50 protein-coding genes (2 of these 50 cut by a window edge) are annotated in these 57,284 nt (G+C 61.6%); 26 read left to right on the forward strand and 24 right to left on the reverse strand.

Going from position 1 to position 57,284, the window contains the following annotated elements; translation table 11 throughout:
* From BLT26_RS13770 to BLT26_RS13785, 4 genes are all read right to left on the reverse strand, one after another.
* Window positions 1-254 carry the beginning of a putative selenate ABC transporter substrate-binding protein gene (locus tag BLT26_RS13770; RefSeq protein WP_091515607.1) on the reverse strand. The gene continues 616 nt to the left of window position 1, outside the view, so the window shows 254 of its 870 coding nt (coding positions 1-254); it begins with the start codon at window positions 252-254; the stop codon falls past the left edge of the window.
* Between the two features lie 179 nt (window positions 255-433).
* On the reverse strand, window positions 434-958 hold the full coding sequence (locus tag BLT26_RS16720) for a cold shock domain-containing protein (RefSeq protein WP_091515608.1): 525 nt from the start codon (window positions 956-958) through the stop codon (window positions 434-436).
* Between the two features lie 282 nt (window positions 959-1,240).
* Window positions 1,241-1,762 carry a DUF2569 domain-containing protein gene (locus tag BLT26_RS13780; RefSeq protein ID WP_091515933.1) on the reverse strand — a complete coding sequence of 174 codons (522 nt, stop codon included), beginning with the start codon at window positions 1,760-1,762 and terminating at the stop codon, window positions 1,241-1,243.
* Between the two features lie 154 nt (window positions 1,763-1,916).
* The gene (locus BLT26_RS13785; RefSeq protein ID WP_091515609.1) at window positions 1,917-2,834 is read right to left on the reverse strand and encodes a LysR family transcriptional regulator; all 918 of its coding nucleotides are present in this window, start codon (window positions 2,832-2,834) and stop codon (window positions 1,917-1,919) included.
* 154 nt (window positions 2,835-2,988) lie between these two features.
* On the opposite strand from BLT26_RS13785, the gene BLT26_RS13790 reads away from it, so the two are divergent.
* From BLT26_RS13790 to BLT26_RS13800, 3 genes are all read left to right on the forward strand, one after another.
* Window positions 2,989-4,455, forward strand: coding sequence for an NAD-dependent succinate-semialdehyde dehydrogenase (locus tag BLT26_RS13790; RefSeq protein ID WP_091515611.1), 1,467 nt, complete (start codon window positions 2,989-2,991; stop codon window positions 4,453-4,455).
* Window positions 4,456-4,628: 173 nt separating this feature from the next.
* Window positions 4,629-5,942: an omega-aminotransferase AptA gene (gene aptA, locus BLT26_RS13795; protein ID WP_091515616.1), complete on the forward strand. Its 1,314-nt coding sequence runs from the start codon at window positions 4,629-4,631 to the stop codon at window positions 5,940-5,942.
* 222 nt (window positions 5,943-6,164) lie between these two features.
* Complete coding sequence (locus BLT26_RS13800; protein ID WP_091515620.1) at window positions 6,165-6,746, forward strand: HdeD family acid-resistance protein; 582 nt, start codon at window positions 6,165-6,167, stop codon at window positions 6,744-6,746.
* Between the two features lie 36 nt (window positions 6,747-6,782).
* On the opposite strand, the gene BLT26_RS13805 is transcribed toward BLT26_RS13800, so the two are convergent.
* From BLT26_RS13805 to gpmI, 4 genes are all read right to left on the reverse strand, one after another.
* Complete coding sequence (locus tag BLT26_RS13805; RefSeq protein ID WP_091515623.1) at window positions 6,783-7,064, reverse strand: DUF6316 family protein; 282 nt, start codon at window positions 7,062-7,064, stop codon at window positions 6,783-6,785.
* Between the two features lie 70 nt (window positions 7,065-7,134).
* Window positions 7,135-8,487 (reverse strand): S41 family peptidase, encoded by a 1,353-nt coding sequence (locus BLT26_RS13810; protein ID WP_091515626.1) that lies wholly within the window; start codon window positions 8,485-8,487, stop codon window positions 7,135-7,137.
* Window positions 8,488-8,780: 293 nt separating this feature from the next.
* A complete protein-coding gene (locus BLT26_RS13815; protein WP_091515629.1) occupies window positions 8,781-9,914 on the reverse strand; it encodes a murein hydrolase activator EnvC family protein in 1,134 nt (377 codons plus the stop codon).
* Entirely contained in the window at window positions 9,911-11,449 is a 1,539-nt protein-coding gene (gpmI, locus tag BLT26_RS13820) for a 2,3-bisphosphoglycerate-independent phosphoglycerate mutase (protein ID WP_091515632.1), read from the reverse strand. Before gpmI ends, BLT26_RS13815 begins: the two co-directional genes overlap by 4 nt.
* Before the next feature lie 279 nt (window positions 11,450-11,728).
* Here gpmI and BLT26_RS13825 point away from each other — a divergent pair, with 279 nt between their 5' ends.
* The 6 genes from BLT26_RS13825 (at window position 11,729) to smrA (ending at window position 15,252) form a co-directional block, all read left to right on the forward strand.
* Entirely contained in the window at window positions 11,729-12,139 is a 411-nt protein-coding gene (locus BLT26_RS13825) for a rhodanese-like domain-containing protein (RefSeq protein WP_245720714.1), read from the forward strand.
* Window positions 12,140-12,193: 54 nt separating this feature from the next.
* Window positions 12,194-12,448 carry a glutaredoxin 3 gene (gene grxC / locus BLT26_RS13830; RefSeq protein ID WP_091515938.1) on the forward strand — a complete coding sequence of 85 codons (255 nt, stop codon included), beginning with the start codon at window positions 12,194-12,196 and terminating at the stop codon, window positions 12,446-12,448.
* A gap of 198 nt (window positions 12,449-12,646) precedes the next feature.
* A complete protein-coding gene (gene secB / locus BLT26_RS13835) occupies window positions 12,647-13,147 on the forward strand; it encodes a protein-export chaperone SecB (protein WP_091515636.1) in 501 nt (166 codons plus the stop codon).
* 110 nt (window positions 13,148-13,257) lie between these two features.
* Window positions 13,258-13,710, forward strand: coding sequence for an acyl-CoA thioesterase (locus BLT26_RS13840; RefSeq protein WP_091515638.1), 453 nt, complete (start codon window positions 13,258-13,260; stop codon window positions 13,708-13,710).
* Window positions 13,711-13,775: 65 nt separating this feature from the next.
* Window positions 13,776-14,642 carry an SDR family oxidoreductase gene (locus tag BLT26_RS13845; protein ID WP_091515641.1) on the forward strand — a complete coding sequence of 289 codons (867 nt, stop codon included), beginning with the start codon at window positions 13,776-13,778 and terminating at the stop codon, window positions 14,640-14,642.
* A gap of 22 nt (window positions 14,643-14,664) precedes the next feature.
* A complete protein-coding gene (gene smrA / locus BLT26_RS13850; protein ID WP_091515643.1) occupies window positions 14,665-15,252 on the forward strand; it encodes a DNA endonuclease SmrA in 588 nt (195 codons plus the stop codon).
* Window positions 15,253-15,500: 248 nt separating this feature from the next.
* On the opposite strand, the gene BLT26_RS13855 is transcribed toward smrA, so the two are convergent.
* Window positions 15,501-15,992 (reverse strand): META domain-containing protein, encoded by a 492-nt coding sequence (locus BLT26_RS13855; protein ID WP_091515647.1) that lies wholly within the window; start codon window positions 15,990-15,992, stop codon window positions 15,501-15,503.
* Window positions 15,993-16,123: 131 nt separating this feature from the next.
* On the reverse strand, window positions 16,124-16,597 hold the full coding sequence (locus tag BLT26_RS13860; RefSeq protein WP_091515651.1) for an META domain-containing protein: 474 nt from the start codon (window positions 16,595-16,597) through the stop codon (window positions 16,124-16,126).
* A 186-nt stretch (window positions 16,598-16,783) separates the two neighbouring features.
* Between BLT26_RS13860 and pyk the strand changes: the two genes are divergently transcribed.
* Together pyk and BLT26_RS13870 are read left to right on the forward strand one after the other, a co-directional pair.
* The gene (gene pyk, locus BLT26_RS13865) at window positions 16,784-18,220 is read left to right on the forward strand and encodes a pyruvate kinase (RefSeq protein WP_091515655.1); all 1,437 of its coding nucleotides are present in this window, start codon (window positions 16,784-16,786) and stop codon (window positions 18,218-18,220) included.
* A 91-nt stretch (window positions 18,221-18,311) separates the two neighbouring features.
* Complete coding sequence (locus BLT26_RS13870) at window positions 18,312-18,821, forward strand: hypothetical protein (RefSeq protein WP_175453126.1); 510 nt, start codon at window positions 18,312-18,314, stop codon at window positions 18,819-18,821.
* A 452-nt stretch (window positions 18,822-19,273) separates the two neighbouring features.
* Here the strand turns inward: BLT26_RS13870 and BLT26_RS13875 are convergent, their stop codons facing one another.
* Window positions 19,274-21,508, reverse strand: a complete 2,235-nt coding sequence (locus tag BLT26_RS13875) for a TonB-dependent receptor (protein ID WP_091515661.1) — start codon at window positions 21,506-21,508, stop codon at window positions 19,274-19,276.
* A 241-nt stretch (window positions 21,509-21,749) separates the two neighbouring features.
* On the opposite strand from BLT26_RS13875, the gene BLT26_RS13880 reads away from it, so the two are divergent.
* The 3 genes from BLT26_RS13880 (at window position 21,750) to BLT26_RS13890 (ending at window position 27,468) form a co-directional block, all read left to right on the forward strand.
* Window positions 21,750-25,142 carry a hybrid sensor histidine kinase/response regulator gene (locus BLT26_RS13880; protein WP_091515665.1) on the forward strand — a complete coding sequence of 1,131 codons (3,393 nt, stop codon included), beginning with the start codon at window positions 21,750-21,752 and terminating at the stop codon, window positions 25,140-25,142.
* 171 nt (window positions 25,143-25,313) lie between these two features.
* Complete coding sequence (locus tag BLT26_RS13885; protein WP_217631448.1) at window positions 25,314-26,546, forward strand: MFS transporter; 1,233 nt, start codon at window positions 25,314-25,316, stop codon at window positions 26,544-26,546.
* Complete coding sequence (locus BLT26_RS13890; protein ID WP_091515671.1) at window positions 26,533-27,468, forward strand: alpha/beta hydrolase; 936 nt, start codon at window positions 26,533-26,535, stop codon at window positions 27,466-27,468. Before BLT26_RS13885 ends, BLT26_RS13890 begins: the two co-directional genes overlap by 14 nt.
* A 20-nt stretch (window positions 27,469-27,488) precedes the next feature.
* Here BLT26_RS13890 and metF read toward each other — a convergent pair whose 3' ends face one another.
* The 4 genes from metF to BLT26_RS13910 all read right to left on the reverse strand — a co-directional run bounded on the left by metF (window position 27,489) and on the right by BLT26_RS13910 (window position 32,177).
* Complete coding sequence (gene metF / locus BLT26_RS13895; protein ID WP_091515941.1) at window positions 27,489-28,331, reverse strand: methylenetetrahydrofolate reductase [NAD(P)H]; 843 nt, start codon at window positions 28,329-28,331, stop codon at window positions 27,489-27,491.
* A gap of 69 nt (window positions 28,332-28,400) precedes the next feature.
* On the reverse strand, window positions 28,401-29,786 hold the full coding sequence (gene ahcY, locus BLT26_RS13900; protein WP_091515675.1) for an adenosylhomocysteinase: 1,386 nt from the start codon (window positions 29,784-29,786) through the stop codon (window positions 28,401-28,403).
* A gap of 117 nt (window positions 29,787-29,903) precedes the next feature.
* On the reverse strand, window positions 29,904-31,124 hold the full coding sequence (gene metK, locus BLT26_RS13905; protein WP_091515678.1) for a methionine adenosyltransferase: 1,221 nt from the start codon (window positions 31,122-31,124) through the stop codon (window positions 29,904-29,906).
* Between the two features lie 87 nt (window positions 31,125-31,211).
* Entirely contained in the window at window positions 31,212-32,177 is a 966-nt protein-coding gene (locus tag BLT26_RS13910; protein WP_091515681.1) for a metalloregulator ArsR/SmtB family transcription factor, read from the reverse strand.
* Between the two features lie 44 nt (window positions 32,178-32,221).
* Here BLT26_RS13910 and BLT26_RS16355 point away from each other — a divergent pair, with 44 nt between their 5' ends.
* The 10 genes from BLT26_RS16355 to BLT26_RS13955 all read left to right on the forward strand — a co-directional run bounded on the left by BLT26_RS16355 (window position 32,222) and on the right by BLT26_RS13955 (window position 44,781).
* Window positions 32,222-32,425, forward strand: a complete 204-nt coding sequence (locus BLT26_RS16355) for a hypothetical protein (protein WP_139169568.1) — start codon at window positions 32,222-32,224, stop codon at window positions 32,423-32,425.
* 5 nt (window positions 32,426-32,430) lie between these two features.
* A complete protein-coding gene (tkt, locus tag BLT26_RS13915; protein WP_091515684.1) occupies window positions 32,431-34,434 on the forward strand; it encodes a transketolase in 2,004 nt (667 codons plus the stop codon).
* A gap of 165 nt (window positions 34,435-34,599) precedes the next feature.
* Entirely contained in the window at window positions 34,600-35,613 is a 1,014-nt protein-coding gene (gene gap, locus BLT26_RS13920; protein ID WP_091515688.1) for a type I glyceraldehyde-3-phosphate dehydrogenase, read from the forward strand.
* Window positions 35,614-35,980: 367 nt separating this feature from the next.
* A complete protein-coding gene (locus BLT26_RS13930) occupies window positions 35,981-38,218 on the forward strand; it encodes an NHL repeat-containing protein (protein WP_139169570.1) in 2,238 nt (745 codons plus the stop codon).
* Window positions 38,219-38,465: 247 nt separating this feature from the next.
* A complete protein-coding gene (locus tag BLT26_RS16360; RefSeq protein ID WP_139169572.1) occupies window positions 38,466-38,738 on the forward strand; it encodes a hypothetical protein in 273 nt (90 codons plus the stop codon).
* Window positions 38,739-39,062: 324 nt separating this feature from the next.
* Window positions 39,063-40,136 (forward strand): tetratricopeptide repeat protein, encoded by a 1,074-nt coding sequence (locus tag BLT26_RS13935; RefSeq protein WP_091515700.1) that lies wholly within the window; start codon window positions 39,063-39,065, stop codon window positions 40,134-40,136.
* 261 nt (window positions 40,137-40,397) lie between these two features.
* Entirely contained in the window at window positions 40,398-41,093 is a 696-nt protein-coding gene (locus tag BLT26_RS13940; RefSeq protein ID WP_091515704.1) for a transposase, read from the forward strand.
* Between the two features lie 78 nt (window positions 41,094-41,171).
* A complete protein-coding gene (locus BLT26_RS13945; RefSeq protein ID WP_091515707.1) occupies window positions 41,172-41,654 on the forward strand; it encodes a DTW domain-containing protein in 483 nt (160 codons plus the stop codon).
* 12 nt (window positions 41,655-41,666) lie between these two features.
* Window positions 41,667-42,167 (forward strand): LabA-like NYN domain-containing protein, encoded by a 501-nt coding sequence (locus BLT26_RS13950; protein WP_091515711.1) that lies wholly within the window; start codon window positions 41,667-41,669, stop codon window positions 42,165-42,167.
* Between the two features lie 220 nt (window positions 42,168-42,387).
* Entirely contained in the window at window positions 42,388-44,781 is a 2,394-nt protein-coding gene (locus BLT26_RS13955) for a zinc-dependent metalloprotease (RefSeq protein WP_091515714.1), read from the forward strand.
* 147 nt (window positions 44,782-44,928) lie between these two features.
* On the opposite strand, the gene BLT26_RS13960 is transcribed toward BLT26_RS13955, so the two are convergent.
* Together BLT26_RS13960 and BLT26_RS13965 are read right to left on the reverse strand one after the other, a co-directional pair.
* Window positions 44,929-47,265 (reverse strand): PKD domain-containing protein, encoded by a 2,337-nt coding sequence (locus BLT26_RS13960; RefSeq protein ID WP_091515718.1) that lies wholly within the window; start codon window positions 47,263-47,265, stop codon window positions 44,929-44,931.
* A 380-nt stretch (window positions 47,266-47,645) separates the two neighbouring features.
* Entirely contained in the window at window positions 47,646-48,437 is a 792-nt protein-coding gene (locus tag BLT26_RS13965) for a DUF2884 family protein (RefSeq protein ID WP_091515722.1), read from the reverse strand.
* Between the two features lie 336 nt (window positions 48,438-48,773).
* Here BLT26_RS13965 and BLT26_RS13970 point away from each other — a divergent pair, with 336 nt between their 5' ends.
* On the forward strand, window positions 48,774-50,327 hold the full coding sequence (locus BLT26_RS13970; RefSeq protein ID WP_245720716.1) for a thioredoxin domain-containing protein: 1,554 nt from the start codon (window positions 48,774-48,776) through the stop codon (window positions 50,325-50,327).
* Window positions 50,328-50,399: 72 nt separating this feature from the next.
* Here the strand turns inward: BLT26_RS13970 and BLT26_RS13975 are convergent, their stop codons facing one another.
* The 7 genes from BLT26_RS13975 to BLT26_RS14005 all read right to left on the reverse strand — a co-directional run bounded on the left by BLT26_RS13975 (window position 50,400) and on the right by BLT26_RS14005 (window position 56,720).
* On the reverse strand, window positions 50,400-51,329 hold the full coding sequence (locus BLT26_RS13975; protein WP_091515728.1) for an SGNH/GDSL hydrolase family protein: 930 nt from the start codon (window positions 51,327-51,329) through the stop codon (window positions 50,400-50,402).
* A 315-nt stretch (window positions 51,330-51,644) separates the two neighbouring features.
* Window positions 51,645-52,466, reverse strand: coding sequence for a transglutaminase domain-containing protein (locus tag BLT26_RS13980; protein ID WP_091515732.1), 822 nt, complete (start codon window positions 52,464-52,466; stop codon window positions 51,645-51,647).
* A 2-nt stretch (window positions 52,467-52,468) separates the two neighbouring features.
* Window positions 52,469-52,699 (reverse strand): DUF350 domain-containing protein, encoded by a 231-nt coding sequence (locus BLT26_RS13985; protein ID WP_091515736.1) that lies wholly within the window; start codon window positions 52,697-52,699, stop codon window positions 52,469-52,471.
* A 219-nt stretch (window positions 52,700-52,918) separates the two neighbouring features.
* Window positions 52,919-54,493, reverse strand: a complete 1,575-nt coding sequence (locus BLT26_RS13990; protein WP_091515741.1) for a S8 family serine peptidase — start codon at window positions 54,491-54,493, stop codon at window positions 52,919-52,921.
* Between the two features lie 717 nt (window positions 54,494-55,210).
* Window positions 55,211-55,609, reverse strand: a complete 399-nt coding sequence (locus BLT26_RS13995) for a globin (RefSeq protein WP_091515745.1) — start codon at window positions 55,607-55,609, stop codon at window positions 55,211-55,213.
* Between the two features lie 143 nt (window positions 55,610-55,752).
* The gene (locus BLT26_RS14000) at window positions 55,753-55,950 is read right to left on the reverse strand and encodes a CPXCG motif-containing cysteine-rich protein (RefSeq protein WP_091515749.1); all 198 of its coding nucleotides are present in this window, start codon (window positions 55,948-55,950) and stop codon (window positions 55,753-55,755) included.
* Window positions 55,950-56,720, reverse strand: a complete 771-nt coding sequence (locus tag BLT26_RS14005; protein WP_091515752.1) for an alpha/beta hydrolase family protein — start codon at window positions 56,718-56,720, stop codon at window positions 55,950-55,952. Before BLT26_RS14005 ends, BLT26_RS14000 begins: the two co-directional genes overlap by 1 nt.
* A 203-nt stretch (window positions 56,721-56,923) precedes the next feature.
* Between BLT26_RS14005 and BLT26_RS14010 the strand changes: the two genes are divergently transcribed.
* Window positions 56,924-57,284: the start of a phosphoglycerate kinase gene (locus tag BLT26_RS14010; protein WP_091515755.1), read on the forward strand. 803 nt of this gene lie beyond the right edge of the window; only the first 361 of its 1,164 coding nucleotides appear in the window; its start codon is at window positions 56,924-56,926; the stop codon falls past the right edge of the window.

Consider the following 57,284-nt stretch of genomic DNA (forward strand, 5'->3'; position numbering starts at 1 on the left):
CCGCCGAACCAGGCCAGCTGTACCTGGTTGCCCCGGAAGGCGGTGATCGCGGCCGGGTAGCTCTTCACGGGTACGTAGCGCACCTCCAGGCCCAGCTCACCCGACAGGTAGTCGGCCACCTGCTGGAAGCGGCGCACCAGTTCTGCCTCGTTCTGGTCGGGGATGGCGGTAAAGGTGAACTGCGGGCGGGCGGTATCGGCGGCGAAGCCGGACAGGGACGCGAGCAGTGCCAGTATCGCGGTCAGGTAGCGCATCGGGGGGTAACCTCTTCGGGCTCGATGATCGGGGTATCAGGATAAAGGGCGCTTTTTAGCGTAACTGGCCTACTTTTACAAACCACTCTCGGGGATTGGCAGCACGGTCTTCTGTCACAGGCATGAGGCTGTAGACGCCGTGGCCGCTCAGGTAGTCCGTCAATGCCGACAAGGTAGTCTCAGTTACACCATTGGCGTTCACACGGCTCGCCGTCATTGTTCCCATCCATTTTCGTGCCCGGGCAGTTGCGTAAAAAGTAGCGGGCCTCTGCACAAGATGTCATCTGCGAACAGTGAGTACGGCTATCGCAGCGGAATGTTGTCTTTGCAGAGTTGGCGGGGCGGGACGACACGTCGTCAGGTGAGCTGGAGTGCGGTACGTATCTGTTGAATAGCGCAAGCCCAGCAGTGATAGCTATTATTGCAGTAAGCACATACCTGACAAACGAGCCACCGTTTACCTTTGGCGCTATTCGGGCGCTCTTACTTTGCCTGGAGCGCGTGCGAATGATGTTTTCGGCCCGGACCCTGCCCTCAGAATCTTTGCGCCTCTCGAACGACACTATTTCTCCTTCCCTGGGGCGAACTCCATCTACCGGAAACGCGGAAATATGTACAAATATTTCTTCGGCATCTTGCGGGCTTTCGATAAAGCCGAATCCCCTCTCATCATTCCACTTCTTCAAAGTGCCGTGAATTCTCATATTAGTATTCTCTTTGCGGGTGGCGGCTGCCGAAACAGGAAGAGCGCAACTGTTGTTGCTTAAAGGTATTCGGGACTATATGCGGGACAGTATCTCGCGCAGCTCATTTTCTTATACATTTCTATCCACGGGTGAAGGAGCGACGGTTTGGCCCGTTGCCTTCGAGCCCAGATAGGCAGAGTTGAACGCAGCAATATGCGCAGCTACCCGGGTTATTCTTTATCTTTCCGCCTAGTCCCGATGCTGATAGAAAAGAGATGGCAATAATGGGTGGCGAAAAGGTCAGGCGACGCTCTCAGCTGTGGGCTGGGTATCCTTTTCTGGTGCTTTCTCAACGAAGGTTGCTTTTACTCTCTTTGAGACAAGCATGTAGGGAATCCAGATAACTCCGCCAATCAGCGTCCGTAAAAATTCCTTGGTGGTGTCCGGATCAAACACCGGTTCGCTTGGAAAAATTCTGGTGACCATCCATGAATCGAGCGGTATGAAAACCAGCGACACAAGTATGATGGCAATAAACACTTTCGGGAATAAATAGTGTTTCGAAAAGAACAGGTAGACAAGGTATGTTAAGGCAACTACCAGAATGGAGTTGTATGCTATTTCCCCGATCAGCAGTGGGCCCCACATGGGATGATAGGCTTCCGACCCGACGGTGGTCAGGGCTTGCCAGGTGCCATCTTCAAAAATGGGCTTGTAGATCGGGATATAGGTTATCAACATCCGGATCGGTGCTATTACTACCCCAAGCCCTACCAGGATAAGCCAGCCACCCAGACCCTTTGTTTCATTATTATCATTCATGGTAATTCTCATTTTTAGCCTTCAATCCACAAGAAAATTCAGGTGCATGTCTGCATGAGTTTTCCCGCGTGGTCATATTTTCGTGTGTATGGATATCCACGGATCCATTTAATCACGCTTTCAGTATGTAATCCTGCGTAATTTGGCGCTCGAATCAGTTCGAAATGACCAGCGCCTGCAGGAACAGCTGTACTGCGGGATGCCCGGCAGCACTGCGCTTGAAAGTGGCGGCGTTCTGGATTTCGTATTGAAAGCGTTCGGGGCGCAGCGCCAGCAGCTGGCCGCTGTCGACGTGGCGGCGGGCCAGGTAGGTGGGCAGGAAGCCGATGAACTTGCCGGACAGGAGCATGGCCACGCGCGCGGCCATATGGTTGGCGGTGCTTTTGTTGGGAAACAGCCGGTAGAGGTGGGCGGCTCCCGACAGTACCGCATGGCTCGGGGCGGCCAGCTCCTGTGCGGTAAGCGACTCCTCACTTACCTCCGGCTCGCCGGCCAGGGGGTGGCTCCTGCCGCAGTAGAGCAGTGACTGGTGGTGGAACAGGGGCCGGTAGTCGAGGCCGGGCCGTTTCGAGTGCAGGGGGTTGATGCCCACATCCGCGCGCCCGGCGAGGATCTCCAGCTCCAGTTCCTGGGGGGCGGCAAGCTGCACATCCAGCTGTAGTTGCGGTGCCCGCTCGCGCAGGCGGGCCAGGGTCGCCGGCAGGTCCAGCTGGGGGATTTCCAGCACGTCGTCCGGCAGCACGATGCGCAGGCTGCCGGTCAGCTGGGACTGGATGGCGTTCACCTGGCTCTTGAACGACGCCAGGTGGCCGTCCAGCTCGCCGATGGCCTGGTACAGGGCCTCGCCTTCCGGGGTGAGCTTGAAGTCGGCGCGGCCTCGGGAGCGCAGGCACAGCTGCATGCCCAGACGCGTCTCCAGGTCGGTCAGGTGCAGGCTGATGGTGGAGCGGCTGATGTTCAGCGCCACCTCGGCCGGGGCCAGCCCGCCGGCCCGCACCACCTCGCGGAATACCCGCAGCAGGCGCAGGTCCATGTCCGTGATGCGCCCGCCCAGTGCACTCTTGCCACCCATCTGTTGCCCTCCCCCTGTTGCCTACGCCGGTCCGGGAGCCGGCTCTGGCGCCAGAATATTCTAAAGTTTGATACAGGTAAATTTTAGTTGGAGAGAATTGACTATGCGGGCTTCGGAAGCCCGGCCAGAATCAATGTAACTGAGCAAAAGTCCCATGAACGCAAGGAGTTGGACAGTGGAGCTGGCGAATCCGGATTTGTTGAGAAAACAGAACTATATCAATGGACAGTGGCGGGACAGCGCCTCAACCATCGAGGTACGCGACCCGGCCAGTGGCGAGCTGCTGGCAGGGGTGGCCGATGCCTCCCCGGCGGATGCCGAGGCGGCCGTGGCCGCGGCCCACGCGGCCTTTCCTGCATGGCGGGACCGCACCGCCGGCGAGCGCGCCGCGGTGCTAAAGCGCTGGTACCAGCTGATCATGGAAAACGTCGACGACCTGGCGCGCATCCTGACCCTGGAGCAAGGCAAGCCGCTGGCCGAGGCGAAGGGCGAGATCGCCTACGGGGCTTCCTACATCGAGTGGTATGCGGAGGAGTGTCGCCGCGCCTACGGCCAGACCATCCCCACCCACAATCCGGCCATGCGCCTGCACACCATCCGCCAGCCGGTGGGCGTGGTGACCTGTATTACCCCCTGGAACTTCCCCAATGCCATGATCACCCGCAAGGCGGCTCCGGCGCTGGCCGCTGGCTGCACGGTGGTGATCAAGCCGGCCTCGGAAACGCCGCTGTCGGCCCTGGCCCTGTGCCAGCTGGCGGAAGAGGCGGGCCTGCCCGCGGGGACCATCAACATGGTGGTGGGTTCCGATTCCCCCGCTATCGGCCGGGTACTGACCCAGGACGAGCGGGTGGCCAAGTTCACCTTCACCGGCTCCACCGCCGTGGGCAAGCTGCTGATGGCCCAGTGCGCCAGTGGCGTGAAGAAGATGTCGATGGAACTGGGCGGTAACGCGCCGTTTATCGTGTTCGACGATGCCGACCTGGAGACTGCCGTCAGCGCTTGCGTGGCCACCAAGATGCGCAACGCCGGCCAGACCTGTGTTTCCACCAATCGTATTTACGTCCACGAGGCGGTGCACGACGAGTTTGTGGAGAAGCTGCGCGCCAGGGTGGCGGAGCTGAAGATCGGCCACGGCTATGACGAGGGCGTTACCGTGGGCCCGCTGATCCACCGCCGTGCGGCCGAGCGGGTGGCCGGGCTGGTGCAGGACGCCGCGGCGGCCGGCGCCAGGATCGAACTGGGCGGTGACTTCCTGCCGGAGGGCGAGAGCTACTACGCGCCCACGGTCCTCACCGGTGTGACCGACGACATGCGAATCGCGCGCGAAGAGATTTTCGGGCCCCTGGCGCCGGTGCAGAAGTTCAGCGATGAGGCCGATGTAATTCGACGCGCCAACGATACCCCTTACGGGCTGGCCGCCTATGTGATGAGTGAGAATATCCATCGCGCCAACCGGGTGGTAGAAGCGCTGGAATACGGTATGGTGGCCTGTAACGCGGGAGTTTTCTCCACTACCGTGGCGCCGTTCGGCGGCAGCAAGGAGTCCGGCATCGGCCGCGAGGGCGGCGTGGAAGGCATGGCGGAGTTCTACGAGACCAAGTACTGCTGTTACGGCGCTTGAACATGAAATGCCCGTAGGAGCGGCCGCTGGCCGCGACCGGCGGCGGCAAAAGCCACCGGAATATCGCGGCCATGGGCCGCTCCTACAGGGATGAACAGCTTGTGTATGATCGTCCATACTGACGGTCACGGCACAATAGAGATAATGCAAAGGGAAAACCCGGAGTAGATACAATGCCTGAACTGAATAAAGACGCATTCTGGATGCCGTTCACCCCGAACCGCTCCTTCAAGGCGGCGCCCCGCCTCGTCGAGCGCGCCGAGGGCATTTACCTGATGGAAAAGGACGGCCGCCAGATCATCGATGCCACTGCCGGCCTGTGGTGTTCCAATGCGGGCCACTGCCGCGCTGAAATTGCCGACGCCATTCACCAGCAGGCGAAGAAGCTGGATTACAGCTCCATCTTCAACTTCGGCCACGAGCTGGGCTTCGAGTACGCCGAGCGCCTGGTGAAGCACACCCCCGATGGCCTCAACCACGTGTTCTTCGGCAACTCCGGTTCCGAGGCGGTGGAGAGCGCGTTGAAGATCGCGCTGCAATACCAGCGGGCCCGCGGCAAGGGTACCCGTACCATGTTCATCGGCCGCGAGAAGGGTTACCACGGCGTGAATTTCGGTGGTATCTCCGTCGGCGGCATCGCCCCCAATTACCAGTCCTTCGGCCAGCCGGTGAAATCCAACCACCTGCGCCATACCCTGGATATCGGGCGCAACGCCTTCAGCCGCGGCCTGCCGGAACACGGCGTCGAGCTGGCGGAAGACCTGGAGCGCCTGGTGGCCTTCCACGGCGCCGACCAGATCGCGGCGGTGATTGTCGAGCCCTTCGCCGGTGCCGGCGGCGTGATCCTGCCGCCCAAGGGCTACCTCAAGCGCATCCGCGAGATCTGCGACCAGCACGACCTGCTGCTGATTTTCGATGAGGTGATCTCCGGCTGGGGCCGTACCGGATCGGCCTTCGCCTCCATCGAGTGGGACGTGACCCCGGACATGATGACCTCGGCCAAGGGCATCACCAATGCCACCGTGCCGCTGGGTGCAGTATTCGTGCGCGACGATATCTACAATACGGTGATGAACGCCGCGCCCGAGGGCATGGTGGAGTTTTTCCACGGCTACACCTATTCAGCCCATCCGGTGGCCTGCGCGGCCGGCATGGCGACCCTGGATATCTACGAGCGCGAGGGCCTGCTGACACGCGCCGGCGGCGATATCGGCAAGTACTGGGAGAATGCGCTGCACAGCCTGGCGGACCTGGGCAATGTCATCGATATCCGCAACTACGGCCTGGTGGGCGCCATCGAGCTGCGCGCTCCCGCAGAGCTCAAGGGCAAGTTCGGTGGCAAGGCTTCCATGGCGGCCTGGGATGCGGGCGTGATGGCGCGCGGCATCGGCGATGCCCTGTGCATGTCCCCACCCCTGATCATCGAGGAGCACCAGATCGACACCATCGTCGAGAAGCTTCGGGACGTGATCAAGTCCCTGGCCTGATGGCCAGCGGCGACAGGCCTTGCGCCTGTCGCCATTGTCTACACTATAAGTGTGCGGCCCGGTGGTCGCGGTCCAGGCGTTTGCAGAGTCGGCTGGTGACCGCGGTTCCCGGGCCGCACTCTTTTCTCCCGCCTCTCCCCATTTCTGTCTGGCTCCGCTGTGGGCGGAATTTCCCGGGTACTACAATCCAGGGATATGTTTGTGCCAGCAGGAGAGACATTCATGGATTACGAAACCACTACGCTCCGCACCCGGCCCATCATGCAGGTGCTGACCGAGAACTGGTGGCTGGTGATGCTGCGTGGTATCTGCGCGGTTTTGTTCGGCATTCTCGCCTTCGCCTGGCCCGGCCTCACGTTGCTGACCCTGGTGATCCTGTTCGGTGCCTATGTACTCGCGGACGGCTTCCTGGGGTTGGTCGCTGCGGTGCTGGGGCGGCATCCATCGACGCCGCTCTGGTGGCTGATTGTCCTGAGTCTGGTGAGCGTGGTGGTGGGTATCTTCACCTTTATTTACCCGCAGGTCACCGGACTGGTGCTGGTGATCTTTATCGGTGCATGGGCGCTGTTGCGTGGCATCTTCGAGGTGATCGGGGCCATACGCCTGCGCCGGGAGATGCAGAATGAATGGCTGTTGATTGCCTCGGGCCTGCTGTCGATTATTTTTGGCCTGGCGGTGCTGATCAGTCCCGGTGCGGGCGCGCTGGCCCTGCTGTGGGTAATTGCCGGCTATGTCATTTTCCTGGGTGGGCTGGAAATCTGGCTGGCGCTGCGCCTGCGCAAGTTCGCCCGCGCCGCGGCCTGAGTTGCTGCAGTTTTCACGCCAGTTTGCAAAGCCTGCTCAGCGGCGGTTGAAACGATGCCAGCGTCGCGCCCGCAGGCTGCCGAAGGGATGCACCACTGCGCCGCTGCCGTTCTTGCCGCACTGGGCATAGGGGTTGTCGCCAGGGCCGCCGGTGCCGAAGAAGTGCCGCACGGCGCGCTCAGCCTCGGCGCGACAGGGAAAGGGGCCGAAGCTCTTGCCGCCGCGCACCTGGAAGTACCAGTCATCGTCGAGCTTGTAGAAGCGTTCGGAGCGCGGCGGGATGCCGCGGCCGGACTCACCGGCGCGTTGCTGGTGCATATCGACCCTCCTGGAAACCGGCTGCTTCCTGCGCCGTTTTCAGACTGCCTGGGGTACTGCTGCCGGCGCTTCAGTGCCCGGCCTTGGCTACCCTCGGTTGCTGCTCGCGGTAGCGCACCGCGTAGAGGTTCAGGCCCTTGAGCACATTCAGGGCCTCGAATATCTGGTTGTCCTCGGCGAACCATAGCGCGCGCCCGGCCTTCTCGCGTTTGCGGTCGGCTGCGGTGCGGTCTTCGCCGCCATTGCCATTGCCCAGGTGGCCGGCCAGGTCGGCCTCAGTGGAGCGAGGCCCGCCATCCATGCGCGTGACCTTGGCACGCTCCACCACGATATCCGGGGTGATGCCCTGGGCCTGGATGGAGCGGCCGTTGGGCGTGAAGTAGAGCGCGGTGGTCAGCTTGATGGCCCGCTCGTTATTGATCGGGATCACGGTCTGCACCGAGCCCTTGCCGAAACTGTCGGTGCCCATCACCACGGCGCGGCGGTGGTCCTGCAGGGCACCGGCGACAATTTCGGCGGCGGAGGCGGAGCCGTCATTGATCAGCACCACCATGGGTACGCCGTCGGTCATGTCGCCCGGCTCGGCGGAATAACTGAGGTTGGCGGATTCGGTGCGGCCCTCGGTATAGACCACCAGTCCTTCCTCGAGAAAGGCGTCAGCGACCTCCACCGATGACTGCAGCACGCCGCCGGGATTGTTGCGCAGGTCCAGCACCAGCCCCTTTAGCTCGCCCTTGTTCTGCAGCTTGCGGATTTCGCGGGCCACATCGGAACCAGTGTCCAGCTGGAACTGGCTGATGCGCAGGTAGCCGTAGCCGTCCTCGAGTAACTTGCTGCGCACGCTGCGTACCCGCACCGTGTCACGCTTGAGGGTGACGTCGAACGGTTGCTTGTAGCCCTTGCGCGCGATGGTCAGGGTCACCGAGCTGCCGCGCGGGCCGCGCATGCGTTCGACCGCCTCGTCCAGGCTCACGCCCTTCAGGGGCTTCCCCGACAGGCGCAAAATGACATCGCCCGCCTTGAGGCCCGCGCGTGCGGCGGGGGTGTCGTCCATGGGGGTGATCACGGTAATGTGGTCGTTCTCGATGCCGACCTCGATACCCAGGCCGGCGAATTCGCCGGTCGTGTTGGCCTGCAGGTCGTCGAACGACTCGCGGTCGAGATAAGACGAATGGGGGTCCAGGCCCTGCAGCATGCCGCGGATGGCGTATTCCAGCAGGGTGCTGTCATCCACTTCCTCGATATAGCCCTGGCGAATCTGTTCGAACACCTTGGCAAAGCTGCGCAGGTCTTCCAGGGGCAGGCGGCTGGCGGCGGTGGGGATGATGCGCTCTGCGGAATCCCCCTCACTGAGGCCCATCAGAGGCAGGGCGGTGAGGGCGGCTGCGCCCAGGAAGGTGGTCAGCGCCTTGGGAGTGAACATATCGTCGGGACCTCTGCCTTATTTCTCGCATCTTTAGCCAAAGTGTAGACCGCGGCCGCTGGCAGGGTTTTCAAGTTGGCGCGGGGCTCCACAGTGTCGGGACGGGCGCGCCAGCGGTGGGTGCAGGCAGGGGGATCGCAGAAATAATCAGCGCGACTGACGCCCGGTTCCGTTTCCCCTGGTGTCGGATGGGTGTGGCGCAGGGAATTTATTTTTGTGTGAGCCCGGGCGAGGAGGGGGCGGCCCTATTTATCAGGCACAGTATTTTCTGGAGCTGGTGGCCGGCCGGGGACTCAGCCCCGACACCAGATGGTGGGATCCTGCGGCTTGCCGCGGTGGCGGATTTCGAAGTAGACGCCGCTGTGGTCGAGACCGCCGCTGTTGCCGACGCGCGCGATGGTCTCGCCGCGTTCCACCCACTCGCCCAGGCTCCGGGTCAGTGACTGGTTGTGGGCATACAGGCTCATGTAACCGTCGCCGTGGTCGAGGATTACCAGCATGCCCTGGCCGCGCAGGTAGTCGGAGAATACTACCCGGCCCCGGTGTATGGCCCGCACCGGCACACCTTCACTGGCGCGGATGGTGATGCCCTTCCAGGTGATGCCATTGGCGCGGCGCTGGCCGAAGGCGTTAGCGCGCCGGCCCTTCACCGGCCACTGCATGCGGCCGCGTTCGCGCGCGAAAGGCTTCTGCTCGTCGGGATTGATGAGTGCGGCTATCGCGCGGCCCACCTCGTCCACCAGCCTTTGCAGGCGATTGCGGTCACCCTGGAGCTGCTTCAGTTCGCTGCTCTTGTCCGCCAGTTGCGCCGCCAGCCTGTCGAGTGTCTGCTGGCGCGAGCGTCGCGCGCTCACCAGTTGCTGTTCGCGCTGCTCCAGCTGCCGGCGCTCGCTGGCGAGTGTGTCCCGCTCGCGGCGGATACTGGTGCTGACGGTGTCCAGCCTGGTGAGGGTTTCGAGGTAGTCGTCGATAACGCGGCTGCGTTCTTGGAGGAAGTATTCGTGGTAGCGGAGCTGGCGGGCGATCTGTTGTGGGTCTTGCTGGTTGAGGAGCAGCTTGACCTGCTCCTGTTTGCCGAGTCGGTAAGCGGCGGCGACTTCCTGCTCGACCCGCCGCTGCATACTTCGTCGCGATTCTTCCAGCTGCTGCTGCTCCTGCTTGAGCTCCTTTAGCTCATCGGTGCGGCTGCGCATATCGTTCTTGATCTTGTCGATGCGCTTGTGCAGTTCGGAAATGTTCCGCTCGTTGCTCTCCAGCTCCCTGAGGAGCTGGTCGCGCTCGCTCTTGACCTGGTTGAGCTCTTCCTGCAGTGACTCGATGCGCTGCTTGATCTCTTTCAGGCGGGCCTGCTGGTCCTGCTCCCCCTGCTGCTGTGCAATGGCGGGCAGGGCCAGGAGGGCGGCCAGAAATATTGCCAGTAGTTTCATGCTTCGAATTGCACCAGGCTGTGTCCTGTCATCTCTTCCGGCTGCTCCAGGCCCATCAGGGCCAGCATGGTCGGTGCCACATCGGCCAGGCTGCCGCCCTTTTGCAGGCTCAGCTTGCGCTTGCCCACGTACACGAATGGTACCGGCAGGGTGGAGTGCTGGGTACTCACCTGGCCGGAGCCAGCGTCAAACATTTCCTCGACGTTGCCGTGATCGGCGGTGATCAGTACCTCGCCGCCGGCGGCCAGCGCCGCGTCCACCACGCGGCCGACGCACCCATCCAGCGCCTCCACAGCCTTGACCGCGGCGTCGAACACGCCGGTGTGCCCTACCATGTCGCCATTGGCGTAGTTGCAGATGATTGCATCGTAGTCGCCGCTTTCGATCGCTGCCACCAGCTTGTCGGTGACCTCCGGCGCGCTCATTTCCGGCTGCAGGTCGTAGGTTGCCACATTGGGTGACTTGATCAGTTCCCGCGTCTCGCCCTCGTAGGGCTCCTCGCGGCCGCCACTGAAGAAGAATGTAACGTGGGCATACTTTTCGGTCTCGGCGATGCGCAGCTGGGACTTGCCCTGGCTGGCCAGGTACTCGCCCAGGGAATTCACCAGCTCCTCCGGCGGGAAGGCGCAGCTGGCATCGATGTCGGCGGCGTATTCGGTGGTCATCACGAAGTCCGCCAGCTTCGGCCGGGCCTTGCGCTTGAAGCCATCGAAATCCGTCTCGGTGAATGCGCGGGTCAACTGGCGTGCGCGGTCCGGGCGGAAGTTCATGAACACCAGCGCGTCGCCATCGGCGATGGGCGCGGCTTCGCCCACCAGGGTGGGGGACACGAATTCGTCGTTCTCGCCGCGCTCGTAGGCGGCGGCCAGGCCCGCGAGGGCATCCGGCGCACTGTGCCCGGCCTCACCGAGGGTGAGCAGATCGTACACCGACTGGGTGCGGTCCCAGCGCTGGTCGCGGTCCATGGCGAAGTAGCGACCGGCGAGGCTGGCGATACGGGCATTGCCCACCGAGTCGCAGACCTGGACCAGCCGGGCGATGGAGGGCTCAGCACTGCGCGGCGGGGTGTCGCGGCCGTCGAGGAAGGCGTGCAGGTAGATCCGCCGGGCGCCACGCTGGGCTGCCAGGGTGACCATCGCGACTATATGGTCTTCGTGGCTGTGGACACCGCCTTCGGAAAGCAGGCCCATGATATGTACGGCGCCGTCATTAGCGACAGCCTTGTCCACTGCGGCCGTATAGGCCGGGTTGCGGAAAAACTCGCCGTCCTCGATGGCCTTGTTGATGCGGGTGAAGTTCTGGTAGACGACCCGGCCGGCCCCCAGGGTCATATGGCCGACCTCCGAGTTGCCCATCTGGCCTTCCGGCAGGCCCACCGCCATGCCCGAGGTCTGGATCAGCGTTTTCGGCTGCTCGGCCCAGATCCGGTCCCACACCGGCGACTTCGCCGCATGAATGGCGTTGTGCTCGGTATTGTCGCTGTGGCCGAAGCCGTCCAGGATCAGCAGGATCAGTGGGCGTTTGCTCGGGGACATGGCGTGCGTGTTCCTATTAGCTGGTGTATCGAGTTTGGGCGGACGCGAATTTTAACCTTTTTGGGGGGCCGTGGTCAGGTCCTGGCTCACGTTCTTCTGGTTAAGATTTGCGCACAATGGTGTATACTGCCGCCCTCTCCGGTCCCGCGGGTCCGGAGCGTGAGAATCGTGACTGTGTGGCACAGGGATCTGCCGCCGCCGGCTGTGGCCGGTCTGGACCCGCCAGGTCAGGGAGGCCTGCCCGGTCGTAAAAAGAAAAGAACAGGAGAGGGGGGCGAATTGGACTTCTTCGTCTTTATGAGCGAACAGTGGCTGCTGGTCAGCCTGCTGGTAATCCTGCTGTATGCGTTTGCCTTCAGCGAGCGCTACCGGGCCGGTACGCCTGCGTCGGTGCACGAGGTGACCCGGCTGATCAACAGCGAGGATGCGCGGGTGCTGGACGTGCGCGACAAGGGCGAGTTCCGCGCCGGCCATATCGTCGACGCGCTGAATATCCCCCACAATGAAGTGGCGGACCGCGTCGGTGAGCTGGCCTCCCTGAAGGACAAGCCGCTGATCGTGGTAGACAAGATCGGCCAGCACGCCGGTGCCGTGGGGCGCCAGCTCAAGGCCAGGGGCTTCCAGGTGCGTCGCCTGCAGGGCGGCATGTCCGAGTGGAGCAACCAGAACCTGCCGCTGGTCAAGGGCTAGTGGCCTCGCCGCCCGCCCCGGCGGGCGGTACCCGTGAAGAAGTGGTACCTGAACATGCAGGAAGTAACGATTTACACCACCCGGTTCTGTCCCTTCTGCGTTCGCGCGAAGTACCTGCTGGATCGCAAGCAGGTGCGTTACCGGGAGATCCCCGTGGATGGCAACCCGCAGCGGCGCGCGGAGATGACCGCGCGGGCGGGTGCGCGCACTGTCCCGCAAATCTGGGTCGGCGACCACCACGTGGGCGGCTGCGACGAGCTGATGGCGGCCGAGCGCAGCGGCGAGCTGGACCGGCTGCTGCAGGGCTAGGCCGGTAAGCACCTTCCGCTTTCCCCGCCACAGCTGAGGCCGGTGGCGGGCGGCTTCGGGCATGGCCCGGATTGTCACCCAAATCGTCAACTGATGGCCTTGAAATGGCATTCGCAGGCCCCATTGAAAGATCCATACACGGAGTCTTTCTCAGGGAAGGCAGAGACAAACCATTGAATATTAAGAGCAGGCAGTAACATGGCTGAAGAACAAAACGGCGCAGCGTCCAACGCAGAGGCTTCCAACGTACAATTCCAGATGCAGCGCATCTACCTGAAGGACCTGTCCTTCGAAACCCCCATGGGGGCCGAGGTTTTCAAGAAGCAGTGGAAACCCCAGGTCAACCAGGAGCTGAACACCAAGACCGCCAAGATCGATGAAGGTCTGTATGAAGTGGCGCTGACCCTGACCATTACCACCAAGCTGGAAGAAGAGACCGCCTTCCTGGTGGAAGTACAGCAGGCTGGCCTGTTCGCCATCCAGGGGCTGGAAGGCCAGCAACTGGCGCAGGCGCTGAACACTGCCTGCCCGCAGATTCTTTTCCCGTACGCCCGCGAAGTGGTCGACAACGTGGTTACCAAGGGGTCCTTCCCGGCCCTGATGCTGCCGCCGATCAACTTCGACGCACTGTTCGCCGCCGCCATGCAGCAGGCCCAGCAGCAGGCGGAGCAAGAGGGCAGCGAAAAGGCGGAAGCCTGATCGGCCCCCTTTCCTGACCCGCAAAGGCCCCGAGAGGGGCCTTTTTTCGTTGGGCGGCCGGCAATCCGCCGGACAGTGTTAATCTGGTTGTAGCAGGCGGGGGAAACATTATGGAATGGGATTTACCGCGACCTTTCGTCTGGCCGGTCACCGTCTCTGCCGAACAGGTGGACGGTTTGCGCCACGCCAACAACGCAGAGTATGTGCGCTGGTGTGAGCGCGCCGGGTGGGCCCACAGCGTGGAGCTGGGACTGGATGTCACGGATTACCAGGAACTCGACCGGGGCATGGCAATCCGTCACGCCGAGTACGACTATATACTGGCGGCGAGGGAAGGTGACGAGCTGCTCTTCGGCACCTGGCTGACGAAAGTGGATGGGCTCACTATCACCCGTCGCTTCCAGGGGTTCAGGGCGTCGGACCGGGCGCTGGTCCTGCGGGCGCAGTGGCAGATGGTGTGCATCGAACTGTCCAGTGGCAGGCCGCGGCGTATGCCGGCGGCCTTCCGCGATGTCTATGCTCCGGCAGTCGTCGCCCCGGCGGTGGTCGCAGGTCCTTCCTGACCCGTTCCAGCGGCGGCTCCCGGAAGGATGGCTGCCCGCTACCGGCTAAACAGTGGAGAACGACCATGAGTGAAGAGTTTGTCACCCTGACGGACAACACCGGTGCGCTGAAGGGCCGGACGATCTTTATCACCGGGGCCAGCCGGGGTATCGGGCGGGCGATCGCGCTCAAGTGCGCCGCTGACGGCGCCAATATCGTGATCGCGGCCAAGTCCGACGAGCCCCACCCCAAGCTGCCCGGCACAATCCATTCCGTGGCCTCGGAGGTGGAAGCTGCGGGAGGCAAAGCGCTGGCCATCAAGGTGGACGTGCGCGAGGAGGACCAGGTGGCGGATGCCATGGCGCGTGCCGCGGATACCTTCGGTGGCATCGATGCGGTGGTGAATAACGCGGGTGCCATCAACCTAAGCAATGTCGAGTCGACCTCACCCAAGCGCTACGACCTGATGCAGATGGTCAACAGCCGCGCGGTTTACCTGACGGCACACCTGGCGATTCCCTACCTGAAGAAATCGGCCTGTGGCCACATCCTCAGCCTGTCGCCACCGGTCAATTTGAAGCCAAAGTGGCTGGGACCCTTTGCCCCCTACGCGCTGTCGAAATTCGGCATGACGATCCTGAGCATGGGACTGGCAGAGGAGCTTCACGAACACGGCATCAGCGTCGCCACCCTGTGGCCGCGCACCCTGGTGGCCACGGCGGCCATCGAGTTTGCCGTGGGCAACCGGGAAATGTTCCAGCAAAGCCGCAAGCCGGCAGTCATGGCCGATGCGGCCTATGAAATATTGATCACTGAAAACATGGCCCTGAATGGCCAGCACCTGATAGACGAGGAGCTGCTGGGCGAGCGCGGGGTGAAGGACTTCACAGATTACGCGCACAACCCGGAAAAGGCGGACGAGCTGGCGCTGGACCTGTTCCTGGATCCGTAGGCAGTCTCGCGGGGGAGGTACTATGACAACTGACAGCGACCTGTTTCAGGATGCCCTGGGCGAGCTGGGCGACGTGCGCCCGCTGGCGCAGGAGCGCAAGGTTGCGCTGAAAAAAGGCGATGCAAGCTCGAAGGTAAACCAGCGCGCCCGGCGCGCAGCGGCCACCGAGGAGCCCGCAAGCGAATTGAATCCCCTGGCCGGGGAGTTCGTGCAACCGGTGGACCCATGGGACCCGCTGGAGTTCAAGCGTGACGGCGTACAGAACGGGGTCTATCGCAACCTGCGGTTGGGCAAGTACCAGGTGGATGCGCGCCTGGACCTGCACCGCCACACTGTAGAGATGGCGCGCCGTGCCGTGTTCGAGTTCGTGCGTGATTGTCTCGAGGCGGACGTGCGCTGTGCGCTGATTACCCACGGCAAGGGCGAGGGGCGTAAACACCCCGCGCTGCTGAAAAGCTGCGTCAATGCATGGCTGCCGCAGTTGCCCGAGGTGCTGGCATTCCACAGCGCCCAGAAACAGCACGGTGGCCTGGGGGCAACCTATGTCCTGCTGCGCAAGAGTGAGCGCAAGCGACAGGACAACCTGGAGCGCCACCAGCGCCGACGCTGAACGGGTGGGCTGGTCCGCTGGGGCGCGCCGGCCTCCCGTTCAACTTTTTCCAGCGGTTTAACCTGGCTGTAACTTCCGGCCCTTATGATTCCCCTGCAACGAATGATCGTGCTGCTGTCCCGGGAGGGCATGCAGCGCCGGGTATCGTTGATCTTCTCTCATCTTCCCCGCTGATCGCGGGTATCACGCTTGCGGCCTGATCGGGCCGCTTTCTTATTTCCGGGCCGGGAAACCGGGGAATGTACTTCTCAGGGAGGGGAGGATTTCGCGGGCTGGAATTCAATCCGGGTAGCGCTGTCACTGCTCTCCAATATCAGTGAATTACCCTCGAACGACAGGTTGTCGGTCTGGGACAGTGCCCGCAGGAAATCCTGCTCGAGATCGTTGCTGTCGCGCCGCTCTGCCATGGGGCTTACGGTGGGGGGGCGGGTCCATGAAAACCGGCTGCCGGAGCGCAATAGCTTGCCGATGTAGGGGTTGGACCCGGAATTGCCGCGCACGTAACCGAGGGGGTCACAGGAGAAGTAAGGGCGATCGCGCATCAGCTTGCGCCACAGCAGGCCGGTGCGGTGCTCGCGGCCATCGATGGTGAGGCTTTTCAGCAGCCAGGGTTGCTCGCAGAGCCCGGGTGATTCCGCCGGAGTCACTTCCTGCGTTCCGCCATTGTGGCCGCAGCCGTGCAGGACGGCGGCAGCCAGCAACAGGCAGGCTGGAAGCAATGACAGGCGGATATTCTCCATGGCGGGAACTCGTTGCTTTTTAGGTATTTAAGCGAATTCTGGCCCGCGATACTGTGTTGTAGTTCAAGGCTGGTCGGCACCTGATGCCTTTCCGGCGTGCGTGATAAGGCGGCCCGGAAGCATCGCGGGAATCAGATGCCTATCTTAACGTATTCAATATAGATATCGCCGGGGGGATCCCGCAGGATGAGACGCTCGCCGCCCGACTTGGTAAACGCCTGGCGGGTACCGGCAAGCGCACGCAGGTACTGGTTTTCCTGCTGCAACAACGGCTCGGGCGCCGCCATCTTGGTGGAGGCGAAGCTGGAGGTGTCCCACAGGATCAGGCCGTTGTCGGTGATCTGCATGGCGCCGCGGTAAGTATTCACTCCGCTCTTGCCCATGACATTACCTTCGCGATTGCAGAGGAAGGTGAAGCGCTCCGTGTCCTCGATGCCGACTCCCTCACCGTTGATCCGCAGCCGTTTCAGCTCCCACTTGCTGCCGCAGACGCTCTCGAGGTTACCCGCGTACTGCGTCAGCTGCGGCTGGTCCGAACCTATGCCGATACAGCCCGTCACCACGATTGCGAGGCCTGCCAGCCAGAGTTGCGCCAGTTTGTTCATCACAGCTTCGCTCCCTGCCCGAACACATACAAAGGTGGCGCGACTCCCTTGCGCCCTCTCCAAGGGTAGTCGCTTGCGGGCGCATGTGCCGTCCTCCGGGACGAACCAGGCGACAAGCTATGCTTACAGGAGATTACCCCACGATTTGGAACACTTTAGTGGCCCCGGAGGGATTCTGGCCTCGCCATGTTCAGACAAACCAAGATTGTCGCGACACTGGGTCCCGCCACAGACCAGGCGGATGTACTGGCCCAGCTGGTTGCCGCTGGCGTCGATACCGTGCGCCTCAACTTTTCCCACGGCAGGAATGAGGATCACCGGCGACGTGCCGAGCAGGTGCGGACAGAGGCCACGCGCCAGGGCCGCCATGTGGCAGTACTCGGTGACCTGCAGGGGCCAAAAATCCGCGTGGGCCGATTCAGCGAGGGGCGCGCGCACCTGGACAGGGACGCCAGTTTCACGCTGGATCCGCAATGGCCGGCCGATGGTGGCAATGCCGAGGGCGTGGCGGTGGATTATGCCGGCCTCGCTGCAGACTGTTCCCCCGGGGATATCCTGTTACTGGACGATGGCCGCCTGCGCCTGGCAGTCCAGTCGGTGGTGGATAACGTGGTCCACACCCGCGTTGAGGTGGGAGGTTGGCTGTCGAACAACAAGGGTATCAACAAGTTGGGTGGCGGGCTCACCGCGCCGGCACTTACCGACAAGGACCGTCGCGACATCGAGCTGGCCGCAGAACTCAAGGTGGATTACCTGGCGGTGTCCTTTCCCCGCGATGCCGGCGACGTGCAGCAGGCGCGACAGTTGCTGCGCACCGCCGGTGGTGATGCCCACATTGTCGCGAAGATAGAGCGCGCCGAGGCGGTGGCGGATGAGGCAGGGCTGGACCGGCTGATACTGGCCAGCGATGCGGTCATGGTGGCGCGCGGGGACCTGGCCGTCGAGATCGGCGACGCTGAATTGATGGGCGTGCAGAAATACCTGATCAAGCGCGCCCGTCACCTGAACCGGGTGGTGATAACCGCCACCCAGATGATGGAATCCATGATCTCGAGCCCGGTGCCGACCCGAGCCGAAGTCTGCGATGTGGCGAACGCCGTGCTGGATGGCACCGACGCTGTGATGCTGTCTGCCGAGACGGCGGCCGGGGATTACCCCGTGGCGACCGTCGAGCATATGGCGGAAGTGATTGTCGGCGCGGAGAAGCACAGGGTGTTTCGCCGCCCGCCCCGGATAATGCAGGACTACTACCCGGCGGGCGACGAGTGCATCGCCATGGCTGCCATGGCCATCGCCAATCACTGTCGCGACATAAAAGCGATCATCTGCCAGACCGAGACTGGCAATACCGCGCTACTGATGTCCCGCGTCCGTGTCGATATACCCATCTTTGCCTTCTGCCGGCACCAGTCCACCTGTAACAGGGTGGCGCTGTACCGCGGTGTCGACCCGGTCCAGATGGAGGTGGAGGGGCTCGATGCGATGGCCCGGGACGAGCAGGCGGTCCGCCACCTGAAAGAACGCGGCTACCTCCAGCGCGGGGATTTTACGCTGGTGTCGCGGGGCTATCACCAGGATGTGGGCGGCAGCACCGACACGCTGCGGATCCTGCAGGTGGAGTAGGTCGCTTCTGGCTGGCGGTGGCCCTTCGCAGCCCGCTTCGCATAGGTATGACAAAAACGTATAGTAGCGCTGTCGCAGTCGAAATATCCTCGTGGGAATGCTGAATCTCAACTTCTGGCGGGCCGGCAGGCTGGCCCTGCTCACACTATTCACGGGCTGCGCGGCCCCGTCCGGCGCGCCCCCGGTAAAATCGACTGGCAGCCCTGCGCTGTCATGTATCGGCGATCCCGCTGCCGGAGTCATCGCGCGTGAAGCCGCCCACCGGGAAATGGCTGCAACGTTTTTCCAGGAAGGCAGCCGCTTCCAGCTGCGTAACCTCTATACAGAGGACGTGCAGGTGCTCTTCAACGGTAAACCCATCTTCGACCAGTGCTCCGGTATTGCCCGGGAGATAGACAGCGAGGCGCGCGCGCGACAGGTGCTGCAGCTGGCGGGGCCGGAGCACTGGCAGAAACTGGTGGGTACGCGGGTTTTCGCCTGCCGTAATAACCGCGCCGGATGGTTCTTTTTCCTGCGCGAGCGCGACGGTTACATCGGCTATGCCGGCAAGCGCCAGCTGCCGGTATTTCTCGTGGGCATAGATTGCGAGCCCGAGCCGTAATCGCAGGCATCGTTGCTCTCTACGAGCGCACGCAGCGTACCAGCGTCTTGGTTTCCAGCTCCTGTTCCACGCAGTGGAATTTCTGGCCGTTCAGGCTCAGTGCTCGGGGGGATCCTTCGGGCGCGGCTGTGTTTGCACAACCGGCAACTCCTGTCGCCAGGGCCACGGCAAGCAGAATACAGCTCAGCTTCTGCACCGCAGGTACCTCGTTTTTTCAGCTTTTCACTCATGTTTCCCTCTCAGCCTAGGGGAATCAGGTGTCAGTGTGGGGAAAGGCGCGCCAATTTGTGCAAAGCGGCGCCGGGGCCGCAGTGGCTGCAGGACCAGAAGCCCGGTCCTGCCCGTGGAAAATAAAAAACCGCGCTTCTGGCGAAGCGCGGCAAGGCTTTTGCTCAAGGAGCGCGGGGAGCAATCCGGCTCCCCCGAGAGAATGGTTCCTGTTAGAGGAAGCTTTAGAAGTTGTAGCTGCCGGTGAGGGCAATGGTGCGCGGTGCGCCGTAGTAACCAGTGGTCAGGCCAGCTGCGTTGTAACCTGCATTGCGGTAGACCTCGTCGTTGAGGTTTTTGCCTTGCAGGGAAAGCTGCCAGTCACCACCGCCACTAAAGTAAGTCGCGCCGGCATCCACCAAGGTCACAGAGCCAACGTCGAGCGCGCTGGGAGCGGCGTAGATCTGGATCTCGCTACGATAGGAAACAGAGCTGTTCAGCACCAGCTCACCATCCAGCATGTCCATGCTATAGCTGAGTTGGCCCATCGCCGTCTTCGAAGGGCTGTACTGGAGGTTGGCCCAGTCATCGGCCACATTGGCGACCACGAATTCTCCGGGATTTTCGCCTGGGACCTTGGTAAGTACCTCAATGTATTCGGCGTCGGTATAGCCGAGAACGACATTAGCTGTCAGGCGGTCAGTAATGCTGGCCAGCATCTCGAGCTCCAGGCCGCTGATTTCTGATTCACCCGCATTGACCACTGAGCTGGCGAAGCCACCGGTCGAGGGCGAGAAGTCCTGTACCGTAACCTGCATATCCTCGTAATCGGTGCTGAACGCTGCCGCGTTCAGGCGGATGCGGTCATCCAGCAGCTGGGTTTTGATGCCCAGTTCGAAAGTATTCGCGGTTTCCGGATCGTAACCCTGCTCGGTTTCCGGATTCACGCTGGCATCGCCGCGCATATCGAAGCCGCCGCTCTTGAAGCCGGAACTGAAACTGCCGTAAACCATGGTGTCATCGTCGAACTGGTAGTTCAGACCCACTTTCGGTGAGAATTGCCCCCACTCATCACTGTTGCTGTAATCGGTCAGCGGAGGGCCAAAGGTTTCCGGAGCGGCCGGTGTGCCAGCATAACGGTCAGCAAATATCGGGGAATAGAGCCCGCTGTAATTTGCCTTGAATACATCCGCTGATTTTTCGTCGCGGGTATAACGGCCACCGAGGATCAGTCCCAATTTTTCGGTCAGTGCGTAGTCGAGGTTCGCGTAGACCGCCATGCTCTGGGTGTCCACGGTGCCGCCCACATTCTGGGTCAGGCCATTCGGAAAGATCGTGGGCAGGATGTATTTATAGATATCCAGCACGGCGTCGAAGGAGCCGGCCGCTGTACCATCATAGTAATAGAGACCGGAAACAAGACTGAAGTTGTCTGCGTCCCAGTTCAGCTGGAATTCCTGTGTGAACTGTTCGTCGTCATAATAGGCCGGCACATCGAAGTCCGGGCGATTGGTGCTATCGAAGTCGATGTTGGTTTCGGTCTGGCCGCTGCGGCTGGCGGTAATCGATTTCACGGTAACGCTGTCGGAGAGCTGCCATTCCGCGGTCAGGGACATTCCACTGCTCTCTACAGAGTTGTCCGGTGACATATTCGAGCGGTGGTCGTATACGTTGTCGAGCGGTGTTTCGGGCCCGTATGGGGTGTCGAACATCAGGTGGCCGAATCGCGCGTTGGAGTCGTCCTGGGTGGTATCAGCTGCCAGCCGGATAAACAGGTCCTCGGAAGGATTGAATTCCAGGGAGACGCGCCCGCTCAGGATATCCTTGTTGTAATTCTCTGCGCCGGTCAGGATGTTTTCGCCGTAGCCGTCGCGCTGGTAGCTGGCCACGGCGAAACCGACAGCGGCGGTGTCGGACAGACCGGTCTGGCCGCTCAGGACCAGGTCACGCTGGTTGTAGGAGCCGATTCCTCCGCGGACGCGGAACTCGGTATCGCCAGTGAGTTTCTTGGTCACGTACTTAACCGCACCGCCGATGGTGTTCTTGCCATACAGGGTGCCCTGCGGACCGCGCAAAACTTCGATACGCTCCACATCGAAGACATCCATGACCGCGCCCTGCGGACGAGCCACATAGACATCATCCACATAAATGCCAACACCCGGCTCAAAGCCCCAGAGCGGATCCTGCTGCCCGATACCGCGGATATAGGCGGTCAGGGTCGAGTTGGTGCCGCGGCTGACCTGCAGGGTGGTGTTGGGGGTGAGTTTCTGTACATCAGTCAGGTCGGCTACACCGTTCTCGACCAGTGCATCTTCGCTGAACGCGGTCACCGCCACCGGCACTTCCTGCAGCGACTGCTCGCGCTTCTGTGCGGTTACGGTGACCTCTTCCAGTGCCGGCTGCTGGGCATGGGTAAAGGTGGCGCCGCAGGCCAGCATTACGCCGGCGGCCAGGGGGTGGAATTTTATTACTCTCATCGTGGCACTCTCCATTCACCAATTTATGGTTCTTATCGATACTGCCACTGTATCGGCTCCCGGCCCGCTTGCCTGCTAGACCAAGGTATGACGCGATTACAGCGACGGGAGGAGGACAACCTGCACCGCCTGGGGTAAGGTTGGACGCGACTGACAGGAAGTCGCGCCGGCCGGCCCGCCCCAGCCCGGGGCGCCGGACGAAAAGAATAAACAACACCGATAGATTCGAGTAGGTGCGCTTTTGTTTAGCCTGACTACCCTCGCCGCCGTGGCCCTGGCCTACCTGTTGCTGCTGTTTGCCATTGCCTACTGGGGTGATCGCCTGCCGGCGGCCCGTATCCGCCCGTTCAAGCCCCTGATGCTGGCGCTGGCCGGTACCTATACCAGTGCCTGGATGTTCTTCGGTACCCCGGCCCAGGCCGTGGAGGAAGGCTGGCTGCTGCCGCCGACCTTCGTTGGCGCGACACTGATACTGGTATTCGGCGCTCCCCTGCTGGCCCGCTTTGTGCGCCTGTCCAAGCAGCAGGGCTCCACCTCCATCGCCGACTTCATCAGCGCCCAGTACGGCGGTTCCCAGTGGCTCGCGGCTGCGGTTGCCCTGCTCGCCCTGGTGGCGATCCTGCCATACCTGGCGCTGCAGCTCCGGGCCGTTGCGGACAGTTTCCTGTTCCTGGCGGACGACCCGCGACTGAATGCCTCGCTGGTGACCGGGCTCGTGAGCGTGACCCTGGGAGCTTTCGCGTTGCTGTTCGGCACCCGCCACATCGACAGCAGCGTGCACCGCAACGGTATGCTGCTGGCGGTGGCATTCGAGGCGCTGGTCAAGATAGGGGCGCTCGTGGCGGTAGCCTGGTTCGTGCTGGGTAGTGCGTTTGACGGTACTGCGGGCCTTGTACGCGAGGTGCTGGCCAGCGAGCGGGTGTCACGGATCGCGAGCGAGAGACCCGCTGACACCGGTTTCCTGGCGGTGGTGGTGCTGGGCATGGCCGCGATGTTCTGCCTGCCGCGCCAGTTCCACCTCCTGATGATCGAGAGTGACAGCGAGCGGGACATAGGCCCGGTGCGCAAACTGATACCGCTCTACCTGGGCATCCTGTCGGCGGCCATCCTGGTGGTGGGCTATGCCGGCCTGGTGTGGTTGCCGGGTGCCGAGACCAACCCCGAGCGATTCGTGCTCGGCATCCCGCGGGAAAGCGGCTCCGGCGCGCTGGCCCTGTTCGCCTTCGTGGGGGGGCTCTCCGCCGGCTCCAGCATGGTGATCATCGCTACCATCGCGCTGTCCACCATGATTGCCAACACCCTGGTGGTGCCTTTCTGGCTGCAGCACATGCAGGTGCGGCCCGGCCGGGTGCGGCCCGGCCAGGCGAGGCCCGGAGCCCAGGGGGCCCTGGGCTCCGACCTGCGGCGGGTGCGGCGCGGGATCATTGCGGTGATCATGCTGGCGGCCTTTGCCTTCAATGAGGTGATGGACACGGGGGTCCGGCTGGGTACTTTCGGGTTGCTGTCGCTGGCCCTGGTGGCCCAGCTGGCCCCGGCCATGCTGGCGGCGGTGTGCTGGCCGGGGCACTGGGCCCGCCTGCGCGCCGGTGGCGCTATGTCGGGCCTCGCTGTGGGGGCGGTGATCTGGTCGCTGTCGGCCCTGCCTGCGGCTCTCGGCGGTACCGACCTGGTGGCGGGCGCCCTCGGCCTGAACTGGAGCCCGCTGTCGATTGCAGCGGTGTTCGGGCTCGGCCTGAACGTGCTGGCCCTGGTGCTGGTGTCGAAATTGCTGGACCAGTGGCGGCCGCTGCGCATCGGCGAGGCCGAGGCGCCGGTGGACCGGAACCGGCTGCGCGAGCTGCTGGCAAGGTTTGTGGGTGACGCCGCGGCGGAGCGCACTTTTAACAGTATCGACGCCGGTACCGGGGCCGGTGCAGGCAGCGGGGACAGCTACCGGGGAAAGGTGGAGAAGATCCTCGCGGGCATCGTGGGCTCCACCAGCGCGCGGCGCCTGGTGCGACAGCCGCTGGGCGGTGAAGTGGGTGCGCAGACACTGGAGCAGGCCTCCGCCATCTACCAGTTTGGCCGGGGACTGCTGCAGAGCAGCATCGACAATATCGACCAGGGCATCTCAGTGGTGGATGCCAACCTCAACCTGGTGGCCTGGAACCGCCGCTACGTGGAACTGTTCGACTACCCGGCGGAAATGATCTATGTCGGCCAGCCGGTGGCCGAGCTGGTGCGTTACAACGCCAGTCGCGGCGAGTGCGGGCCCGGTGCGGTGGAGATGCACGTACAAAAGCGCGTGGAGCACCTGCGTGCGGGCACCGCCTACCGGGTACAGCGCCACCGTACCGACGGTGCGGTGCTCGAGATCCGCGGCAACCCGCTGCCGGGTGGCGGGTTCGTGACCACTTACACCGATGTGTCTGACTACCAGCGTGCGGTGGCGGAACTGACCGAGGTGCGGGACTCGCTCGAGCAGAAAGTGACGGCCCGCACTGCAGAGCTGCAGCAGCTCAACAGCGAGCTGCACGCGGCCAGCGCGGGCAAGACGCGCTTCCTGGCCGCCGCCAGCCACGACCTGGTGCAGCCGCTGAATGCCGGGCGGCTGTTCCTGGACGCCCTTTCGGCGCGCCAGCTGGATGAGGACAGTCGCCGCCTGCTGGGCCGCGCCGACAGTGCACTCGCCGCCGCGGAGCAACTGATCACCGACATGCTGCAGATCGCCCGCATGGATGCCGGCGACATTCACCCGAAGTTCCAGCGGGTATCCCTCGACCGGATCCTCGACGACGCCGTCGCCCGGGCGCGGCTGGGGGCCGAGGCGCGCGGTATCCGCCTGCGCTATCGCCCGACCCGGGCCTGGGTGATGACCGACGAAAAGATGCTGCGCCGCGTGGTACAGAACCTGCTCGACAACGCGGTGAAATATACCCGCACGGGCGGCGTGCTGTTGGGGGTGCGCCGGCGCGGCAAAGGCGTGTCGCTGGAGGTCTGGGATACCGGCAGCGGCATCGAGCCCGCGCGCCAGCAGGATATCTTCCGCGAGTTCTGCCGGCTCGGCGGTGTCGAGCGTGAGCACGGTTACGGCCTCGGCCTGGCCACGGTGGAGCGCCTCTGCCGGCTACTCGATTCACCCATCAGCCTGTCGTCAGTACCGGGCCGCGGCAGTGTCTTCCGGGTCCGGCTGCCCGCCGCGAGCCCCGCACCCGCCACGCGCTCCCGGCCGGCCATTGCGCGGACCGCCGGCTACGAGCTCGACCTGTCGGTGCTGTGTGTCGACAACGAGCCGGCCATTCTAGAGGCGATGCAGGCCCTGCTGGGTGGCTGGGGGTGCCGGCTGGAGTGCGCGCTGGGCCGTGAGGAGGCACTCGCCACGCCGTGCCCGGACCTGCTGCTGATGGATTTCCACCTGGATGACGACCGCGACGGTATGGAGCTGGCCCGTGAGCTGATGCAGCGCTGGGGCGCGGAGGTGCCCTGCGTGATCATCTCGGCGGAAAATACTGACACGGTCAAGGCGAGCGCCCTCGCCTGTGGTTGGCAATTCCTGCAGAAACCACTGCGGCCAGCGGCCCTGCGGGCCCTGCTGCAGGCGCACCAGCGGGAAATGACCGCTGCCGGCGACCCACCTGCGACCAAGGTCGTATAGCGGCGGACGCACCCGCCGCGCAGTCTATCGATAACAATCCTGTAGGAGCGGCCGTTGGCCGCGATCACTGGGTTGGCATTACTGCAGCGCTATCGCGGCCATGGGCCCCTCCTACAGGAACTGCCGGTATGAAAGAGGCGCGATGATGACAACAACGAGGTACGGAAAATAATGAAAAAATACCTGCTGGAAATCCTGATGTTCAGCGCCTATGCGCTGTTCGCCGCGTCGTGGGTCTCGGGGGCCATGCTGACCCCACAGATCCAGGCCTCGTTTGGCGAGCAGGGCTTTGCCAATGCCACCTGGGGCAGCCTGATGATCACCATGGCCAAGATCGTGGGCAACCTGGCCGCGGCCATGGTGCTGGTGCGGCTTGGCGCCAAGCGCGCCTTCGCGCTGGCCATGCTGCTGATCGCCGCCGGCGGCATCGGGGCCTTCGCCGGCGACTATGGCAGCTGGCTGGTTTCCCGGCTGGCGCTGGGCCTCGGGGGAGCGCTGGCTATTGTCTACTTCAACCCGGTGGTGCTGCATTACTTCGCTGCCGATGAGCGCCCGCTGGTCAACGGCATCAACGCGGCCGCCTTCAATACCGGCAACCTGCTCGCCCTGCTGTCCACCGGTGCGCTCACCGCCTGGCTGGGCAGCTGGGAATCGGTAGTGGGCCTGTACGGCATCATGGTGGCGGCACTGGCGCTGCTGTGGTGGCTGGCGGCGGAGAATTTTGAGCTGGGCGGCGCCGGCCGCGGCGATGCGCCGGCGGAGAAATACGGGCTGCGCGAAGGTGCGCGGGAGGGCTTCAACTGGTGGCTGCCCCTGGCCTACTGCGGCGTGCTGACCTGCTATATCGCGGTATTTTCGCTGTTCCCGCTGATCGACGGCTTCGCCGTGGCCAGCAGCCATCTCTCTGCAGTGATGATTGCCGCGGGCATGCTGGGCACCGTAGCGGGCATCGTCGCCACCAAGCGCCTGCCGCTGCGGCTGCCGGTACTGCGCTACGCCGGCCTGGCGCTGGTGGCCTTTGCGGCGCTGATGCTGGCCAGCAGCAACCCCCTGGTTGCCTACACTGCCGCTGCGCTGGCCGGTTTCTTCATGTTCCTGCCGATGACGGCACTGGTGACGCTGCCGCAGGAGCTGCCGGGCATGACACCAGGGCGCATCACGGTCACCTTCGCCATGTTCTGGTCCATTTCCTACCTGGTTGCCACGCTGCTGATCTACGCCGCCGGCCTGCTGGCAGACCTCAGCGGCGAGCCGGCGCTGGCCGCCTATTTCGCCGTGGCCTGCTCCGCGTCACTGTTCGTATTCTCGTTCCTGTTACCTGAGAGCGGTGCTGCGGAAGAAAAACAAAACGAAGCGCAGAAGGGTGGAGAAGTAAAAGGTGGAGAAAACAATGCGACAGCTTGATGCAAAACTGGCGGAGTGGCTGCAGGGCTTTAACGCCCAGCTGGAACAGCTGAAAGCCGCGGGCTTTGAGCCCACTCCCATCAGTGCCCGCGAGGGGCTGGCGAACCTGACCCGTGGATTCGTGGAGCCGGGCCCGGAAATGGCGGTGTGCGAAACACTGGTGCCTGGACCCAAGTTCAATGTGCCGGTGCGTATCTACCGACCGGAATCTGCCTCGCCCGGCCCGGCGATCATCTACAGCCATGGAGGCGGGCACATGGCGGGCAGCGTCTCCGTCTACGATCCCATCTGCCGCCGTATCGCCGCGGCCTGCGGGCGCACGGTAATCTCCGTTGACTACCGGCTGGCCCCGGAAAATCCCTATCCGGCGGGACTCGAGGACCTGCTGGCGGTGATTCGCGGTGCCGGTACGGCGTTGGAGAAGAAAGGCGTGGAGCACAATGGCCGCTGGATCCTGATGGGCGACTCCGGTGGCGGTGCCATGACCGCCAGTGCGTGCCGCCTGCTGCAGCACGAACGCCACCAGGTTGCCGGGCAGGTGCTGCTATATCCCAGCCTGGACTACACCATGCAGCTGCCGTCCATTGTGGATAACGGCAGCGGCTACCTGCTGGAAAAGGAAAAGATCGCCTGGTACTTCGACAACTATTTCCAGGGAGCGGAGAACCGCTGTGAGTGCTCACCACTCTATGGCGAATTCACCGAAAACCTGCCCCCCACCCTGGTGGCGACGGCGGAGTTCTGCCCGCTGCGGGACGAGGGCATTGCCTACGTCAAACGACTCAACGATGCCGGGGTCGAGGCGCAGTGCCTGCATTTCGACAGCATGATCCATGCCTTCCTGAATATGGACGCGCTGGTGCCGGCGGCCTGTGACCGTTTCTACCGGCACGTGGCGGAATTCGTCGCCGGTCTCGAATAACCGGAGCGACCGGGCCTGCGTCAGGCCCCGGTCTCGATCTCCAGTGCGCGCAGGATCTCTGCGGTGGGCTCCACCTGGTTCATGGTGTAAAAGTGCAGCCCCGGCGCGCCGCCGGCCAGCAGCGTCTCGCACAGGTCAGTCACCACCTCCAGGCCCAGCTTGCGGATGTCGTCCGGGTTGCTGAAGCTCTCCATGCGCTTCTTCAGCCAGCGCGGGATCTCCGCACCGCAATTGCGCGAGAAGCGCGCCAGGTTGGCAAAATTGGTGATCGGCATGATACCCGGGTAGATGGGCGCATCGATGCCGGCTTTCTCGCACTGGTCGAGGAAATAGAAATAGGCGTCCGGGTTGTAGAAATACTGCGTCAGGGCACTGTTGGCACCGGCCTCGAACTTGCCCTTCAGGTAGCGGATATCGTCGTCGTAGGATTCCGCCTCCGGGTGGATCTCCGGGTAGGCCGCCACTTCCAGGTGGAAGTGCTCGCCGGTATGGCGGCGAATAAAGGCCACCAGCTCATTGGCGTATACCAGCTGCGCCACTGTACCCATCCCTGACGGCATGTCGCCGCGCAGGGCGACAATGCGGTCGACGCCCGCCTCCCTGTAGCTGTTCAGCAGGCCCAGCACGGTTTCCTCGTCATCGCCACCGAACGACAGGTGCGGTGCGATGGAGATGCCATCGCGGCGCAGGCCGGTGACGATATTGCTGGTGGTTTCGCGGGTGGTGCCGCCGGCGCCGTAAGTGACGGAGAAAAATGCCGGCTGGAATTCCTGCAGGGTTTCGCGGGTCTTGTAGAGTTTCTCCCGGCCCGCGGGAGTCTTGGGCGGGAAAAACTCGAAGCTGATTCTGGGGGTGTCGGTCATGGTGCGGTCTTTTTCCTGTCCCCCGAGGGACCGGGTGCCGGCCAATACCGGCACCCGGTCTCGGGTCAATTAATACTTGTAACTTTCCGGCTTGAACGGCCCTTCCACGGAAACGCCGATATATTTCGCCTGGTCTTCGGTCATGCGGGTGATCACACCGCCGAAGCCCTCGACCATGTAACGGGCCACTTCCTCGTCCAGTTTCTTCGGCAGCACTTTCACGTACAGCGCAGAAACTTTCTGGTCGGCCGGCAGGTCGGCGAATTTTTCCTGGTACAGGTGGATCTGTGCCAGGACCTGGTTGGCGAAGGAGCCGTCCATGATGCGGCTGGGGTGGCCGGTGGCGTTGCCCAGGTTCACCAGGCGGCCCTCGGAGAGCAGCAGCAGGTGGTCGTTGCTCTCGGCGTTGCGCACGATCTTGTGGACCTGCGGCTTTACTTCCTGCCACTCCCAGTGCTTGCGCATGTAGGCGGTGTCGATCTCGTTGTCGAAGTGGCCGATGTTGCACACCACCGCGCCGCTCTTCAGCGCCTTCAGCATGTGCGCGTCGCACACGTTGGTATTGCCGGTGGTGGTGACGATCAGGTCGGTGTTAGCCAGCAGCTCCTCGTTGATGCCCTCGCCGGTGCCGGTGTTGATACCGCCCTTGTAGGGGGACACCAGTTCGAAGCCGTCCATGCAAGCCTGCATGGCGCAGATGGGGTCCACCTCGGAGATCTTCACGATCATGCCTTCCTGGCGCAGGGAGGCGGCGGAGCCCTTGCCCACGTCGCCGTAGCCGATCACCAGCGCCTTCTTGCCGGACAGCAGGTGGTCGGTGGCGCGCTTGATGGCGTCGTTCAGGCTGTGGCGACAACCGTACTTGTTGTCATTCTTGCTCTTGGTGACCGCGTCATTGACGTTGATCGCCGGCACTTTCAGGGTGCCTTCGCGCAGCATGTCCTGCAGGCGGTGCACGCCGGTGGTGGTCTCCTCGCTGATGCCGTGGCAGTCGTCGAGGATCTGCGGGTACTTGCGATGCAGCAGCTCGGTCAGGTCGCCGCCGTCGTCGAGGATCATGTTCGGCTGCCAGCCGGCTACGTCGTCGCCCACGGTGCGCTCCAGGCACCACTCGTATTCTTCCTCGGTTTCGCCTTTCCAGGCGAAGACCGGGATACCGCTGGCGGCGATGGCGGCCGCAGCGTGGTCCTGGGTAGAGAAGATATTGCACGAGGACCAGCGCACCTCTGCGCCCAGCGCGACGAGGGTCTCGATGAGTACCGCGGTCTGGATGGTCATGTGGATACAGCCCATGATGCGCGCGCCGGCCAGCGGCTGCTCGGCGCGGTACTTCTCGCGCAGTGCCATCAGCGCGGGCATCTCGCCCTCGGCGATCTCAATCTCGCGGCGGCCCCAGTCCGCCAGGCTGATATCGGCGACTTTGAAATCCTTGAATTCGGTGCTCATCTGGTTCATTCCAACCTCTAAATTTTCTTTTGTGTGGTAGGAGCAGCCGCTGGCCGCGATTGTTAGCCGGCTTCTCCGGAAGGTCGCGGCCATGGGCCGCTCCTACATGGCTTTCGTTATCTTGTTTTACAGACCGGCCTGCTCGCGCAGCAGCTCCGCCTTGTCGGTCTTCTCCCACGGGAAGGCGGTGAAGGTTTCGGTGCGCTGCTCGCCGCGGCTGTCGGTCCAGGTATAGGTGTGCTCGAACGGCTCGCGGCCGAAGTGGCCGTAAGCCGCGGTGAGCTGGTACATCGGGTGCAACAGGTCCAGTGCCCGGGAAATCGCATAGGGCCGCAGGTCGAAATGCTCGCGCACCAGCTCGATCAGTTTGTCTTCGCTCACCTTGCCCGTGCCGAACGTATTGATCGACAGGGAGGTGGGCTCGGCCACGCCGATGGCGTAGGACACCTGGATCTCGCAACGGCTGGCGAGGCCGGCTGCCACGATGTTCTTGGCCACGTAGCGGCCGGCGTAGGCCGCGGAGCGGTCCACCTTGGACGGGTCCTTGCCAGAGAAGGCGCCGCCGCCATGGCGGGCGGAACCGCCGTAGGTGTCCACGATGATCTTGCGCCCGGTCAGGCCGCAGTCGCCCACGGGGCCGCCGATCACGAACTTGCCGGTGGGGTTGATGTGGTACTTGGTGCCCTCATGCAGCCACTCCTTCGGCAGCACGTGGTGCACGATCAGCTCCAGCACCGCCTCGCGCAGGTCCTCCTGGCTGACATCCGGGTTGTGCTGGGTGGACAGCACCACTGCGTCGATGGCACAGGGCTTGCCGTGCTCGTCATAGCGGAAGGTCACCTGGCTCTTGGCATCCGGGCGCAGCCACGGCAGCAGGCCGGACTTGCGCGCTTCGGCCTGGCGCTCCACCAGGCGGTGAGCGTAGTACACCGGTGCGGGCATGAAGGTGGGGGTCTCGTCGGTGGCGTAGCCGAACATCAGGCCCTGGTCGCCGGCACCCTGGTCTTCCGGCTTGGCGCGGTCGACACCCTGGGCGATATCCACCGACTGCTTGCCGATCATGTTGAGTACGCCACAGGTATCGCCATCGAAGCCCACCTCGGAGGAGGTGTAGCCGATGTCGGTGATCACCTTGCGCACCAGGTCTTCCAGGTCGACCCAGGCGCTGGTGGAAATCTCGCCGGCGATCACGGCCACGCCGGTCTTGACCAGCGTCTCGCAGGCCACACGGGCGTGCTTGTCGCGCGCCAGCAGGGCGTCCAGCACCGCGTCGGAAATCTGGTCGGCGATCTTGTCCGGGTGTCCCTCCGATACGGACTCCGAGGTAAACAGTTTGTATTCACTCATGTGAAGCTCTCCATGTCTTGCCTGCGGCAAACGAAAAATAAAAACACTGCTTTCATGCGAGGCCTGTGCGCAGGCCGCGCGGGTAAATTACGGTTTCACGAATTCGCGGATCTGGATCTGGAAGCCGTTGCGCAGGGCACTATAGACACTGCGCCCGTTTTTCAGGCCGGCCTCTTCCGCCCAGGCCTGCAGCTGTTCCGGGGCGAAGCCCAGCCACAGGTCGCCGCAGGCCTCGCGGGCCCAGTCCTGGTTGTGTTCCTGCAGCTCCGCCACCAGCAGCTGGCCGCCGTCTTTAAGGGCCTGCACCAGGTCCTGGAAGATCTGTGCCGGGTCCGGCGTGTGGTGCAGCACCATGTTTACCACGATGCTGTCGGCACTCTGCGGCCGGGCAATGGCCTCGCGGGTGTCGCCGCACACAAACTCGATATTTCCCAGCACCTGCTCGGCGGCGAATTGCTGCGCGCGCTCGAGCATGGCGTCGGACAGGTCCAGCGCGGTGACACGGGTGTAACGGGGGCTCAGTTCTGCCAGGAACTCGCCCTCGCCGGGTCCCACCTCCAGCGCCGCCTCACCGGGACGCAGCAGCTGCGCCACCTGCGGGCCATACACCTCATAGCCGGCGATCAGTTCCTGCTGTTCACGGAAGCGATTGCCGTAGTCGGCGAAAAAGCGCCGGGAGGCCTCTGCGCGCTCCCGTGCGATGGCCGCCACCGCCCCGGCGCGCGCGGGAGACAGGGGCAGCCGGTCGAGGCTGGCAAACAGCCCCCGCAATGCCTCGCCATCGCCGCTGCGGCGGTAGAAAAGGTTGTTGCCCTCGCGCCGCCTGCTTACCAGCCCTGCCTGGGCCAGCACCTTGAGATGGTGGCTCAGCGCCGGCTGGCGCAGCTCGAAGATGCGGCACAGCTCCAGCACGCTGTAGGAGTCCTGGCTGAGCAGCCGCAAGATCTCCAGGCGCAGCGGGTCCCCCGCGGCCTTGAGGATCGCGGCCAGTTGCGGGATCTCGTCACCGACTGGCTGGTCGGTGAGCTGGGCTGTTTGCAGGGATTCAGGCATGGGGCGCAGTCTAGCAGCGCTGCAGTCTATATCAAAGTATTTTGATGCAGCTCGATAAAAATATTTTGATGCAGATGGGTTGTTTTAACTGCCGGGGTGCAGCGCGCAACAATGTTGCTGGCAAAAGGCGCCATTTGCCCGGCGGCCTTTGCGCCGCGCCGCCGATTGCGGGAAAATACGCCTCCTTTTTCGCCGCCGTGGCCTATGGTGAATGCGGTCCCGGCCCCGCAAACCGATCTGAGAGCTGAGCCCTATGACTTCCTCCAACCCGTCCCGCACCGAGCTGGCCAATGCCGTTCGCGCCCTGTCCATGGATGCCGTGCAGAAGGCCAAGAGTGGCCACCCCGGCGCACCCATGGGCATGGCGGACATCGCCGAGGTGCTGTGGAACGACTACCTGAAGCACAACCCGGCCAACCCGGACTGGGCTGACCGGGACCGCTTCGTGCTGTCCAACGGCCACGGCTCCATGCTGCTCTATTCGCTGCTGCACCTGACCGGCTACGAACTGCCGATGGACGAGCTGAAGAACTTCCGCCAGCTGCACTCGAAGACCCCGGGCCACCCGGAGTACGGCTACGCGCCCGGCGTCGAGACCACCACCGGCCCGCTGGGCCAGGGCATCACCAACGCGGTGGGCATGGCGCTGGCGGAGAAGGTGCTGGCGGCCCAGTTCAACCGCCCGGGCTACGAGCTGGTGGATCACCACACCTACTGCTTCCTGGGCGACGGCTGCCTGATGGAGGGCATTTCCCACGAGGCCTGCTCACTGGCCGGCACCCTGGGGCTGGGCAAGCTGGTTGCCTTCTACGACGACAACGGCATCTCCATCGACGGCGAAGTGGAGGGCTGGTTTACCGATGACACGCCCAAGCGCTTCGAAGCTTACGGCTGGCACGTGATCCCGGGTGTGGATGGCCACGATTCCGCGGCGATCAAGAAGGCTATCGAGGAGGCCCGCGCCGAAACCGGCAAACCGACCCTGATCTGCTGCAAGACCGTGATCGGCTTCGGCTCCCCCAACAAGCAGGGCCGCGAGGAGTGCCACGGTGCGCCGCTGGGCGACGACGAAATCGCCCTGGTGCGCGAGACCCTGAACTGGAACCACGCGCCTTTCGAGATTCCCGAGGAGATCTACGCCGGCTGGAGCGCCCGCGACAAGGGCCAGGCCCAGGAAGACGAGTGGCAGGATATCTTTGCCGACTACCGTGAAGAGTTCCCGGAGCTGGCGGCCGAGTTCGAGCGCCGCATGAGCGGCGAACTGCCGGCGGACTTCCTGGCCAAGGCGGACGAGTACATTCGCGAATGCCAGGACAAGGGTGAGAAAGTCGCGTCACGCAAGGCGAGCCAGAACGCCCTGAATGCCTACGGCCCGCTGCTGCCAGAATTCCTGGGCGGCTCCGCCGACCTGGCCGGTTCCAACCTCACCATCTGGTCCGGCTCTGTGGGGGTGAAGTCCGACCAGGCTGCCGGCAACTACGTCTACTACGGCGTGCGCGAGTTCGGCATGAGCGCCATGATGAACGGCATCGCCCTGCACGGCGGTTTCGTCCCCTACGGTGCCACCTTCCTGATGTTCATGGAGTACGCGCGCAACGCCGTGCGCATGGCCGCGCTGATGAAGCAGCGCGTGATCTTCGTCTACACCCACGACTCCATCGGCCTGGGTGAGGATGGCCCCACCCACCAGGCGGTGGAGCAGCTGACCGCCCTGCGCGCCACGCCCAACCTCCACACCTGGCGCCCCTGTGACGCCACCGAGTCCGCGGTGAGCTGGAAGATGGCCGTATCCCGCAAGGACGGCCCCAGCGCGCTGATCTTCAGCCGTCAGGGCCTGGCGCCGCAGTCCCGCGACGCCGGCCAGCTGGCGCAGATCGAGAAGGGCGGCTACGTGCTGTCCGACTGCGACGGCGCGCCGGAGGCCATCATCATCGCCACCGGTTCCGAGGTGGAGCTGGCGATAGAGGCCCAGAAGCAACTCTCCGGCCGCAAGGTCCGCGTGGTCTCCATGCCCTGTGCCGAGGCCTTCATGGCCCAGGACGAGTCCTACCGCGAGGCGGTGTTGCCCTCGAGTGTACGCGCCCGGGTTGCGGTGGAAGCTGCGCATGAGGATTACTGGTACAAGTTCGTTGGCTTCGACGGCGCCATCGTCGGCATGAAGGGCTTCGGCGAGTCCGCCCCCGGCGGCGAGCTGATGGAGTACTTCGGCTTCACCGTCGACAATGTTGCGCAGACCGTCGAGAAGCTGCTGAAGTAAAAGCGCCACGCTCGACCTTCGATCTGGATGCCGGCCTGCGCCGGCATGACGAGTGAAGGAGTGAAATCCACTCCTTCGTCATCCCGCTGGGCCGGCACACCGGCGAAGGCCGGGATCCAGCCTCCCCCTGAGTTAAGATCTGATGCCGGAGCTGGCCGCCACCCAATGACTATCCGACTCGCCATCAACGGCTACGGCCGCATCGGCCGCTCCGTCCTCCGCGCGCTGTATGAATCCGGCGCACGCGACCGCATGCAGATCGTTGCCATCAATGAGCTGGCCGACTGCGCCACCATCGCCCACCTGACCAGGTACGATTCCGTTCATGGCCGCTTCGGTGGTGACGTCGCGGTGGAGGGCGAGACGCTGGTGGTCAACGGCGACCGTATCGCCGTCACCCACCATGAAAAGCTCGAGGACCTGGACTGGCAGAAAGAAAAGGTCGATATCGTGCTGGAGTGCACCGGGAGTTTCAGTGAGCGCGCCCGCGCCGAGCTGCACCTCAAGGCCGGGGCGAAGAAAGTCCTGTTCTCCCAGCCCGCCAGCCGCGACGTGGATGCCACCATCGTCCACGGCGTTAACGACCATATCCTCACCGGCAAGGAGACCATCGTATCCGCTGCCTCCTGCACTACCAATTGCAGCGTGCCGGTGATCGCCGCGCTGGATAAAGCATTTGGCATCGACGCCGGGGTGATCACCACCATCCACGCCGCCATGAACGACCAGCCGGTGAGCGATGCCTACCACCATACTGACCTGCGCAAGACCCGCTCGGCGGTGACCTCCATCATCCCGGTGGACACCGGCCTCGCCCGCGGGATCGAGCGTATCCTGCCAAGCCTGGCCGGCCGCTTCGAGGCCCAGGCCATGCGGGTGCCCACGGTCAATGTGTCCGCCATCGACCTGTCCGTGCAACTGCACGGGGATGTCACCCAGGCCGAAGTGAACGACGTTCTGCGCAATGCAGCACTAAACGACTTCGCGGGCGTGCTGGGCTATACCGAGGAGCCCCTGGCCTCCTGCGACTACAACCACGATCCCCGCTCCGGCACCGTCGATGCCAGCCAGACCCGGGTGGCCGGCGGCCGGCTGGTGAAGGTGCTGATCTGGTTTGATAACGAGTGGGGGTTTGCGAACCGGATGTTGGATGTGGCCAAAAAACTCATAAAAAACTAGGCGTTTCGGCAGCGGATGAGTTGCAGCTGTCGGTTAAGTTTTGCTGTCTATTTCCAGCGTAAGCGGTTGATCTCAAGTTGGCGTTTTGCGGGGGAGGATTTAGGTGTCAAAACTTTACTCTGACCCCCAATAGTTACCCCCAAGAGTTCCTTTTGATATTGTGACTTGAGTCGCGCAATACTTGTGCCTCGCTCCCCTCTTTTTCGGTTGATCAAAGTATTTCCCCTATATACAGGCGGTACCTGACTAGTATTCATGGTGGGGTCTGGTTACTCGCCTTCATATACCTTATTAGCGGTCCTGGGAATAGTGTCCGTTATACCGACGAACCTGTTTACAAAATAATAATCCGGAGTGGGGAAATCTTATGAAACTTGCATTGCATGCTATCCGATATCTAGCTTTAGGATTTTTAATCGCGTTAACCGCTGCCTGTGGGGGTGGATCCTCAGGTGGGAGCAATCAGGCGAGCACCGAGGATGCGGTCGACTCCGGCAACTCTGATGGTGATGGTGATGGTACCGGGGGCGATGACCAGACTGGAGATTTCACCGCGCCCTCCGCGAAAATACTCTTCCCCCACATCGACGGACTCATAACCGGTCCCTTCATGATAAAAGTGAGGGGTACAGCCCATGATGAGTCAGGTGTCAGTGCGATCCGGGTTAACGGCATCAATGCAGCCCTGACCGAGAAAGAGGGTTTCTGGTCATGGGAAGCGACCTTGCCGCCAACGTGTGGCAGTGCTCAGCTGATCAGGGTGGAGACTGAAGATATATATGGCAATGTAACTCCTGAAGCTGCAGTCCGTACTGTATCCACGCGTTGTGGGTTAGCACGGGCTCCCTGCCGCCCTGTCGACTTCGATCCAAATACCAATTCGATCTTTCATAATGAAGATGGACGAGTGGCGATCACAGACGTTGCCAGTGCCGAGCATCATACTATCTTGAAGTCGATTTTTTATATGAATGTCGTCCACGACAGTAGCACCGGAGATGTTTTTGCTGTAGACGAAAAAGGCAATGTGGTTGTCGTCGATATGAATGGCGACTCTGATCGGATGATCTCCCCCGAGGGGACCGACAATATCGAATTCGACGGATTGGACACCTGGTTCGGGAACAGCCTTCAAATTGCTTTTGACGAATCATCAGGCGAGCTTTATGTCTATGGTTACGATTCGAGTACAGAGGAAGGACATTTGTACTCGGTCGATATCGAAAGTGGTGCCCGGATAGTTGTTTCAGGGGCCTCGGTCGGTGCGGGCCTGGCTTTTGATCGGGACAGCAAAATTGCCGCAGCGGCCGGTCGGATATTCACCCTGCTTTATCCTGCCGCTGCGTTGCTGGAGATCGATCCAGCTACGGGCGATCGCAAAGTTGTTTCCGACCCCTCTACCGGTCTCGGGCCTTATCTTGGTAGCCCTCAAGCATTCGCGATTGATTCGACGGCGACCAGGGCTTTCGTTGGTAATTTTTATGACGAGGTAATCGAAGTGGACCTCAGTACCGGTAATAGGGCTGTTCTGTCTCCACGACTGGAATATCTGGATGAGCATCTTTCGTTCGAGCAAAACTATGCTATGGCAATCGATAGTAATTCCGGAACCATCTACCTGGGCTGCGCTACCGATCAGTTGATATCGATAAGCACTGAATCCGGAGCTAGAGGCAGGGTGACGGTCGACCAGAGAGGATCTGGTGTCCCACTCGGCGATCCAATGGCGTTGGCCTATGATTCACGCAGCGACAGGATCCTGGTCCTTACTCACATTACCCAGGAATATGTGAACGAGTTGATGGCGGTAGATCCCATCACCGGCGATCGTCAGGTCTTGAGCAGTGAGCTGAAAGGTGGCGGAGAGATCCCCGCCGGTAATGTTCACCTGGCTGTCGACAGTATTACTGGGCGGGTGTTTGCGACGGAATTCCCTTCCCGGTCAATCATCGAGATCGATCCTGTCAGTGGTGAGCGTGGCTTTCTTTCCGGTGGTGAATACGGAAGTGGGCCGGCATTTGATTTTCCTGCAGCAATGTCTGTTGATGGAAAAGCCGGGGTTATATATCTCGTGGATCCTGGTTTGGATGCCGTTTTTTCCGTGAATATGGAAAATGGCGAACGGTTTATTGTCAGCCAGCCGGGAGTTGCTGGAAGCGGTGCATCATGGGAAAACACAGCGGGGATCGCGCTGGATCTGGCGGGTCAGCGCGCCTTTGTCAGCGATAATACAAGTAATGCAATTTATCTCGTCGACCTTGGTACAGGTGAGCGAACTGAGTTTTCCAGTGATAATGTAGCCGAGGGGCCATCCCTTTCTGGACCTGCCTGGCTCGCTAAAGATCCCACAAGAGGAAAAATCGTTGTCCAGAGTATTGGTTCTCTAGAACAGGTGGGAGCAACTTTCCCTATGGTATTCGTGGATCTTGAGACAGGAGCCCGAGAAATTCGTAACGCACCAGGCGCTTCGACGGAGGATCCCCCAGCCGTTGATCCTAAGACCGGCCTCATATACCAAATCGACGGGCTGCGTAGACCTGACGCCCCCGGTAATATTGAAGTGTACGATTACGAAAGCTCACAGACGATGACATTGTCACAATAGAGGGTTTTCCGCTCAAAAAGCAATATTGAGCTGCTGGGCTGTAATAATAATTGGGGTCAGTAATAATTGGGAATAATTGGGGTCAGAGTAAAATTTTGACGCTTAAGCATTTCCGGTTCTGATCCGGCCCTCCTCTCATCTTGAAGCCAAATAAGTGGGCTTAGGGTAAAATTGGTGCCTTTAGAGGTGCGGCGCTGACAACTGAAATACTTGATTCTGACCATGCGCGGGAATAGAGGGAGTATATGTGCGCCGTAATTTTACTCTGACCACAATTATTACAATTATTACATTTGTTACCAAGGGAGTGTCGCCGGCAATAGGCAAGTTGCCGGAATCCAGCCAGCTGGTGGTCACCATGGTTGTTGGTGATACTGTGTCTGAAGTAACTGGTGCAAGTTTGCAAACGGGGCGGTTACTGCTGGGATGCAGTATGTGTTTAATTGGTTGTCGGGTGGTAGAAGTGAACCTGAATTCACTGAGCTCGAAGACAAAGAGTGGACTGTCATTAGCGATGTGAAATCTAAGGCGACGTTAATATCGACGCCTGTGGTTGATGTCCTATCTTTAGATTCAAGTGGGGAGGTATCTTTTTTGAGTTCAGATCTCCTTCCCACTTGGGAGAAGTCCCCCGCGGTTCCGTTAGGCCCGGTTTCGTTCCAAGTTGTGGATGGAAATCTAAGGCTTGATTTGTCGCTTCCTATACTAACTGGATCCGTTGGAGTGTCCGCAAATGTGGCAAGCCCGAAAATTGGAGCGTCGGTCGGCAATATTTACAAGGCCACGACACCCCAGATCTATAAAGATGGGAGTATTGGAGTTTGGATTCAGGATATTATGAGGAATGAAAAAATTTACTAAGTTTTGGGTAAATAAAATAAGCTATGTTAGGTTTTTACCAACGCTTATTTCTTTTCTGTTTTTCGTGGGTTTCTCGTCCGGTAGGCTCGAGGCAATTGACGCTTCTGCTCTTAATTCAGGTCTGGATTCTGAGCGTCGTTTTAGAGTGTCGGAAAAATTTTTCGGAGAATTTGGTAGTGCTTCAGATTCCGCTGAAACGCTGAAGCAGTGTGCGCCGGTGCAGGAACAATGTCTGAGGTCGTTCTATCGTTTAGTTTCGGCGTATAAGTTAAATAGATTCTACGAAGATGCGGTTAATTTAATTGTTGAAAGTGAAATGGCGGAGTCTGAAAAGATGCGGGCTCTTCCAGTTCTGTACACTCTTATCGGGACGCGGGAATTCATGAGTGCGGCAGAAGGCCTTCTAATGGATAGCTATCTTAAAGGCGATTTTGTTGCAGGTGCAAACTTGTCACGCCTGTACATAAAACAAGAGAGGTATCGCGAGAGTTTCGACTTAATAAATGAGATATTGGGAAAAGACGATTTGTTCTTTTCCAGAGAAGTATCGCTGATTATCTTGGCGCAGCATTATCATTTTGGTTTTGGCGTTGAAAAAGATTTGGAGAGGGCCAAGGAAATTTATTTGCGAGGCGCTGAGCTAAGCTCTGGCATGATACAGTTCTTCCTTGGTAAGGTAGAAATTGATCTGGGAAACTACTCTTCTGCTATTGGTTTTTTGCGAACGGCTTCAGAGCTGGGGTCTGCCGAAGCTGCTCAGGATTTGGGTGTGATTTATGCGAGTGGCGAATGGGTCGACCAAGACGTGGAGGCGGCAAAGAGATACTATTTCCTTTCGGGGCGACTCGGAAGTGGGGTGGCCTTTTATAACCTTGGGATGATTTTTAATGATGAGGGTCAGTTCAGGCTTTCAAAAATGTCGATGCTGCTAGCTGCGATAAATGGCGATCAGGATGCGATAAGATTGGTCTCTGCGAACGGATTGGACTTTCAAAAATATGCGAATCGACAGCGGGATTTAATAAAGGAAGTGCAGGGTGGTCTAAAAGTTGAGTAGGGGCATCCGAATCGAAATGGTGAAATAATTGGGGTCACCCATTATCCGATCCCCGTCACCCATTAGCCGATCCCCGTCAAGTGGGCAAGAGCCGCTCTAGGCTGTCGCCCATCGCCTGGCAATCCTGACACTCCATGCGCCCGAAAATAATTGGAAATAATTGGTGGAAATAATTGGGGTCAGAGTAAAATTTTGACGCTCAAATCTCCCCACTGCCAATTCAGTTATCTATCCTGAAGCCATGTATTCAAGGAGGAATTCATGGCCCGCTTACCCAGACTCGCTCCCGTCGGTATCCCCCAGCATGTGATTCAGCGCGGCAACAACCGGCAGGTTTGCTTTTGCTGTGAAGATGATTTCATTGCCTACGCCGGCTGGCTGCGTGACTACGCCGACGAGTATGGAGTAGAGGTGCATGCCTGGGTCTTTATGACCAATCATGTACACCTGCTGGTTACGCCATTGCGGGAACAGGCGGTCTCGAAAACGATGCAGGCACTGGGGAGAATGTATGTGCGCTATTTCAACCGGGCCTACCGCCGCTCCGGGACCTTGTGGGAGGGCCGCTACAAGTCGTGCCTGGTACAGGTTGAGGAATACCTGCTGCAGTGTTACCGCTATATCGAGCTGAACCCGGTACGTGCGGGCATGGTGCAAGCCCCGGCGGACTACTTCTGGTCCAGCTTTGGTACCAATGGGCTCGGCAGGGAGTCAGGCCTGGTCACGCCGCACGCCGAATACCTGAAACTGGGTCGGTACCCGAAGCAGCGCCGGGAACGATACCGTGGGCTCTTTGCCGCACACATGGATCCCGCCATTGCCGAAAGAATCACGTTGACCACGAACCGGGGGCTGGCGCTGGGCAATGATCGCTTCCGACAACAGATCGAGCAGCAGTACCAGCGCCGTGTCACGCCCCTGAAAGCGGGGCGCCCCAGGCTGACGGCATCTGGCTGAAAGTGGCAGTGCGATGGTACGCTAGGCCCTGATGTAGTTACCGCCGCATTCTCCATACCAGTTACCGGCCGTTGCCACTTGAAGATCTACCTGCTTACCCACGAGCGCGAGTTACACCGGCCGACCAACACTGGCTCACTCGTCCCTGCCGCCTGTGGTGGGCTGGTCCGGCGGGTGGTCTGGCAGCGCCGCCACCCTGACCCTGAAATCGTCGGGCTTATAGAGGCAGGAGATGCCGCCCTTGTCTATCCCGTGACTGAAGCCGATCAAAGCGGTGGCGACCTTCCGATCTTCGAGAACTTTATTGTTCTGGATGCTACCTGGCAGGAAGCCCGCAAGATGTATAACCAGAGTGCTTACCTTAAAAGTGCCTGCAAGGTTGCATTGATCCCGGCGTTACCGTCGGAATATGGATTGCGCAGGAACCAGCGCCCGGGAGGGCTGTGCACGGCTGAATGCGTTATTGAGATCCTGCAAGCCAAAGGGTTCGAGTCAGTAGCTGAACAGTTGCGCAATGACTTCAGGCGATTCAATCTGGCGAAGCCAGGCAAGAAAATGTAGCAGGAGTCCTCTATGGCCGATCGGGTTTCAGTGCTGGTTGATGTCCAGAATATCTATTACACCACCCGCCAGGTGTACGGGTGCAGTTTTGACTACAACGCCTTCTGGCGGCAGGCGACCTCGGGCAGGGAAGTGGTGAGTGCAATTGCCTACGCCATCGATCGCGGCGATGAGCGACAGCGCCAGTTCCAGAATATCCTTCGCGCGATCGGCTTTGAGGTGAAGCTGAAGCCCTTTATCCAGCGCGCCGATGGCTCCGCCAAGGGCGACTGGGATGTGGGCATCACCATCGATGCGCTCGAATGTGCGGCTGAAAGCGATATTCTGGTGCTGGCCTCCGGGGATGGGGACTTCGACCTGTTGGTGGAGCGGATCCGCTCGAGGTTCGGCATCCCGGTCGAGGTATACGGTGTGCCGCCGCTCACGGCGGGCTCCCTGAAGGACGCGGCTTCCCGCTTTGTACCCATCGAAGGAGAGCTGCTGCTGGGTCGCGCCGACCGCTGCCCCCCATAACCGCCTCCTATCCCTACCTCTCCGAGCTTCCCCTGTCCCCACGCGCCCTGCAGGAGCCCGGCTTTCAGGAATGTCCCCTCCTCGCCGGAGAGGTTCGCGATCTTCCCCGGTCCTGATAACCTAGATACCAATCATCAGTGGCTCGGCCGGCAGGATGCTGGCCTGTTGCGCCGTTTAGGGCCCGGCCACGCACCAGAATAATGACCAATAGGGGAGTGACATGAATCTACGCATGGGACTGATCGCCGTGATACTGGCACTGGCCGGGTTTACCGTTCAGGCTGCCAGTATCAGTGAATACACCCAGGACATGGAGCGTCAGCCGGGCTTCCACGACTTCTACTGGGACGACGCCACCGGCCGGGTGCTGCTGGAAGTGGACGAATTCGACCGCGAGTTCCTGCTGCTGACCGGCCTGGCCCAGGGCCTGGGCTCCAACCCGGTGGGCCTGGACCGCAACCAGGGTGGCGAGAATCGCCTGGTGAAATTCGAGCGGGTCGGCAACAAGGTGTTGCTGCACCAGCTTAACCTGAAATACCGCGCCGGCTCCGAGAATGCCGCCGAGCGCCGCGCGGTGCGCGAGGCCTTCGCCTCTTCGGTGCTGTGGGGATTCGAGGCCGTGGCCCGGGACGGGGACACCCTGCTGATCGACTTTACTCCCTTCCTGCTGAGCGACCAGCACGGAGTTGTGAGCCGGCTGAAGCAAACCGAGCAGGGCTCCTACGCGGTCGATACGTCTAAGTCCGCGGTCTACCTGCCGCGCACGAAGAACTTCCCCAAAAACAGCGAGTTCGAGGCGCAACTGACCTTTGCCGGCAGCCAGCCGGGCAAGTACCTCAAGGAGGTTGTGCCCACCCCGACCCTGGTGTCCCTGCGCCAGCATATCTCCCTGGTGGAGCTGCCCGATGACGGCTACCGGCCGCGGAAATTCCACAGCCGCAGCGGCTACTTCCCGTTTATTTTCCGGGACTATGCGACAGCCATCGACCAGCCACTGGACCAGCGCCTGATCTACCGCCATCGGCTGGAGAAGAAGCCGGGCAGCGACGAGGTGGTGGAGCCGATTGTCTACTACGTGGACCCGGGCGTCCCGGAGCCGGTGCGTAGTGCGCTGATCGATGGCGCCAGCTGGTGGAACCAGGCCTACGAGGCCGCCGGCTACAAGGACGCCTTCCAGGTGAAGCTGCTGCCGGAGGGGGCGGACCCGCTGGATATCCGCTACAACGTGATCAACTGGGTGCATCGTTCCACCCGGGGCTGGTCCTACGGATACGCCATAGCCGACCCGCGCACCGGCGAGATCCTCAAGGGCAATGTCACCCTGGGTTCCCTGCGGGTGCGGCAGGACTATCTGATCGCCCAGGGCCTGCTGCAGCCCTATGGGAACGAAGGGACGGATACCACCCCGCTGAAAGAGCTGGCGCTGGCGCGCATCCGCCAGCTGAGTGCCCACGAGGTGGGCCATACCCTGGGGCTCGCCCACAACTTTATTGCCAGCACCAGTGAGCGCGCCTCGGTGATGGATTACCCGGCACCGCTGGTGACCCTGAATGGCGACGAAATGGAGCTGGCACAGGCCTACGACAACGGTATCGGCGAGTGGGACAAGCTGGCGATCCGCTACGGCTACGGCGAGGCGGTCGATGAGCAGGCGCACCTGGCCAGCGTGATTGCCGAAGCCAAAGAGCAGGGGCTGCGGTTTATCTCCGACCCGGATTCCCGCGGTATCAATGACGCCCACGCCGATTCACACCTGTGGGACAACGGCGCCGAACCGGTGGCGGAGTTCGTCCGCATGGCCGAGCTGCGCCAGCATGCCCTGGAGAACTTCTCCCCGGCGGCCAACCCTGCAGGCGCGCCGCGCGCCTCCCTGGAAGAGACCCTGGTGCCGGTCTACTACGGCTACCGCTACCAGGCGGAAGCCGTGGGCAAGCTGTTGGGCGGGCTGGATTATGACTACCTCTACAACGATGCGGAGCAGGCCTCCTATTCGCTGGTGCCCGCCGAGCGGCAACGGCAGGCCCTGGAAGCCCTGCTGTCCACCCTGGAGCCGGAATTCCTGACCCTGCCTGAGCGGGTGCTGCAGCTGCTGCCGCCCAAGCCGTATGGCTACGGGCGCACCGATGAGAGCTTCCCGGCGTACACCGGGGTCGCCTTCGACGCCGTGACCATGGCGGAAGCCGCGGCGGGGCACACCCTGTCGATCCTGCTGGATCCCGAGCGCGCCGCGCGACTGCAGGAGCAGGCCGCCCGCCGGGCGGGCCAGCCCGGCCTCGCCGCGGTCCTCGACGGCCTGAGCGAACGGGCCCTGGACGCGGGCGCCTACCAGGGCCTGGCGGCAGCCATTCACCAGCGGGTGAACCATGTCTACTTCCATCACCTGATGCAGCTGGCGGGCAACAAGCAGGCCGCGGAATCTGTGCGTGCCCGGGCGAGCATGGAGCTGGCGCGGATCCAGCACGCCATCGGTGGCATGAAGCTGTTCGGCGATGATCCCGAGGGTTACAGCGCGCACTATTACTTCCAGGCGCAGCGCATTGCTGCATTCAGTGCCGGTGAGTTAGAGCTGAAGGGGGAAGAGCTGAAGAACATGCCGCCAGGCTCGCCGATATAAGCCGGCGAAGAGAGTCAGGGTTAAAAAGGCAAGGCTTTCTCTGAGAGCCTTGCTGTTCATGAGAATCGCAGGTGGTGGCTAGTGTGGATGCCAGCAGCGGTTCACAGGAGGTTCAAAAAAAGCCCGCGATGCGGGCTTTGAGAAAGGTCATAGAAGGTGGGCAGGTATTGCCATGGGCCGCTCCACCAGTTTCAGGAGACGTCGATTGTCGATTGTATTCGAGGCAGAGATGTGTCCTGTGACCGTCGGCTCGTACAAGTCGCTACGCCATGGATCATCAAAGTATCTGTGGTAATGGCGTATCCAATACCTATTGGCGCCGGTCAGCTGCAAGCTCCATTCCCGTTCATGCTGTAGTACACAGGGGGCATCGTCGGCGGGATCCCAGCTTTCCGGGGCGCAGTATTCTCCGCCACCCGGGACGCGGTAACGGCGAATTAAGAGGTTGCCGGACGTGCCGATCTGCCAGAGGCCGGGCATCAGAAGGAACTCATGGTCTTCGACCGTACCATTTTCATCCCAGTCGCCCGCGGACACTGTGAGCGCGCTCCCATCGCTGTTGATTTCGAACCAGAAGTGCTCGTTGGGGGCGAAAAAATTGCTCCCTAACGTGTAGATGCCAGGCGCAGAGGCAGCAGTCCAGGCCGGGGCCTCCTTCAGTTGGGCCTGACCAAAAATAGAGCGTGGAATTCCACCTTCACGAGCCACGACATGAACCATCGGCACTTTGCCCGCCTGCTCGGAGAGGAAGACGTATTCGGCAGTTCCCCCGTCGGGGTATTCGAGCAGTAGCTCGCCAGAGGATCCGATTGACCAGGCCGCCGAAATATCTGTGGTCAAGGGGACGCCGGCCCCTGTAATGGACGGCACGGAGATAGTGGCGCTGCCTCCGGTTGCGGTGCTACCGGAGAAAACCATTTCGGAAGCGCGGAACTCCAGGGTTGTGTTTGCACCTGCCTTTGGATCGACGACCTCGCCTTCCTGCGTTGGGTGGGGCATGCTATAAGCCATGCCCAGCTCGAGAAGATCAGCAGCGGCCACCCGGGACGCTGACTTGATTGTCGAGCTGGCCTCGATCGACACGCTACTCTCTGAATCGGGCGCCTCCCCGCCAGGGTAGGTGAAGTAGTTTTCGACATCCACGAGAAGCACATCACTGTGGAGGTCGCGTGCCAACCAGCGAATTCGATTCAGCTGAATGATCTCCTGGCGCTCCACTTGTTGGCCGAGTTCGCTATTCCATACGGAATCCTTGCGCACTACCATGCTGGCACCCTCCAGGAGGACGCCCTCTGCCGTGGCGGTCCACGTGAGGTCCGTGCCATGGTCACGACCGATAAGTCTTCCGGTGCCGTCAGTTAAGAGTTCCAGTTTGTATCCGAGGAGGGGACTCGCTGTTACTGCGTATGGGGAGCTGAAAAAATATGTGTCTGCGATAGAGGTGACAGTTTCCCGGGGCGCGGCCAGAACGAGATCGGGATCGGCAAAAATGGCCTCGCGTGCCGCGTTGTAATCTGTGGAAGCTGTTCGTTTCGCTTTCGCAAGGTAATCTGAGACCGCGTCCGTATCGCTCGCAAAGGCGTAGGAGTCGGTATATCCGTCGGGCATTGCCAGGGTGGTATTAGCGGAATAATCCAGCACGAGTTTGATGGCTGTGGCCAGTTCCAGCGCTATGTCGCCATGTATAGAGGCTCGTGCCTGTAACAACTGGGTGGCGGAGGATATTGGTCCGCCATTTTCCTTTTCGAGCATGGCAGACAAGGCAGTAGAGACGTTGGTGATATTGACTCCAAAGTACTCTTGTGCAACCAGCAATTTGTCTGTGCCGGCCGCTTGCTCCAGCTCGGACACGGTGTTCATTACCGATACCAGCTTCAGTTGGGGATTGGATTCCGGTGCAGTTGCAATTGCGTGGACAATTTCGTCGCCGGTGAAAGAACTGGTATCGATGAACAGTTCGTAGACACCCGCGGCGTCGGCAGTAGTCTGGAAAGTCTCTGAACCAATGAGAACCCGGACCTCGGCATTCGCTACCGGGTTGTCGGTTACTTTTCCGCCAATGGTAAAGCCCTCACCCTGTGGGCCCGGAGCAGTGACCTGGACTGTAACGTCTGCAGAGGCAGTGGCGCCCTCGTTGTCGGTAACCGTGACCGAGATCAGGGCCTGGGCGTTTTCTGTCACGTCGGGGGCGGTAATCGATACGGTTCGCTGATCGGTATTTTCGAGCGTAAGGCTCACCCCGGACTTCTGTACCCAGCTGTACTTGGTTATCGAGCCGTCAGGATCGGATGCCGATGCAGTGATTTCCCCCGAGGAACCGCTGGCGATAGAGGTGTCGGGAGCAGATACCACCGGCGATTGGTTGACGGGGTTGTCACTGCTGTCGTTGCTGCCATTGCTGCCGCCGCCCCCGCCACAAGCGACCAGTAGCACGCTAAGCCCGATGATTATCGGGCGATAGAGTGTTTGTCTAAAGGTAATCATGGGTGTTCCCTAAAAGGATTATTTTTCTTGCTAACCGGAAAATTATACCCCGATTGCGAACAGGCCAGCACTTATAAATCGGCTCCACAAATGTGTGGCAACGCACAGTAGATCCTCTTTTATCGGTGCTGAGAGCGTCGGTGTTACATCGGCAGTGCGACAGTCACCATGCGGAACAGGGCACAGGGCACAGGGCACAGGGCACAGGGCACAGGGCACAGGCTTGTTGCCTGCAGTGGGCTCTGGAAATGGTGGTGGTAATTATTTCAGCTAAAGAACCAGGCAATGCTTAGCCCGACTTTTTTATACAGAGTTGAAGTTTCCGAAAATAAAAAAGGCCGCAAGCGCGGCCTGAAGCAGGGGGGTCAAACAGGGTCAGTTCAGTCTTTCAGTGTCACCAGGTCGTAGCCGGAGAGGGCGGGCACGGAGTCATGCAGTTCGCGCTCGGTTTCATCAAGGGCGGCAACATCCTGGCAGAATTTTTCCGCGCGGGCCTCGAGCCCTTCCGCCCGCGCTTCCACGTCTTTCTCCACTTGCTCGGCAAGCTTCTCGGCGTTGCGCTCGATGCTGCGGCCACCGGTGAACACGGCCTTGAATGCATGCCAGACGATGCTACCGGCGGAGTCCATGGCGATCTCCTCGATACGTGGCTCAAGCTCTTCGCCGATGGTTTCCTCGATAAACTCGCCCACGCCATGCTCGCCAAAGACGAAGACATTGCCTTCCGCGTCGAAGCGCTGTTCCGCCCGTGCGCGGATCTCGGCTGAGGTCTGCTGCAGCTCATTGAAGTCGGGGTGGTCCTGTCCCGCCAGCGCGGCCAGGGTTACGGACACACCGGTAAGGGCGACATCGACCGCTTCCAGGGAAATCATGGTCAGCTCCCGGCTGGCTCCGTAGAGTTCCCGGTGGTAACGCTGGAGCAGCAGGGCCTGCTCTTCGCTGACGTTCACCGGCTGGTCTTCCACCAGCAGCTTGTCCGGTGCCCGGAAGATCAGGAGGGCCTCTTCGTCGCCCGGTTCGGCAAACGTCTGGAAGAAGTCAGGGCCTACCTGCACGTGGTAGTGCAGGTCAGCATTGCACTGTTCATCGCCCGAGATATTGAGGTTGACCTCACTGGCAGAGGCCTGCCCGGCAAGGGTGAGGGCGGCGAAAAAAGTCAGTGGTTTCAACATAAAGGGTGCTCCCGAATTCAGTGCTTTTCGTTATGACGTGGCGAGCGACAGTTTTGGATGCAGTGGTGATAAAGATGTAGCAATCACCCGTGGTCCGATGGTGACTAAGCTGACATTCATCCTGTAAATGCATTCCCGTCCCTGGGTCGCGCTGGCGGATGGCAATTGTGGCGTGTATCCACTCGTCTTGTAACGGTGATCTGTCGCATGAGCGCCACGGCCTGCCGCGGGCGGGATAGAATGGGGCATCCCTGAAGATAAAGACGATAACGGGAGATGGCTGTGAATGGATGCAGGCTATTTCGCCCGGTCCGGGCCGGATTGGGGTTATTGCTGGTGCTCCTTGCGGGTTGCTCCGCGGACAGGGGGCATGGCTCTGCCGAGCGGGCGCAGGCGAGTGCCGAAACCGTGGTTGCCCGCATTGGAGACCGGCCGATAACCATGGCAGAGGTGGATCACGGTATCCGCCTTGAGCGGCACGACCTGGCAGAGGCCGAATTCCGGCTGCGCTCGGGGCAGCTGCGCAAGTTGATCGACAGCAATAACGCCAGCGGTGCAGCGGACGGGGTTGAGTGGCTACTCGAGCCGCCCGCGCCACCGCGGATGGAGATTCCCGTGCAGGGCAGGGACCTGCGGGGGAACCCGGAGGCCCCGGTCACCCTGGCGATCTTCTGCTCTTACCAGTCACCGCACTGCGCGCAGCTCAACCCCATACTCCTGCGCCTGTTAGAGAACTATGCCGGCTGGCTGCGTCTCGCGCCCTTCGACCTGCCGCTGCGCTACCATCGCCAGGGCCCGGCGGCGACGGCTGCGGCCTTTTGTGCCCGCTTGCAGGGAGCCGGCTGGCGCTATGCGGACGGGCTCTACGCCCTTGGCGACCGGCTGGTGGAAGACGGCTTTGTACGTCTCGCCGCGATGCAGGATCTCGACAGGGAAGCTTTCAAGGCTTGCCTGCGGGATCACGCCTCCGCTCCGGGCCTCCCGGCGGACCGGGCCCTGGCATCGGAGCTGGGCCTGCGCAGTGTCCCGGTGGTGTTTATCAACGGCCTCTATACCAAGGGGCCACGGCCCTACGAATACTATGCCCTCTGGATCGACCGCGAGATGGAACGCCTGGGCCTGGATCCGGCGCGGACCCATCCGGAAGCGGCCCGCTTTGCGCCTGGCGGCGCCCTGCCTCCCGAGACTACGCTGCCGCTGGTCCTGAGCGGCACCAGTGTCTCCACTAAAGCGCAGGAATCCATCGCCCTGATCTCGGCGAAAGGCGCCGGTGCCGGCAGCTTCTATAGTGGCGATATGCTGCTCGACGGCGTGCGCCTGGGAGCTATCCGGAAAAGTCATGTCCTGCTGGACAATCGCGGCCGGCTGGAGCGCCTTTCCCTGCGCGGGCAAGAGGCGGAGGGGGTGCGCGTACCCCTCACTTCCCCGGCTCCCAGGGATGAGGAAACAATGCGGCGCATCGAGCAGCCGCAAGGTGAGCAGCGGAAGCTGGTGGAGCCCACAGCCGTGCTTCCCCTGGGTCGGGAGTGGCTGGAGGAGCAGTTGCGCAACCGGGAGGAGCTGGAAAAGCGATTCGTCGCCGCGGAGCACCAGGTGGATGGGCACAACCTGCTCAAGCTGGAGGGGATCGAGGACAGCGAGTTCTTCGCCGCCCTGGGGCTCGAGGAAGGCGATGTGGTGGTGCGGGTCAATGACACTTGGGTGCATAGCGAGCAGAACCAGCTGTGGGATGCGCTCACGAGCGGGCAGGTGGTGGATGTCACCTTCATGCGCAACGGGCTGCCCCAGCGCTATCAGTATGTGGTTGAGGAAAAAGGTTACTTCGAGTCGCCGGAGGATGGCTCGGGCGATAATCGGCGGGAGGACGATGACGGCAGCGGGGACGAGTAACAGGCTCGCGCCTGGGGAGCGACAATAAAAGATAAGCCCCGCCCGGCGGCGGGGCCCGCTCACCGATAAACCTTATTTGTCCGGGTTACCACCCCACATCAGCCCGGCAATCTTGTTCTGGCCCTGGCGGCTCGGATGGAAGCAATCGCCGCCGTCGATATCGTCTTTGCCGAAGCGGAAGGTGCCCACGTTCTGCTGCTCCTCGCCATCGTACTCCGCCACCACTTCTACACCGTTGATGCCGTTGTACGCGGCGGCCTCCTGCTGTAGCACCTCGTTATAGAGCCGCTGCGCGGCAGAAACTCCCGCGAGGCGGGTGGCGAAGCTCTCACCGTTCAGGGTGCCATCGTTGGTGGCGATGCGGCAGATACCGAAGGTCGACCAGGCGCTCTCGCAGTTAACCCGCCAGTTCCTGGTCTGCTTCGCCACTCCGGCATCATACAGGTCCTGGACGCGGGGGACTGAGCCCAGCAACACGGTGGAGCCTGCGGGCAGGCCATTCACCAGCTTGTCCAGGCCGGCCTGGACTGCCGAGCGCCACTGGCCTTCCGAGTAAAGCGGGTCGCTGCAATTGGCCGGGTCGACACAGTCGCGGTTGCAGATATCGTTGCCTCCCAGTACCACTTCCACATGGTCAGCCACAACCGTCTGCGAGAGGATGCGGTCGGCCTGGATGCTGAAGCTGTCACCGCCGCCACGCATTTCCGCCCCCGAGCGAGCCGCATTCTTGTTCGCGGCGATATTCGGGTCGAGGAGTTTGTAGCGGTCGTGCACGCTGTAGACGTCGGAATCGTAGCCGTCGAACCAGCTGTGCTCCGGCTGGTCGCCACCCAGGAGGCAGAAGAAGCCGCCGGTAAAGAATGTGTTGCCGGTACAGTCAGCGGCAAAGCCCATGGTGATACTGTCCCCGGCGGCCACGGCCTTGGCGGGGGTCGCCATTGCCTGGCCACTGGCCAACAGCGTTGATAGTGCAATCAATGCGAAGAGTCTGACTCCGTGCATGGTTTTTCTCCGTTCACGCTGAAATTAGTTGTTCGTTATTTTCCGGTGAGCACGGAGATACTAGGTGGCCGGCGAGCCACTGGTTGGCAGGATTGCGCCGACCAGTTGGTCTGTCAGCGGCTTTGGGATCTTCTTCGCATTCGTGTCGTCAGTCGCTACGCACGCCGGTGAGCCAGAAGTGGTGCAGACTTACCAGTTCCCGGATCGATGCCGGTTGTCGTGGAAGTTGGGCCAGGCTCGACTGAGGCCGCAACGGGAAAAGAAGAATTGAAAAGGTGGAATTACGGAGGAATTCTGTTGCGAAGCAGGGCTTCACTAGCCGCGAATAAACTGTGACTTCTTCACCCAGTGGCTGCCGCGGTAACGGCGGGTGGGTGTCGACGTTTTCCTGGCCCAGAAGTAATCGCGGTTGAACTGGAACTCCACCTCGTAGCCCTCGGCCAGCGCGGCCAGCGGCATCGCCTGCCAGGTGGTCTGGCGGCGCTTGCTGGTTGCCTCGAGCAGGTACTCTCGGTTGTTGACGATGGCCACCACCCAGGCATGTCCCTGGCCCTTGTGGGTACCCATGGCCACCCGCGCGTCGACGCCCAGGTTGATGAGCCAGTCGGCCAGCAGAATGGCGTGATCCTCGCAGTCGCCGCGGGCCTGGTAGTAGGCCTGGCGCGACGTCTGCCAGATGTCGGAGAGTCCCGCATACTGCAGGTGGTCGTACTGGTACTGCTTGCGGGTGGCGAGGCTGTACAGGGGCACCCAGAGCTCCTCGGTCTCGAATGGCTGGAAGCCCACCAGGTAGCTGTTGGCGAAGTGGTGCTTGCTGTCCAGGCCGCGCGCCGAGGCGGTGACGTCGGCGATGCCCTGCCAGTTCCAGATGGAGACGTAGGCGCTTTCCGCTTCACTGCGCCGCCCTACCATCCTCTGTACCAGTTCCTCGGTAATGGGCCGGCTGCTGCCACTCACGCGTACCAGGCCCCGCTGGGAGTCCTGTTGGTCTTTGTCTGTAGGGCTATCCAGCGGCAGGATCCGGCGGGCTTCCTCCGGTGTGAAGTGTTCATTACCGGCCTGCCGTTCGGCCTCCAGCAACAGCTCCGGCAGGATGAGGATTCCCGCCAGCAAAAAGATGGGCCACAGACTGCGCATGATCAGCCCTTGAGGCCGAAGGAAATAATCAGGGCTACAAAAATGAGAATGGTAGAGGCAAAGATAGCCACCGCAATATTTCCCTGTTTCAGCTCTCCCTCGATATCCACATGTTTAAGCAGTTTCTTGTCGATGGCGATTAAAGCAAATATGCCGATAAATAGTGCCAGCAGGGTGTAGAGCAGGTTGACGCCGAGGTTGAACAGGGTGGCGGTGAGAAATTCGAGTTCCATCTGGTAAGTGAGATCCGTTGATTATCTGAGGGCCGATTAAATCATAAAGGATTTGCGGATTCATCTGCGCCAGAGGTGGCGACGACTTCAGGTGTAGGGTGTAGAAAAAAGCGGCGGGGTCGCGTTGCGGGAATAAATATCATGGGAGTCAGCCATTGCACGGCATAAAAAAAAGGGGGCCAGAGGCCCCCTTTCTTTTGGTACTGCTAACTCAACGGTTTAACGGTTCTTCGGACCACCGCCCTTGCCGCCACCGCCGTTACCGCCGCCACCGGTGCCGCCACCGGAGCCGGGGTTGCTGCCGGTACAGGCATTGGCTGCCAGGTAGTCGAAGGCTGCCTTGGCCTGTACCAGGCCGTAACCGTAGGCGTCATCACGTCCGGCCACGCCCAGGTCTTCCGCCGTGGCATTCATGGCCGCGCGGATCTCACCCGGTGCACAGTTCGGGTAGTGGCTCCACACCAGGCCCGCTACGCCGGCGACGTGTGGGGTGGCCATGGAGGTGCCGTTGAAGTAGGCGTAGTCGCCCGCCTCGACTGCCACGGTGGCAGCCGCGCCCAGCTGGTTCATCAGCGCCGCGCCGTCGCTATCGGAGATACCTACAGACGGGATATTGGTCGCTACGCCACCCAGGGTGCCGTACAGCATGCCGGGCTCATTGTTATAAATGATGGCGCCCACGCCGCCGCCGGCCTCACAGTTGAGGACCTTGTCGGCAAAGCTGATGCTGCCGCGGGAAATCAGGCAGATTTCACCGGCCGCCTCGGTACAGGCGTAATCACCGATGCCGCAGTCCACCAGCGATCCGCTGGCGCTGCCCATGGCGCTGTCTTCCATTCCGGCGGAGGCTACGTCGCTGCCGCCCACGGTGACCGAACTGACCACAGCGCTGCCCACAGGTACTGAGGAGAGCACGTTGACGCCTGGGCCTGCCAGTTCAACCTGGTTGGTCTGCTGGGAGAAATCCGCAATCACCTTGTTGCTGTCGATCGCAGCAATGGACATGACCGAGTCGTAAGACGCCGGGTAGGAGTGACGCGTGTTGCCATCGTTACCGGCGGCAGCGATGGAGAGCACACCGCGGTTGGCGTAAAGATCGGCGAAGGCCGCGTCTTCGGTGCGTGACTTCAGAGAACCGCCGAGGCTCATGTTGATGACGTTGGCGCCGTTGTCGGCACAGGTATCGGCCGCGGCGACCAGTGAGGAGGAGTAGCCCCAACCCTCCGCAGTGAACACCTTGACGATGTGCAACTTGACGTTGCCATTCGGCATCACGCCGACCACGCCGGTGCTGTTGTTGATGGCGGCAATGGTGCCAGCCACGTGGGTGCCGTGGCCGTTCTGGTCTTCGTACCAGTTGCCGGTGCCGGAATCGTTCGTGCCGGTCACCATATTGCCGGACAGGTCCTCGTGGCTGATGTCATAGCCGGAGTCGATGATACAGACGGTGCTGTTGCCGGCGACGGTGTCACTGACCTGGTCGGCCTGGACCATGGGAATACCAAAGGGTACTTCCTGGGCCAGGAGCCAGCGCTTGGCGTCCTTCTCGACGTATTCCACATTCGGATTGTTCCGCATGGCATTCAGTGCCTTGTCGGAGAGCATCGCCGCCACGGCGTTGCGCTTCTCCAGGGCGAGGGCGGTGCGACCACCGGCCTTGTTGAGCTGTGCCTTGACTTCGGCACTCTTGCCCGCCTTGAACTTGATGATATAGCGGTCTTCGGCGGCACTCGCATGTGCGGCAACGCTTGTGGCGATGGCACTGGCGAGCAGTGTGGGTAGGATCTTCTTCATGAATCGAGCTCCGGATGGGCTGCTGTATTTCTTATCGTGGATTGCACCACCTTGGTGCCATTGCCGCTGTACTGCCTCGCTCATGTCCGGCCGGCACATCCCTGGTGGAGAAGGAGAAAATTAGCAGCTCATTCACCCGCGGCAATCGAATTATTTTGCTTATGTGAAACCCATTGCAAAACCTGAAATTGGCGCCTGTTTTCTCATAATTTTATTGGGGGATCAGTGCCGTGGTCCGTCTAGGTCAGAGCAGCCCAACGCCATAATTAGTACAGACGTACGCGTCGCCCTGGTGGTGTTGTCAGCTTAATTTTATAAGTACCAACTGGCGCTCAAGTCGCGAATGTCAGCCTGTTCATATTTGTCCGGTGCTCCGATACGGCTTTTGTAGATTGGATCCCGATCGCGCCTCAAAAGTGCGCACAAAAAAAGCCCCTCCGGACGGCTTACCGGGTCGGGATAGTTTTGCTGGTTGCCTGCTGCAGATGCAGTGGTCGCCGTTCATATCCAGCTTACCTCGGCAGGAAGTCCTTTCTGCACCTCCTTTAATAGCGACTCGCTAACCTGCTTAGTATGCATTGGGGCACAGGCTTTTATCGGCTGCTGTTCCGTGGTGCCGCCACTATTAATGGGGTACGTCCCAAATTTAGTTACAAAATGGCGGCTGGTGCCGGCAAACGGCCCCGGGCGCTGGGGCCGTTGCAGCTCGAGGAGGGGTCAGTAGGCGTTGCGGATCATCTCGATACCCGGCTGGATGGCACGGCGCCAGGCGCCGTCGATTGCCGGGGAAAACTCTGCATCGTGGCGCGCCACGGTATCCATTAGCGCATCCAGCCACACGGAGTAGAGCTCGGGGCGCACGTTGTAGCCGCTGCGGGAGTGGCTTTGGCCCAGTGCGCGCAGCTTGCTGTCGGGCATGCCGCGGGCCACCAGGATCAGCTGCATGATGCCGTTACGTAGCAGGTGGCGCTGCTGCTTCATGTCGGTATCGCGAAACATGTCGCGCACGTCGGTCGACGTGCCCATGAAACGGTCGTAGAAATCGACAAAGAACTGCGGGTTGTTGCAGCAACGTCCATAGCTCTGGAAAACAATATCGCTGTCGGGGGTTTCCATCCTGTAATTCCTTCCTGGCCGGTGGCGGGATTGATAACTGCTCTTGCCAGCCGCGGTGCCCGCGGGGCGGCGCGATTCTATACGTCGCGAGCGCTTTCGGAAACCGGTTGCCGGTCGGATGGGAGGGGGATGGCCGGCGGGCCCTAGCTGGCGCTGTCCTCGTGCCGCAGGCTTACCGCCGCGGTGCCGTCGGCCTGTAACTCAACCGATACAGTGATGGGGCGACAGCAGACCTGGCAGTCCTCGATATAGGCCTGGTCGCCCGCAGACAGGTCCACCAGCAACGTTATCGGTTCGCCGCAGTAGGGGCAGTTTTCCGTATATTCCTGCAGTGGTTCCATCAGCGCCCTCCCGGCAGGTAGCGGGATACCCAGGCCACGAGGGTTTCCGCCACATAGTCGGCATCCTCACGGCGGGTCAGCAGGTGGTCGGCGTCGTCGAGGCTGATAAAGCTCTTGGGGTGCCTGGCGCGGCTGTAGATTGCCGCCGCCTCATCGATGTGAACAGTCCTGTCCGCCGGTGAGTGGTAGATCAATAGCGGCCGGCCGAGCTCGCGGATATAGTCGCCATCGTGGCTCTCAAGGTCCTCTACCAGCTGCCGCTTGATGGTGAACGGTCGCCCGGCCAGGTCGACTTCGGCCTCGCCCCGGGACTCGATGGTGTCCAGGGCGCAGGCGAACTGCTTGATCACGTGGTCGGGGTCCGCGGGAGCGGCGATGGTGACAACGGCCCGGGCCTCCTCGATCCGCGACGCCGCAGCCAGCACCGCGGCGCCACCCAGGCTGTGGCCGATCAGCAGGTCTACCGGGTGATGCTCCCGGTGCAGGAAGTCCGCCGCGCTCAGGAGGTCGCGGATATTGGAGCTGAAGTTGGTATCGGCGAAATTGCCCTCACTGTCGCCGAGCCCGGTAAAATCGAACCGCAGCACCGCGCAGCCGAGGTCCGCCAGCCGGCGGGCGATGCGGGCGGCAGCCAGTACATCCTTGCCGCAGGTGAAGCAATGCGCGAACAGCGCCCAGGCCCGCGGCTCGCCCTCATCCGGTAGTTCCATGATCCCCGACAGGGTGGCTTCGCTGCCCCCCCTGAAGGTCACTTGCTGTCGCTTGGCCATTCTGGCTCCCCCTGATGGGCCCGATTGGTGGTCAACAATAGTACGGAGTCAGTGCTGTGAGGGCCAATTCCGGGGTGGTCGGACGATATTGACAGCGTTATCAATCGCATTGCTGTCGGCAGTAACGGCGCGCTGTTGATATAATCCGCGCCCACTTTGGGTACAGAACGCAATATTTCACAACACAGCAGAGGGGATTGGCGATGGCGGTCAAACTGATGACGGACCTGGACCTGGCGGACAAGCGTGTACTGATTCGCGAGGACCTGAACGTGCCGGTAAAGGGAGGCGAGGTGACCTCGGATGCCCGCATCCGCGCGGCGCTCCCCACCATCAAGGCCGCTGTCGACGCAGGGGCGAAAGTGCTGCTGATGTCCCACCTGGGCCGCCCCACCGAGGGCGAATACGCCGAGGAGTACTCCCTGGCGCCGGTGGCCGCGCACCTGGGCAAGCTGCTGGGCCGCGAAGTGCCGGTGATCCGCGACTGGCAGGACGGGGTCGAGCTGGCCGCGGGCGAGGTGGCGCTGCTGGAGAATGTGCGCTTCAACAAGGGCGAGAAGAAGG

This window comes from Microbulbifer yueqingensis (assembly GCF_900100355.1).
In the GTDB taxonomy this organism is placed as follows: domain Bacteria; phylum Pseudomonadota; class Gammaproteobacteria; order Pseudomonadales; family Cellvibrionaceae; genus Microbulbifer; species Microbulbifer yueqingensis.

What these genes read in the sequence shown, in the direction of transcription:
- BLT26_RS13890 (WP_091515671.1), top strand. Translation starts at nt 26,533, where the DNA reads ATGCGACAGCTTGATGCAAAACTGGCGGAGTGGCTGCAGGGCTTTAAC.
- BLT26_RS13860 (WP_091515651.1), bottom strand. Translation starts at nt 16,597, where the DNA reads ATGAACAAACTGGCGCAACTCTGGCTGGCAGGCCTCGCAATCGTGGTG.
- BLT26_RS13980 (WP_091515732.1), bottom strand. Translation starts at nt 52,466, where the DNA reads ATGCGCAGTCTGTGGCCCATCTTTTTGCTGGCGGGAATCCTCATCCTG.
- BLT26_RS13990 (WP_091515741.1), bottom strand. Translation starts at nt 54,493, where the DNA reads ATGAAGAAGATCCTACCCACACTGCTCGCCAGTGCCATCGCCACAAGC.
- BLT26_RS13885 (WP_217631448.1), top strand. Translation starts at nt 25,314, where the DNA reads ATGAAAAAATACCTGCTGGAAATCCTGATGTTCAGCGCCTATGCGCTG.
- BLT26_RS13975 (WP_091515728.1), bottom strand. Translation starts at nt 51,329, where the DNA reads ATGCACGGAGTCAGACTCTTCGCATTGATTGCACTATCAACGCTGTTG.
- pyk (WP_091515655.1), top strand. Translation starts at nt 16,784, where the DNA reads ATGTTCAGACAAACCAAGATTGTCGCGACACTGGGTCCCGCCACAGAC.
- BLT26_RS14005 (WP_091515752.1), bottom strand. Translation starts at nt 56,720, where the DNA reads ATGGCCAAGCGACAGCAAGTGACCTTCAGGGGGGGCAGCGAAGCCACC.
- metK (WP_091515678.1), bottom strand. Translation starts at nt 31,124, where the DNA reads ATGAGTGAATACAAACTGTTTACCTCGGAGTCCGTATCGGAGGGACAC.
- tkt (WP_091515684.1), top strand. Translation starts at nt 32,431, where the DNA reads ATGACTTCCTCCAACCCGTCCCGCACCGAGCTGGCCAATGCCGTTCGC.
- BLT26_RS13855 (WP_091515647.1), bottom strand. Translation starts at nt 15,992, where the DNA reads ATGGAGAATATCCGCCTGTCATTGCTTCCAGCCTGCCTGTTGCTGGCT.
- grxC (WP_091515938.1), top strand. Translation starts at nt 12,194, where the DNA reads ATGCAGGAAGTAACGATTTACACCACCCGGTTCTGTCCCTTCTGCGTT.
- BLT26_RS13875 (WP_091515661.1), bottom strand. Translation starts at nt 21,508, where the DNA reads ATGAGAGTAATAAAATTCCACCCCCTGGCCGCCGGCGTAATGCTGGCC.
- BLT26_RS13790 (WP_091515611.1), top strand. Translation starts at nt 2,989, where the DNA reads ATGAACGCAAGGAGTTGGACAGTGGAGCTGGCGAATCCGGATTTGTTG.
- BLT26_RS13950 (WP_091515711.1), top strand. Translation starts at nt 41,667, where the DNA reads ATGGCCGATCGGGTTTCAGTGCTGGTTGATGTCCAGAATATCTATTAC.
- gap (WP_091515688.1), top strand. Translation starts at nt 34,600, where the DNA reads ATGACTATCCGACTCGCCATCAACGGCTACGGCCGCATCGGCCGCTCC.
- smrA (WP_091515643.1), top strand. Translation starts at nt 14,665, where the DNA reads ATGACAACTGACAGCGACCTGTTTCAGGATGCCCTGGGCGAGCTGGGC.
- BLT26_RS13935 (WP_091515700.1), top strand. Translation starts at nt 39,063, where the DNA reads ATGAAAAAATTTACTAAGTTTTGGGTAAATAAAATAAGCTATGTTAGG.
- aptA (WP_091515616.1), top strand. Translation starts at nt 4,629, where the DNA reads ATGCCTGAACTGAATAAAGACGCATTCTGGATGCCGTTCACCCCGAAC.
- BLT26_RS13955 (WP_091515714.1), top strand. Translation starts at nt 42,388, where the DNA reads ATGAATCTACGCATGGGACTGATCGCCGTGATACTGGCACTGGCCGGG.
- ahcY (WP_091515675.1), bottom strand. Translation starts at nt 29,786, where the DNA reads ATGAACCAGATGAGCACCGAATTCAAGGATTTCAAAGTCGCCGATATC.
- BLT26_RS13995 (WP_091515745.1), bottom strand. Translation starts at nt 55,609, where the DNA reads ATGGAAACCCCCGACAGCGATATTGTTTTCCAGAGCTATGGACGTTGC.
- BLT26_RS13815 (WP_091515629.1), bottom strand. Translation starts at nt 9,914, where the DNA reads ATGAAACTACTGGCAATATTTCTGGCCGCCCTCCTGGCCCTGCCCGCC.
- BLT26_RS13910 (WP_091515681.1), bottom strand. Translation starts at nt 32,177, where the DNA reads ATGCCTGAATCCCTGCAAACAGCCCAGCTCACCGACCAGCCAGTCGGT.
- BLT26_RS13840 (WP_091515638.1), top strand. Translation starts at nt 13,258, where the DNA reads ATGGAATGGGATTTACCGCGACCTTTCGTCTGGCCGGTCACCGTCTCT.
- BLT26_RS13785 (WP_091515609.1), bottom strand. Translation starts at nt 2,834, where the DNA reads ATGGGTGGCAAGAGTGCACTGGGCGGGCGCATCACGGACATGGACCTG.
- BLT26_RS13985 (WP_091515736.1), bottom strand. Translation starts at nt 52,699, where the DNA reads ATGGAACTCGAATTTCTCACCGCCACCCTGTTCAACCTCGGCGTCAAC.
- gpmI (WP_091515632.1), bottom strand. Translation starts at nt 11,449, where the DNA reads ATGTCCCCGAGCAAACGCCCACTGATCCTGCTGATCCTGGACGGCTTC.
- BLT26_RS13805 (WP_091515623.1), bottom strand. Translation starts at nt 7,064, where the DNA reads ATGCACCAGCAACGCGCCGGTGAGTCCGGCCGCGGCATCCCGCCGCGC.
- BLT26_RS13800 (WP_091515620.1), top strand. Translation starts at nt 6,165, where the DNA reads ATGGATTACGAAACCACTACGCTCCGCACCCGGCCCATCATGCAGGTG.
- BLT26_RS13960 (WP_091515718.1), bottom strand. Translation starts at nt 47,265, where the DNA reads ATGATTACCTTTAGACAAACACTCTATCGCCCGATAATCATCGGGCTT.
- BLT26_RS13845 (WP_091515641.1), top strand. Translation starts at nt 13,776, where the DNA reads ATGAGTGAAGAGTTTGTCACCCTGACGGACAACACCGGTGCGCTGAAG.
- metF (WP_091515941.1), bottom strand. Translation starts at nt 28,331, where the DNA reads ATGACCGACACCCCCAGAATCAGCTTCGAGTTTTTCCCGCCCAAGACT.
- BLT26_RS13780 (WP_091515933.1), bottom strand. Translation starts at nt 1,762, where the DNA reads ATGAATGATAATAATGAAACAAAGGGTCTGGGTGGCTGGCTTATCCTG.
- BLT26_RS16720 (WP_091515608.1), bottom strand. Translation starts at nt 958, where the DNA reads ATGAGAATTCACGGCACTTTGAAGAAGTGGAATGATGAGAGGGGATTC.
- BLT26_RS16355 (WP_139169568.1), top strand. Translation starts at nt 32,222, where the DNA reads ATGCAGCTCGATAAAAATATTTTGATGCAGATGGGTTGTTTTAACTGC.
- BLT26_RS13930 (WP_139169570.1), top strand. Translation starts at nt 35,981, where the DNA reads ATGAAACTTGCATTGCATGCTATCCGATATCTAGCTTTAGGATTTTTA.
- BLT26_RS14000 (WP_091515749.1), bottom strand. Translation starts at nt 55,950, where the DNA reads ATGGAACCACTGCAGGAATATACGGAAAACTGCCCCTACTGCGGCGAA.
- BLT26_RS13965 (WP_091515722.1), bottom strand. Translation starts at nt 48,437, where the DNA reads ATGTTGAAACCACTGACTTTTTTCGCCGCCCTCACCCTTGCCGGGCAG.
- BLT26_RS13810 (WP_091515626.1), bottom strand. Translation starts at nt 8,487, where the DNA reads ATGTTCACTCCCAAGGCGCTGACCACCTTCCTGGGCGCAGCCGCCCTC.
- BLT26_RS13940 (WP_091515704.1), top strand. Translation starts at nt 40,398, where the DNA reads ATGGCCCGCTTACCCAGACTCGCTCCCGTCGGTATCCCCCAGCATGTG.
- secB (WP_091515636.1), top strand. Translation starts at nt 12,647, where the DNA reads ATGGCTGAAGAACAAAACGGCGCAGCGTCCAACGCAGAGGCTTCCAAC.